This window comes from Nostoc edaphicum CCNP1411 (assembly GCF_014023275.1).
Lineage (GTDB): Bacteria > Cyanobacteriota > Cyanobacteriia > Cyanobacteriales > Nostocaceae > Nostoc > Nostoc edaphicum_A.
Genome location: NZ_CP054698.1, coordinates 1,729,012 through 1,786,682, shown reverse-complemented (window position 1 = coordinate 1,786,682; position 57,671 = coordinate 1,729,012). Strand labels below are relative to the sequence as shown.

Sequence of the window (57,671 nt, the reverse complement as noted above, 5' to 3'; positions counted from 1 at the left end):
TTGGCAGGGTTTGTAGTAAGCACTTAAGTGCTTAAAAATCCAGGACTAAAGTCCTTACTACAAACTTTTATAACCCTTCAGAACTAATGGGGCAGACCATTAGTTTGACACCGCGGCACAGGTTAAAGATGGTTGTATGTTGGCTGCTTGAGCCGCAATTAATTCAACTTTGCCCTTTGCGTTGCGATGCCAAGTTGTGGCTTCGGTGAAAACCTTCGGTGAGGCTGGAATTTGGGCATTTAAATCACCCGTTTTGCGGTATGCAGAGATATTGCGGATGTCAGACCAAGTGCGTAGGCGTAGCCCGTCGTAGACATCGCTCGTCACTTGTTGATTGGGATTTTGCGGTACACCACCCCGACCTGTGGCGACAAATCGACTGCCTTGATTTCCAGAACAACCACTGGCTATTTGCTGGGATGAATCGGTGACATTTGTTGGTAGTTCCACTAACCCAGAATTGGGATCGACACCAACGTTATTAACTTGAACCGTACCGTTGACCCCAAACTGGGAGCTGGCAGTGATGTCGTTTTCGGAAGTCAGTTGAGGACGATATTTCAGCCCAATAATTCCCTGAGTAGTGATTTGAATATTGCCACCCCTTCCTTTCTCAGCATTGGCAATAATGTCACTGTTTTCTAAACCCACGATGTTCGGAGCATTAATCGTAATATTGCCACCATTACCACTGCTACCTGCTTCTGCACTGATAAAGCTGCCATGACGCATCAGTAGTAGATCCCGTAGTTGCAAATTAGTGTTACCGCCACCGCCTGCTTTTGTGGATGCTGAAATACTGGCCCCATTATCGAGTCGTAGGGTGTTCGCCTGAATGTTCAGGGTACCAGCTTTACCGGAGCCAAGGTTTTGGACAAAAACTGTTGCACCATTGCTGATGTTAAGAAGTGGGGTGTTAATCGTGGTGTTACCTGAAGTAGCTCTGGAAAATCCAAAAACAGGACGAACAGCAGTACCAATATAGCTGGGATTTTCTGCATCTTTGACACCATTCACATCAATCGATTCAGAAGCATTGATAGTCAGCGAACCCGCATTTCCTGAAACTATGCTAGAAGCAGACACTCTAGCGCCAGCTTGAACCGACAGCTTGCGGGTATCGATTTTCAAATCCCCTGCATTACCAGAACCGAATGTGGCAGTAGACAACAGACTAAAATAATTACCCTTTGGCGCTCCCTCATTTGTCACCTGAATCGTATCTGCCTTGACGATCAGATCGCCGCCATTACCTGAACGGTAGGGTCTGGCTGCTATATTGCCGCCAGCTAAAATAGACAGGTTTTGAGTGGAGATGGCAATATTTCCACCTTTCCCATTCCCATAGGAAGCGGCTAATATCTGGCTGACTGCTCGAAAAGCATTAGGATCGCCAAATGCAAAACCATTCACCCGCATTTGATCGGCACTGATTGCAATGTTGCCACCCGGCGCTGTGCTAAAGGTACGGTTGAAGATATACCCACCTTGATCAATATCCAATTGTGGGGTGGTAACGATAATATTGCCAGCCGCGCCGGAGGATATAGTTTCATTCACCAAACTGCTGGAACTCTTAAAATCAGGAGACTTGCCGATGATCTGGAGGGACTGAGTAGCATTGATTGCAATATCACCAGCAGTTTGGTTACTGCGATTTTGCACTAATATCAGCGAACCATCTCGGATACTGACCTGTTTCCCCTGAATTTGGATTGCTCCTCCACTTTCATTACTGAGATCGCGTGTAGATGCTAAAGCTCGTTGGTTGATCTGAATATCGCCAAAACTCGAAGCATTGGGATAACTTAGTGCAAATCCTTGAGGGATGGAATTGAGGGCAACGCTTCCGTTAGTGATGCTACCCAGTTCTATTAGTCCTCCCGGTGCAGAAAGCAACCCTCCATCCAAGGCAACATTCCCACCCAGTAATGCTAGCGTTTTTCCAGGTTGCAACTGTAATCCTCTTGTGCCGATGTTCAGTCCAGAAACCTGAAGCGAGTCGCCTAATTGGGCATTGTGCCCTGACCCTTGGACTGTAATAGCTCCCGGATTGCTGCCAAATTGTAAGCCAATAGGTACGCTCATAGTTAATAAGGGTGGCGTGGCATCAATGGCATTAAACTTCAACCCATCGGCAAATACTACGCTGTCGGCAGTTGTACCAACAAATGAACCGCCAATATTTAGGCTGGAATTGGGCCCAAATACAATTCCACTGGGATTGAGCAGAAATAAACTAACAGGGTTGCTGCTATTAAGAGTCCGAATTAAGCCATCAATATTGGAAACACTTCCACCCGTAACTCGACTAAATATAGTTGTAATATTTGGTGTATTGACTAAATCAAAGCTAGCGGAACCACCGGTTGGCACTGAAAAATTACTGAAACTGTGAAATAAATTATCACCTTTTTCAGTCCCGTTAAGAATAGTAAAATTATTACCGTTTGGATTGACAAGGCTGTTGGTAGTACTATCGGATATGACTTGAGCATTTGCGTAGCCACTCCAAAGGAGTATCGCAGGTAATACCATCCCGGAAGCTAAAAATCCTGTTGTGAGTGCAGATAGAAAAGCGTAGACGCTTTGTGGCTTGTCGTTAGACATCACTCTCATGGCATGAATACTTACTTTTAACTGATAGTCTTAAGATTCCCGCAATAGTCGTGTTGAGAACAACTATTGCTTAGAATCAAAATAATTTGAATTTGCCATTTCCAGCATCGGGACTGATTAGTTTGACATGGCAGCGCAGGTTAAAGATGGTTGTATGTTGACTGGTTGAGCTGCAATTAACTCAACGTTGCCCTTTGCGTTGCGATGCCAAGTTTTGGCTTCGATGAGAACCTTTGGTGAGGCTGGAATTTGGGCATTTAAATCACCCGTTTTGCGGTATACAGAGATATTGCGGATGTCAGACCAAGTGCGATTGCTCCTCACTTCCTGACTGGGATTTTGCGGCACACCACCCCGCCCCGTTGCCACAAACCGACTGCCTTCACTGCCGGCACAACCTGTAGTAATTTGCTGCGATGGGTCAGTGACATTTTCTGGTAATTTAACTAAGCCGGAATTTGGATCAACACCGATAGTATTAACTTGAACAGTGCCACTTACGCCAAATTGTGAACTGGCGGTGATGTCGTTTTCTGGGCTGAGTTGAGGACGGAATTGTAAACCAAATATTCCTTGGGTGGTGATTTGGATGTTACCACCATTACCTACAACTGCATTGGCGACAATATCACTATTTTCTAATCCGGCGATGATGGGTGAATTGATGTTGATATTACCCCCATTCCCTGAGCCGCCAGCTGTTGAGGTAATCAGGCTATTATTCCGCAGAAGTAACAGGTTTCTGGCGGACAATGCAATATTACCACCATTCCCGGATTCTGTTTGTGCCTGGATAAACCCTTGATTCTTTAATTGGATGGTGTCTGCACTGATGTTTATATTGCCACCATTTCCACTGCCTTGACTGGTAACACTGACTGTCCCTCTATCTGTCAGTGTTAGGATCGGTGTGGTAATGCTGACAGTGCCGGCATTCGCTGTTAATATATCCGGCAAACCGAATCGCTGCCGCAATGACGGATCGGGTCGGATGGTAGAGGCGTTAATGCTGCTATTATTTGTTCGACCTTGACCGCTGATTGTGATTGATTCGGTAGCGTTGATGCTCAAATCTCCCCCATTACCTGCAAAAAATGCGGTGGTGGCAACTGCTCCTCCATCCAAAATTTGCAATTTGGCAATATCTAGGGTCAAGGTTTTGGCACTTCCGGTTGCAAATGTAGTTGAGCTAATGTTGCTGTAAAGTCCAGATGGGCTTTCTCCGATCACCGTGGTATTGGTGTTACGAATTGTCACTTTACCGCTAGAACCACTGCCAAAGGTAGCCGAAGATAGTGAGGCACCGCTTGATACTAGTAGACTATTACCATTGACTAAAACATCACCAGCATTCCCAGTGCCTAGTGTAGTAGTGTTGAGTGTGGTGACATCAGCAGGATTAGTGGCTGAAAAGCCAGACAGTTCAATGGCGATCGCATCAATGTAAATATTGCCACTGGGAGCTGCTCCAAGAGTTGTGGTATTCAACCCCGCTCCTGACTTGATAGTGAAGTTGGGAGTAAGAACGCTGATATTCCCACTAGCTCCCATACCAAAAGCATTACTACGCACTCCGCTCTGAATTGCGCCATCAGCTGTTTTGGCAATCAGATTAATGGACTCTGTAGCCTGAAGGTGAATGTCACCACCGGGGAGATTGCCAAAATTTTGCGCCAGTACCAGAGAACCATCGGTGAATTTAATTTGCCTACCCTGAATTTGAACGGAACCTGCATTCACACCGCTGATATCTAATAGCGATCGCTGTGCCAGCTGAATATCACCAAAGCTTTGTACATTTCCATATCCCAGTGTATAGCCTTGTGCAGTTGGTATCAGATTTACCAATCCTGCACCGCTTAAACTACCCAATTCAACTCGCCCTTTTTCAGCGCTCAGGTTTGCCCCATTTAAATGTAGGTCGCCACCTACTAAAGCTAGCGTGTTTCCCGGCTGTACCCGCAGTTTTGTAGAACTGGGAGTCTGAATCGGAGGAAGCAGAACCAGTCCACTGACATTCCTCAAAGTATGTCCTGTACCTTGAACGTTGATGGGTGCGGGATTGCTGCCCAGTTGCAACCCAATAGGAATATTGATGCTCAACAACGGGGTAGATTGAGAATTGATTGTGCTAAACTCAGCGCCATCAGCAAATTTAATACTGTTGGCAGTTGTACCAATAAACGAACCCCCGATATTTAGTTGGGCATTGGCTCCAAAGATTATCCCACTAGGGTTGATCAAAAACAGATTGGCGCTACCGTTGGCTTTAATTAAACCATCAATTTGGGAAACACTCCCCCCAGTGACACGACTGAAGATATTTTGAATATCTGAGGGGTTATTGAAGAATGCAGAACCGTTGCTGGGAATTGAGAATTGGCTGAAGCTGTGGAAAAGGTTGTTGCCACCACGATTTCCATTTGTAATATTGAAATTATTACCATTTGTGGAAACGGTGGTCTTGAGGGTTCCGTCGGGAATAATTTGGGCATTGCTAAAGTCACACCACATCACACCGATCAATATTCCACCAATTAAACCCAAACAACGAGAATTAACACCCATCGCCAAGTTTCCTTTTATACTCTATATATTAGAGTTCCCATAAATGGTATTATTGCTAACATTGCTAAGATTTGTAAGTAGATCAGCGCAAGTTAATACTTGTTGGGTCTGAGCAGGGTATTTATCTGCAACTAGCTCAATTTTGCCCTGGCGGTTGCGATGCCAGGAAGTCGCTTGGCCAATAACTTTTGGGGATGGGGGAATTTGGGCTGTGATTTCACTATTTGTCCGGTATTCAGAGATATCGCGGATGTCAGACCAAATGCGATTGCTTGTTACTTGCTGCGTTGGATTTTGGGGCACACCACCACGTCCCGTTGCTACAAACCGACTGCCTTGATTACTCGCGCAACCTGTGGCAATTTTCTGCGATGCATCAACCACATTTGCTGGTAGTTGGACTAAGCCGGAATTTGGATCAACACCGATAGTATTAACTTGAACAGTGCCACTCAACCCAAATTGCGAACTGGCGGTGATATCACTATCAGGTGTGAGTTGGTCACCCAACTTCAGCCCAAAGATACCTTGGGTGGTGATTTGAATATTGCCCCCCCGACCTTTAATGGCATTAGCAATGATGTCACTGTTTTCTAATCCGGCGATGATGGGTGCATTAATGTTTATATTACCTCCATCACCATTACCGCCTGCTGTTGCTGCGATCGCACTATTGTGACGCAGCAGCAAGAACTTCCCAACTTTTAAGCCGATGTTACCTCCATCACCCGATTCTGTTTCTGCCTGGATGCTTCCTTGACGGTCTAATCGGATGGTATTGGCTGTAATGTTGAGACTGCCACCATTGCCGCTACCTTGACTGGTGACACTGACTGTCCCGCCATCTGTCACCGTCAGCTTCGGCGTGGTAATGCTCACATTACCTGCATTGGCCGTGAGTTGATCCGGTAGATGGAATTTTTGCCGCAGTATTGGAGATAGTCGAGTGCTAGACGAGTTGATACTGCTGTTATTGCTCTGACTACGACCGCTAATCTCGATGGATTCTGTGGCGTTAATGCTCAAATCTCCCCCATTACCTGCAAAAAATGTGGTCGTCGCAACTGTTCCCCCATCGAGAATTTGCAACTTGGCAGTATCTAGGGTCAAAGTTTTGGCGTTTCCGGTCGCAAAAGTGAATGAGCTAATGTTGCTATATAGTCCATCGGGACCTTCTCCCATGACAGTGGTGTGATTGGTGCGAATCGTCACTTTACCACTGGAGCCACTGCCAAATGTAGCTGAAATTAGTGATGCACCATCTGACACCAGTAAACTACTGGCATTGACGGAGATATCGCCAGCGTTCCCAGAACCATAGCCAGAAGTAGAAAGAATACTAACCTTTGGATTGATTGTTGACAACCCAGACAGTTCAATCGTTGTTGCATCAACGTGGATATTGCCACTGGTACCTACTCCAACTGAATTGATATTCAACCCCCCTCCCTGCTGGAGGGTAAGACGGGGAGTAATGACACTGATGTTCCCACTAGCTCCGACACCCACAGCTTCAGTACGCACACCACTCGGAACTGTGCCATCATCTGTTCTGCCAATCAAATCAATCGCCTCTGTAGCCTGAAGGCGAATGTCGCCGCCGGGGAGATTGCCTACATTTCGCGCCAGTACCAATGAGCCATCGGTGAACTGAATTTGCCTACCTTGAATTTGAACGGAACCTGCATTCACCCCGCTTGTATCTAATAGCGATCGCTCTTGAAGCTGAATATCACCAAAGCTTTGCCCATTTTCATATCCCAAAGTATACCCCTGTGCGGTTGGGAGCAAACTAACCAATCCTGCACCACTCACACTACCTAATTCTATTTGCCCTTGCTTGGCAGTCAGAGTTGCCCCATTTAAATTTAAATTGCCACTCACCAAAGCTAGGGTTTTTCCCGGCTGTACCCGCAATTCGGTAGCACTCGGATTTTGAGTGATAAGAGGCAGTCCATTGAGATTGTTCAAGGAGTGTCCTGTGCCTTGAACGATGATGGGTGCAGGATTGCTGCCCATTTGCAAACCAAGGGGAACATTGATGCTCAACAGTGGAGTAGCTTGGGAATTAATCGCGCTAAACTCAACGCCATCGGCAAATTTAATGCTCTCAGCAGTTGTCCCAATAAACGAGCCACCAATATTCAATTGAGCATTGGCGCCGAAAATAATCCCATTAGGATTGAGCAAAAACAGATTAGCGCTACCGTTGGCTTTAATTAAACCATCAATTTGGGAAACACTGCCCCCAGTGACGCGACTGAAGATGTTTTGAATATCTGAGGGGTTGTTGAAAAATGCCGAGCCGTTGCTGGGAACTGAGAATTGGCTAAAGCTGTGAAAGAGGTTGTTGCCAGCACGATTTCCATTCGTAATAGTGAAGTTATTACCATTTGCAGAGACGGTGGTGTTGAGGGTTCCGTCGGGAATAATTTGGGCATTGCTAAAGTCACACCACATCACACCGATCAATATTCCACCAATTAAACCCAAACAACCAGGAGTCACACTCATCGCCAAGTTCTCTTTCACAATTTATATTTAGAGTTCCCATAAATAGTATTTTTGCTAACATTATTAAGATTTGTTAATTATTGGAAACAGCAGCACAGGTTAACGGCTGTTGCATTTGAGTAGAAGATTGATCTGCTACTAACTCGATTTTTCCCTGAGCGTTGCGATGCCAGTTTATAGCTTGGACAAGAAGATTTGGAGATTTAGATATTTGTACCGTAACTTCGCCCATTTTGCGGTATGCAGAGATGTCGCGGATATCAGACCAAGTGTCATCACTCCTGACTTCCTGAGTGGGATTTTGCGGCACACCCCCCCTTCCTGTGGCAACAAAACTACTACCAATATTATTAGAACAGCCTGTAGCAATTTGCTGGGATGAGTCAGTGACATTTGTTGGTAGTTTGATTAAACCTGAATTAGGGTCAACACCGATAGTGTTAACTTGAACAGTGCCGCTGACACCAAATTGCGAACTGGCAGTGATGTCGTTTTCTGGAGTCAGCTGAGGACGAAATTGTAAACCAAAGATACCTTGGGTGGTGATTTGAATATTGCCCCCCTGACCTTGAATGGCATTAGCAATAATGTCACTGTTTTTTAATCCGGCGATGATGGGTGCATTAATGTTTATATTACCTCCATCACCATTACCCCCTGCGGTTGCTGCGATCGCACTATTATCACGCAGCAGCAAGAACTTTCCAACTTTTAAGGCGATATTACCTCCATTACCTGATTCTGTTTGTGCCTGGATGCTTCCTTGACGATCTAATCGGATGGTATTGGCTGTGATTTTGAGACTGCCACCATTGCCGCTACCTTGACTAGTAACACTGACCATCCCGCCATCTGTCACTGTTAGGTTCGGCGTGGTAATGCTCACACTGCCAGCATTCGCCGTGAGTATATCTGGTAGACGGAATCTTTGCCGCAGTATTGGAATTAGTCGAGTGGTAGATGAGTTGATACTGCTGTTATTGTTCCGACTGCGACCACTGATTTCGATGGATTCCGTAGCGTTAATGCTTATATCTCCCCCATTACCTGCAAAAAATGTGGTCGTCGCAACTGTTCCCCCATCGAGAATTTGCAACTTGGCGGTATCTAGGGTCAAAGTTTTGGCGTTTCCGGTTGCAAATGTAGTTGAGCTAATGTTGCTATATGTCCCGCCAGGGCTTTGTCCCATCACAGTGGTGTGATTAGTGCGAATTGCTACTTTACCACTAGAGCCACTACCAAATGTAGCTGAAATCAGTGAGGCACCATTTGACACCAGTAAACTATTGGCATTGACGGAGATATCGCCAGCGTTCCCAGAACCATAGCCAGTAGTAGAAAGAACACTAACGCTATTTGGATTGATTGGTGAGAAGCCAGACAGTTCAATTGCTGTTGCATCAATGTGGATATTGCCACTGGGAGCCACTCCAACTGAAATGCTATTCAATCCCCCTCCCACCTGAAGGGTAAGACGGGGAGTAATTACACTGACGTTCCCACTAGCTCCGATACCCACAGTTTCACTACGCACCCCGCTCCGAATTGTGCTATCAGCTGTTGTGCCAATCAGATCAATCGCTTCCGTAGCCTGAAGGCGAATGTCGCCGCCGGGGAGACTGCCGAAATTTCGTGCCAGCACCAGAGAGCCATCGGTGAATTGAATTTGCCTACCCTGAATTTGAACTGAACCCGCATTCACCCCGCTGATATCTAATAGCGATCGCCCTGCTAGCTGAATATCACCAAACTTTTGCCCATCTTCATATCCAAAAGTGTACCCCTGTACAGTTGGGAGCAAACTAACCAATCCTGCACCACTCACACTGCCTAATTCTACTTGCCCTTGCTTGGCGGTGAGCGTTGCCCCCTTCAACTCCAGATTGCCACCCACCAAAGCTAGGGTTTTTCCCGGCTGTATCCGCAATTCTGTAGGACTTGGATTTTGAGTCACAAGAGGCAGTCCACCAGGATTACTCAAGGAGTGTCCTGTGCCTTGAACGGTTATAGGTGCCGGATTGCTACCCATTTGTAAACCAACGGGAACGTTGATGCTCAACAGTGGAGTCGCTAGGGAATTAATCGCGCTAAACTCAACACCATCAGTAAATTTAATACTGTTGGCAGTTGTACCGATAAACGAACCACCGATATTCAATTGAGCATTGGCGCCGAAAATAATCCCACTAGGATTAAGCAAAAACAGATTAGCGCCACCGTTCGCCTGAATTAACCCCTCAATATATGAAACACTGCCTCCAGTGACGCGACTGAAAATATTTTGCACATCTGAGGCGTTGTTGAAGAATGCCGAGCCGTTTGTAGGAACTGAGAATTGGCTAAAGCTATGGAAAAGGTTGTTACCAACTCGATCGCCGTTGGTGATGGTGAAGTTATTACCGCTTTGGGAGACAGTAGTATTCAATGTGCCATCGGGAGTTACCTGGGCGTTGGCAAAGCTGCACCAGGTTGGCATTACCATCAACGGCACTATTCCACCACACAGAAACAACCCAGTAGAGGTCGCATTCATCGCCAAGCCTTTATTTATATTTTGTATTTAGGATGCCCAAAATGGTATACTATTCGACCGATCTCAAAATGGTGAATAGCGTACCGAAAAGTACAGCCCATTTTCTTGGAGCGATCGCCTTTCACCATCCACTGAGATCAGAGGAATGCCCCAATCTAGGCGGGCTGAGAAGTCATCGCCCTGTTTCCACAATAGCCCTAACCCAGTACTAAGAAGTGTACTTGGTGATGGATTTTCGCCCTTAACATTCCAGCCTTTGCCGACTTCAATGAAGGGTGTCAGTTGTAGCAACCCGCCAATCTTCTTAGCGCGGACAATAGGTACTCGAAATTCTGCGGATAATAACAGACCATTATCTGTGAGTAATGCATCTTGGCGATAGCCTCGTACACTTAGCTGTCCACCAAGACCAAATTGCTCCAAAGGCACTAGGGAATCTGCTGCCAATTGGAAATCGCCCCTAGCTAAAAATAGAGTATCTGGTGCTAATTGCCGCACCCACTGCGCCTGTCCCCGCCATGCGAAAAAGCGGCTATCTGGTTCATTATCACTGACATTTGCATCGAACCAATCTACACCAAAGCTTAATTGCGAGCGCGCTGCAAATACATACTGGTTACTTCGCTGGGTATATTCTTGAAAAAAGCGCAGAGCCGAAATATTGGTTTTTCCGTTTGCATCTGCACCAGCGGAGAGTTTAAACGGCCCAATGTTATCAATACCCAACTCAGTTTGGCTTTCCTGGCGCGAAAATGACAGCCCGATCGCCAATTCTTGGGTTGTTTTTTGCAGCAGTGGTTGCCGATAGCCCAATTCGTAAGAACGGCTATTTGACTGGATATCAAGAACGTTGAATGGCTTTTCAATCACGCGATTCCATCCTTGGCTAAAACCGAAGGATACGGTGCCATTACGGGCATTAATCGGCAGTGCGTAATTGACATTAACTGTATTACTGCCATCGGTATTGGCGTATCCTACACTCAGAGTATCGCCCAAGCCCAATAAATTGGCTTCTTGCAGATCCACTCCCCGGCGAAAACTGCCGACACTGGGCGATCGCCCATTATCCAGATTTGCTGTCAGTTTAAAAGTTTCTGCTTCTTCAACCTCAACTTGCAAAACATTGGTTCCCAGTTGCAGTCCTGTTTGCAACTCGGCTGACAGGTTTTGAATCCGCGGATCGAGACGGAGTAGTTGTAGTTTTTCTAGTAAGCGCGGTATGTTTAACGGTTTGCCAGTACCAAGTTGGATGCGATCGCGAATGTATTGACTATGCAATCGTCTATTACCGATAATCTTGATTTCTTGCACAGTGCCTTCGATCACCTGAATTTTGATCACCCCAGCTTCTACTGTCTGCGGTGTAATCAACGCCCCCGTGGTTACATAGCCTTTATCAGTGTATAGCTTTGTGATGGCATCTCTAACTTGCAACAACTCAGCAAAGGTCAGTTCTCTTCCCACAAAGGGATCTGTGATAGCGGTAAACTGTTCTGCTTTGAAGACTGTACTGCCCAAAACTTCAATGCGATCAACCCGAAATCTGGTATTAGGGTCACCCTGTTCCCAAATTGGCTGATTCGGTAGTTGTGGGGATGGAAGCAATTGATTGTTGTCTGGTGGCTTGGGTAGTACATCTAACGGTAAAGGAGTCTCAGGAATATCCTCTAATCGACCTGGGGGTAATGTCTGAGGATTGGGAGTCTGGGCAGTCGCATTTTGATAGTTGCATAATACTGCTGCGATCGCAAAGCTAAGTGTTAGACATCCAGGAAAAATCCTCAGTTTGCCCGCGAACTTGCCTACCTCTGGCTGATTTCTAACCAAGGTTCTTCTAATCATTATTTGTAATTAAATAAATTAAATTACAGATTGAATCCTTAATACTTATAAAGTATAAGTAAATACATGACAGCCACTATATTTAACTTAAATTTTTCTAAAAAAAATCAGTAATATTACTATTTATCAAGGAAGGCAAAGGGCAGTTATTGCTGGAGGAAAACTGCCTGACGCTCTTTACGAGATAATATCCCAAAAAAAAGTCAGAGCGGAGGAAGTCTCCACTCTGTTAGCGGCGTCGGAGCGTCACTTTGCAAGAAAGTGTTTTTATCGAAATCCCCTAACTTAAATGGGGATTCACTGTTAGCTGATAACTGTTAAGGACTATATTTCACTCACAAATTGAAATCTACTTACTCTGGGTTTCTTTTTTATACAGCGTGATTTCCTAGATTTCAGAGGCTTTTTCCTCTTTAGAAGAAAGAGAGCGAATTAACTCTCGAATTACATCAGTTGCGGGTCTCCCCGTGATTGAACAGTATTGTTCAAGTCTCTGTGCCTCACTTGATGTGAGGTTGATTGTAAGTCGTTTAGCAGCCCATTTTTTATTCATGTATATGTATCAGACAAGCTATGTTTTAAACTACTTCTCTAATATCAATCATGTAAACTGCTACTACAATGGTATAAGTAATGACATTTAATTCAAGTAATCATGAAGTTGAATAGGATATTTTTATAAACAATAGTGAAGAGGTCAAGTATATAGTAAGATATAAAGTTTAGCTACTTTCTGGACAGCAATTGTAAATAAAATGTAAAAATAAGATTAAAATATGTAAGATAAATAAGTGCTATTACGTAGCACATAAGGAAAATAAATAGTACAAAAAAATTTGTAATGTTATATTAATTCTCTAAGCTCGACTTTATCCAAAATTAAGAACTCGGTTTTCTTTATCTGGCAAAAAAAAGTCTGGCTTTTTAGCAAATACTTTTTCCACATCACAGATTATTGATGAAGCTAAAAAAGAAAACTTCTGTACCACAAAGGTTTCAGCGATAGCGTAGACACTTTTTAGCAGCTTACCGCAGGCATCACATTGCGAAAAAATGGATAAAGTCGAGCTAAGAGGATGTTCAGATATTGAGTCAGAGACTCAATGAATGCATTCCCATGCAGAGTATGGGAACGAGGAAAACGAGGAAAGGCTCATCAAGATAGGTTTTTAGGACTTGTGTGTACACCGTAGCCCCAAAACGGAGAGAGGTTTTTTAGTACACTTTAAAACTGTCCAAATATCTTCTCAGAGAGATTATTTTGGCTTTTCACTTATTAACAAGTCATGTGTTAATAATGTATCGGCAGCATATTTAATTACATCAAATGACATTCCCGCCCTTTCTGCAATATCTAGCAGACTATGGTGGCCATCAGATAAATTTAAAACCCACAAGATTGCCATTTCATTTAGTTCGCTATCTTTGTGACCACCAGCTGCGCGATAGATTCCTCTTTTACCTAACTGTGGTTCACATTTGGAATTTTTGTTGTAGTAGATTTTGTTATTGTTGAGGATATACAACATCGAATTACATTGCAAGAATGACTCGGCAAGATATTGGGGTTGAACAAAATTTAAATCATCTGCTGAGGTGTGGTATTCGGGAAAAGTACCATGAGGCGATCGCATCAAGCAACCTACAGCTAAATTAAATCCAGGTGAGCAATATTGTCGCTCATCATAGCCATAGGGTAAAAAATCTATAATTTCGCAATTTCGTTTTGAGTTTCTGAGTACATAAGCAGCAACTTTATCAATTTCCGCGTCACCTATACGGCTTTTTTTGTAAGTAAAATTTCCTGAATCTCCTAAACAAGATAATACCAAGCCATGTTTGATATTATTTACTTTAGTCTCGTTGAGAGCTAACCATGTAATTGAGCCAATAGTTCCTGGAATCCAGAGAAATCGATAGGAATATCTTGGTGTAGTTTGACTTAAATATTTAGCGATAAAAGTAGCGATCGCAATTCCCGAAAGATTATCATTACACAGTGAAGGATGACAGGCATGGCAAGAAATTAAGACTTCATCAGTACTGTCTCCTGGAATATAATACTCACCATAGCTCAGATGACCTGGTTCAAGGGAGGAATCAATAAAAACTTCATACTCTTCATCCTTTAGTTCTAAATATTGATTGTGACTCAGACAAAAGCCCCAAGTTTCTTGATAGTAGGAAGTCCGGTAGGGAATCCAATTAGGATAATCGGCAAGTGTAAATAAATGTGCTTTGAGTTCTTGAAGAGATAGCTTTTGATGTACTGGAATACTATAATTAACGATGTGTAGATTCGAGTTAGCAAAATCTACAATTTTCTTACCTTGAGAGTTTTTAATGTAGGCCTCTTTAATATTCCATTCTTTCGGAACTATCCAATCAAATACCTCAGTCCCCGTCGGTACTTGCTGGATTGATAAAGGAATATATTGCTGGATAATTTTCAGTGTTTCTCTAAAGCCATTACCTGTAATGCTACGACAGATAGGATATAATTTAGTTATCAGTTGATATATATCTTCAGCAATATCACTTGTTGTGAAAGTAGTTTGCATCTTGTAATCAATTACAGATTGATTATTGTTTAGCATTATATTTCCCTCATTTATATATATTTAAGAATGTAAGAAAGACTTATGTAGAACTAATGTTTAATTTTTGAAAGATAGTTAGGGTGTGTTAACGATAATGTAACGCACCCTACAAAACTCATGAGATTTTTGCAAAAGCATCTTATGAATATTAACTATTCTCATCAACAATATTTCCTAAATACAGGTTTTACTGAACGACCAATCAAATACTTTTCAATTCCAGATTCTAGAGCTTTGCGATAAACCTTTAAAGATTCACTGATAGCATCAATTGTGAGATCAATATCCTGATTACTATGAGAAAAGCTGACAACTAAAGAAGGCAGGAGCAATCCTCGTTTGATGGTTTCTTGCAGGAATAGAGTTCTAAATGCCTGAGATGATTGTTTGTTTTCGTCAAGGGTTGCGTAAATTAAATTGCAAGCTTTGCCAACAACTTGGAAGTAATCTTGAAGTTCATTGGCTGCGATCGCCTGATTAATTCCCTGGCGTAATCTTTCTCCTTGCTGATATAGATACTCAATTACTCCTTGTTGTCGGAAAATTTTCATCGTCGCGATCGCAGCAGCTAGTCCATGATTTTCTGCTCCATGAGTAGTTGAGAGTAAAAATACTCGCTCTTGATCGTGATAAATGCCACCTAACTCCATAATCTCTCGTTTACCAACTAATGCGGAAACAGCAAAACCGTTTCCCATACTTTTCCCAAATGTTGATAAGTCAGGAACAACACCGTAGTAAGTTTGGGCATTCCCACTAGACCAACGGAATCCAGTAATCATCTCATCAAAGATAAAAATTGCTCCATTTTCTTGGCAGAGTTTTTGTACCTCATGGAGAAAATTATGGGATGGGTCTTCATATTTAGCTGGTTCTAAAATGACACAAGCAATCTTCCCTGGATGATCAGCAAAAACCTTTTTTAGACTTTCAACATCATTAAAATTAAATTTCACCGTTAAATCTTGAATCACTTGGGGAATACCAGCAGACATAGGAGTACTGCCAATAAACCAGTCATTGTATGAAAAGAAAGGATGGTCAGCGCAAATGGCAACCATATCTCTTCCCGTATAAGCTCTTGCAAGGGTAATGGCTGCGGTAGTCACCGTTGAGCCATCTTTGGCAAATTTAACCATGTCTGCACCAGGAATCCAACTGAGTAGTTCCTCAGCACATTCCACTTCAATAGTTGCCGGTCGGGTGAAATTATTGCCAAGGAGCATTTGCCGATAAGCAGCTTCTACGACGGGTGGGTAAGCGTGTCCTAAAGTGACAGCACGTAGCCCCATTCCATATTCAATAAATTCATTGCCATCTAAATCCCAGGCATGACAACCTTCACCTCTAACAATAAAGCCTGGTGCCGTTTCTGGAAATTGGTCATCACCCTTAGCATAAGTATGGGAACCACCAGGAATCAGAGAATGACTTTTTTGTTGTAACGCCTGCGATTCTTCAAAAGACTGTTTCTTTAAAGCGTTAAAGCTAATCAAAGACATAGGTTTTCTCCTTGACTAAGATTTCATGTCAAACACAGAATGGCCGATCGTCAAAGATTTAGAAGCGATCGCTTCTGTTGGTACTTGGCTATCATAGAGAGTCACCAAATATTCAGGTATACGGCAAAAGTCTGTACCCCGTAAGAAGTCGCCTAAAGAAGTTCCCGTGCAGGCTGAATCAATATTTGGTACGCCCCGTTGAGCAATCACGTCATCTAGATGCACAGTTCTAAAGTCGATACTGAAGCGTGTATAGCCTGAAGTGTTGGGTACTGTTGAGTGCATCTGCGCCCCTGAGAAGAGAATCATACCACCAACTTTTGTAACCAACCGCAATTGTGGCTCTAATTCTAAAGTTTCTTCTGGAAAAGGTTGCTTGCGCGTATCTGTTTTAATGTGCTTGGCAGCAGTTTTGCGACTTTCTTTGTTCCATTGAGTGTAGTTATAATCACTTGAACTATTCTTAACTGGCTGACTCCAATAGCGAGGATGAAACGCCATGACATTTTCTGACGTAATATCGTAGATAGGAAGCCACCAGTTGATTTGACAGGGAGGAGCCGAGTACCAGGTATCACGATGAGGATGAAAAGCGTAAGCAATACCGGATGTCAGATAGCCATCACTAGTTGCAGTTCTCAGGCGAGGTACATCGAAGTAAGTTTTCCTTAAGTCACATCCAGTTTCCTTCAAAATATCTTGAATGAATTGTTTCGATGCAGGGTGGTGAATAAAGACTGGCTTGAGTTCCGCTAAAATTTCAACGTATGCTTCTATAGGCAAATTATGCTGTGCTGTTCTAGGATCTAGCGGTGCAAAGGCCTCCTCGACCATTTGACGAGCAAATTCGCAAAATGCGATCGCGCTGGGACAGGGAGAAAAAACAAATAGCTGTCCCTTGTAAAGATAATCTCTTCTCACATCGTCATTGACAGTGGCATCGAAATAGATTGTATTCACTGTTTTTATACTCCCCGATGTGTCTCGATCTTTTTCTGTTCAAATAAAGTCCAAGCCCTATCTTTCTCAGATATTTCACTTATTGGTAACGGCCATTCAATTCCAAAAGCTGGATCATCATAACGATAGCCAGAGGCATATTCTGGGGCGTAGAAGTCACCCATTTGATAAGTCACTTCAGTTTCGTCGGTGAGCGTTTGGAACCCATGAGCACACATATCTGGGATATAGAGAGCAAGACGATTTTCAGCGGTTAACTCTACACCAATATGGGATAAATAACTAGGAGATTCTAGACGCAAATCAATAATTACATCATAAATAGCCCCTTGGATGCAACGTACCAATTTTGTTTCTTGAGAAGGAGGCTTTTGATAATGCATACCCCGCAACGTTCCTTTTTTATAGTTAAAAGATAAATTGCATTGGGTAATAGTTGGTTTTAAACCATGAGCTTTAAATTCCTGAATACAGAAAGTCCGAGCAAAAAAGCCCCGAATATCTCGTTGCAACTCTAAATCAATAATAAATGCCCCTTTGATTTTAGTTTCGGTAAATATCATGAACTTGCAAATTTGAGAGAAAAATTAAACATCTAATTTTTTAGAAGAATATTTTTCGACAGTAAAAGGCCTCAGCATATTTACTGGGCGAATTTGATTCAATTCCGCGAATTCTGAGAATTGAACGAAAAGTATCTTCCGTAAACCACTGCTTATTATTTTGGGTAGGAAATGCCTCTAAAATATATTGTATTTTTCGACGGCAAAGTGACTCATCTAAATGGACGAAGAAATTAGGAATACCCAAATCACCATCATATTTAGGTATCTCGTATTCCAAAATTAAATGATTTCTAAAGGTATTCCAAGTCATCTCGGAAATTAAGCGGTGATCTTGATGGCGATCGTCTCGGTGGTGAGTAAAGATTATATCTGGTGCAAATTCCTGCTTCAACTGCTCAAAGCATTCCTTCACCTCTATCCCTTGAAAAGGTAGAAAACCATCTCGAAAATTTTTAATGATAACTTTCTTGGCCGGAATTTCTTTTAAAAAAAGATTGGCACTTATAGTTGCTTCCTGTGCTCTTTGTTCGTTGGAACTAAAGACAACCCAATAGACGACAACATACTGATAATTATCTATCAGCTTTAAGATTGTGCCTCCACAACCAATCTCAATATCATCACAATGAGAACCTAGACAAAGGATTTTGTACTCAGATTCTTCTGGCTTGTTGAAGCTAAGTTGGATCATACATGGGTTACTTCTAGTTGTTTATCTCTCCATACTTCCCAAGGTCTTTCGCCTTGACCATACATATCATCCAACTGTTGCTTCTCTTTAAACGTATCCATAACCCCAAAAAAGCCAGTGTATTTATATGCAATCAGTTCTTCTTTGGCAATCAGTCTTTGAAAAGGTTCAAGGACAAGTTCTTCCCCTTTTTCAATATAGTTAAAAATTTCTTGTTTAAAGATGAAATATCCTCCATTAATCCAAATATCACGTTGCTTGACATCTTTCAGATCCTTCACCAAGCCATCCTGATCCATGTCAACTAGGTGAAAACTTTGGCTTGGTCTGACACACAAAAAACTACCGATTTTATCACGCTGATAAAAATGCTTAATATGCGTTGGTAGATGTAAATCTGTCAAACCATCGCTGTAGTTAGCTAAAAATACTTCTTCTCCTTCTAGATACTTTTCTACTGCCTTGAATCTTTGACCAATATTGGCAGTCAGACCTGTATCTACAAATGTAATATTCCAATCTTGAATATCACGGTTAAACAACTGAATTTGGCTACCCTGTGAAAGGCTAAAATTATTAGATAGCCATTCATTGTAATTCAAAAAGTAGCTTTTAATTAGGTCAGCCTTGTAACCAAGACATAAGATAAAATCTTTGTGCCCATAATGAGCGTAGTATTTCATTACATGCCATAAGATTGGTCTATAACCAATATTCACCATTGGCTTAGGAATACTTTCTGAATACTCTCTCATTCTAGTTCCTAAACCACCACAAAATAAAACTACTTTCATGTTACTTACCCCCTTTTTAATGATGAAAAAAATATTAAATACTTAAGAGTAGACATTAACTTCAGGAATTGGCACAACAAATTGACCTCCCCAATCCCGAATGTAAGCTATTTGTGCCATAATTTCATTTTTCAAATTCCAGGGCAAAATTAGTACATAGTCAGGCTTGGTTTCTGCAATTTTGTCTGGATGGAAAATTGGAATATGAGTTCCTGGTAAAAATTGACCCTGTTTGTAAGGGTTACGGTCTACTGTGTATTCAAGAAAATCTGTGCGGATACCACAGTAGTTTAAGAGAGTATTTCCCTTACCTGGAGCACCATAACCAACAATCGATTTTCCCTCTCGTTTGACTTTGATCAAGAAATCTAATAACTTGCGTTTAGTTTCTTTGACTTGTTCACCAAATGAAAAATAGTATTCTAATTTCGTAAACCCAGCCGTTTCTTCTCTATATTTCAGTTCTGATACTTGATGGCTAATTGCTTTAGAAGAATCTTCACTATGGCGGGCATAAATTCTCAAAGAACCGCCATGAGTAGTTAATTCTTCTACATCAAAAATTGTCAACCCGTGAGCAGCAAAAATCTTTTCGACGGTGAGGAAAGAAAAATAAGAGAAATGCTCATGGTAAATAGTATCAAACTGATTTTCCTCGATTAACCGCATCAGGTGGGGAAATTCCATAGTAATTACACCATGCGGTTTGAGGATAATTTTCATCCCTTTAACAAAATCATTGAGATAAGGTGTGTGAGCAAGGACATTATTTCCTAATAATAAATCTGCCTGTTTGCCCTTTGCAACCTGTTCTTTGGCTGTCTCCTGTCCAAAAAATTTGACAACTGTAGGAATGCCTTTTTTAATTGCTACTTCAGCAACATTGACTGCTGGCTCTATTCCCAGCGCTGGGATGTCTTTACCAACAAAATATTGCAGCAAGTAGCCATCATTACTAGCAATTTCTATTACCTGACTTTCCTGATTTAATTGAAAACGTTCTACTACTAAATCAACGTATTTCTTGGCGTGTTGTAACCAGCTATCAGAGTAAGAAGAGAAATAAGCGTAATCGCTAAAAATATTTTCTGGGCTAATGTATTCTTGGAGTTGAACTAAAAAACACTCTTCGCAAACATAGACATGGAGAGGATAAAAAGGCTCCACTTCATTAAGTTGTTTGAGACTGCGATAACTTTCACAGGGAGGAGACATACCTAAATCGACAAAGGTATGGTGCAACCCTGCCCCACAAAACATACAATTACCAGTTATTGGTTTGGGTAAATTCATAATTTATATTTTTTTGCCAAAATCAGGTTTTGAATTTAAACAGTCCGCCAGAAGAAATCTTGATCGATTTGCTGAGTGCGAATGAGATACTCCAGTTGTTTCAGGCGAGTAAAGCCTCTAGACTCAAATGTTTCTTTATCCATGTCAATTTGCTGGAAGACATTATAGAGTTGTTGGGCACCGCGTTGGGCATCCCACTCACATTTGAATCCTGGTAAATTTTGGTTGATTTTATCAAATGAAACTCGATAGCTACGGTTGTCAGGATCGTGTTTACCAAAGCTCAATTGACAACCTGTAAATATATCTGCAACTATCTGAGCAATTTGTTTGACTTGGTAGTTACTATTTGTATCACCGACATTGAAAATTTGGTTATGAATTACATCACGCGGAGCTTCTAAGGTACAGATAATTGCTTTGCAGATATCTAACAGATGCACTAGGGGTCGCCAAGGTGTACCATCGCTGTTCATCTTGATTTCTTTAATTGTCCATGCCCAACCTGCTAGATTGTTCAAAACAATATCAAAGCGCATCCTGGGAGAGGCTCCATAGGCTGTGGCATTTCGGAGAAAGGTGGGTGAAAAACCATCATCAGCAAGGAGTTTCACATCCTGTTCGACAAGCGCTTTGCATTTAGCATAAGCTGTTTGGGGATTGATGGTAGACTCTTCGTGAACATAATCTTCAGTAGCAAAACCATAGACACTGCATGAAGAGGTGTAGATAAAGCGGCGGATTCCAGCTGCTTTCGCCAACTTGGCCAAATGTACTGAGCCTTTATGATTAATATCGTAGGTGATATTAGGGGCTAACTGACCTAGAGGATCGTTGGAGAGTTCTGCCATGTGAACTACTGCTTCTACCCCTTGCAGGTCTTCTGTTGTGATGTGACGGATATCTTTATTGAGGGTTTTGGCAGTTACCTTGGTACCGTTATATAGCCAACCTACTTTATAAAAGCCAGTATCTAAACCAATAACTTCATGACCTTGTTGGATTAAGAGGGGAGCTAATAACGAGCCGATATAACCTTCGGTTCCAGTTACAAGTATTTTCATATCCTATGGTGCGATCGCAGTTTGTGGGGGTTGTAATTTAGTAAGAATATTTTCTGAAATATTTTCTCCAGAAATAGCAAGCAACTTGGTAGTAATCTCATCTCTGAGGGGAGCTGCTTCATCTTGAGTCAACCAAGTGAATAACTTTGCTACTGCTTGTGGAGAATGATCAAGTTTGAGAATTTCTTGAAGCATACGCAAAGCCCCTGTAACATTGCCAGCTTTTAGAGGGATTGCCATGCGTGTCAGACAATAATTGAAGTTATAGCTACGAGCTTGGGTTGTAATTTCTGCGCGATACATAGCTGGAAGATAACTCTCAGAAATTTCTATACCTTGGCGGATTGAGGTCGCTAGAATACCAGATGATAAATCATCAGCTGTCAGTCTGTGGGAATGTACGCGGTAACGAGCTAAACTTCCCGGTTCATACCACCAATCATAAGAAACAGCAATGCGTTTATAGAGTTCCCATTCAGAAGCGCAAATTAACTGTGGATAATAACCTCCTATTTGTTCATGAGTAAGGCGACGAATGACAACCGCAGGCACCTGCAACGGACATGTCACACCAATTCGGGGCAAAAAATTTCGAGGGATACCTTTATGGTTTTTAAACCAGGAAATTACTTCTCCTTTTGCAATTATTTTCCCTTCTTCATTGAAATATTCAAAATTTGTAAAAGCTGCTCCTACGGAATCTGGAGACTCTTGAAGACTTTGCTGGAGTTGTGTATAAAAGCCGGGAAGAACACAGTCATCATCATGCAGAACATGAATCCAGTGACCACGACTGAGGGAAATACCTGCATTGTGATTTGACTCGCCTCCAATATTTTGTGGATGGCGGTAATAACGGATTACTCCTCCCCCAATACTGTTCGCTAAATCAAACAAGGGTGGCGTACTGGCATTATCCATCACCAGAATTTCCATCTGCTCTGCTCCTGGCCATTGGATTAACACACTAGCCAGAGATTCGAGGAGATAATCGGTGCGGTTATAAACCGGAATCACCACAGTCCAAAACGGTCGGGGTTTCTCTGGGTCTGTTACACGTGGAATCGCTGGAAACTGATAAGCTCCAATAGTCACCTCACCTTGGGAAATGGGGGGAGTAATGAGCATTTCTGGGGTGGTTTCAGCATTCTGGTAAGCGGCTACCGCTTTGGCGTAGTGAGGATTGAGTAAAGTTAATCCTTGACGATATACAGAAATCGCCTCTGCGATCTTGTTTTGAGCTTGGTAAACCTGACCCAAATGAGTGTAGATTTCCCAGTTTTGGGGATTGAGTTTTAAGGCTTGATGATAGGATGCGATCGCTTCTTCCCACTCACCATGTTCTTGCAGGATTTTCCCTAAGTTATAATATATCTCTTGCAAGTCTTGTCTTAGAGCGATCGCTTGTCGATAATAAGTAAGCGCTGTCTGGATATAGCCTGCTTCCTGAAGGGGAGTTGCTTCTTCCCGTGTTAACCAACTGAACAACTTTGCTACCGCTTTCGAGCTACAATCTATTTTTAGTGCCTCTTCTAACACTTGCCAAGCTCCAGCCAGATTCCCAGCCCGTAAAGGAATTAGGGCAAATTGTAAACAAGAAAGAAAATGATGACTCCGGGATTTGGCCGTAATCTCAGCAGATTGTTCAGTGGGAAAATAACTCTCTGAAATTTCAATTGCACGACGGATAGATAGCATCTGCTTCCCAGTCAATAAGAGTTCGCTGGTCACGTTGTTAGCATGTTGGCGATAACGAGCTAAGATTTCCGGCTCATACCACCAATCGTAAACAGCAGCAATACGTTTATAAACTTCCCAATCACTTGTATAGGTCAATTCGGGATGATATAAGCCCAATTGTTCGTGTACCTCTCGACGAATCACTACTGCGGGCATATTCAACGAGTTACTAACTCCAATGCGTTGCAGCCAATTTCTAGCAATCCCTCGCTGCTCTCCATAGACTTGTTGGCGGAAAATTACTTCCCCTTTCTCATTAATATTTTGATAGCCCGTAAAAGCTGCTCCCACAGAATCTAAACACGCTTCTAGACTCTCTTGCAGTCGGGAATAAAAACCTGGGAGAATATAATCATCGTCGTGAAGTAAATGAACCCACCGACCACGAGTTAGAGCAACTCCAGCATTCCAATTTCCTGGCAGACCGAGATTTTGGGGATTACGATAGTAGTGTATTACTCCTTGTCCAATACTATTCACCAGTTCAAACACTGACGTTCTACTAGCATCGTCCATAACGATGATTTCCATCTGCTCTTTCCCCTGCCATTGTGCCAACACACTAGCAAGACATTCGAGTAGATAATCTCTACGGTTATATACAGTTACAACCACACTCCAGAAAGGCCGCTTGTCTGTACTATCTGCTACGGTCGGAATAGCGGGAAACCTATGGTTGCCTACAATTATTTCTCTTAAAGGAATTAGAGGTGTTATTGGTACTTGTTGAGGGATTTTAGCCTCGTCGCTAGCTTCTACAGCTTTGGCATAGTGAGGATTAATCAGCTTTAAGCCTTGCCGAAAAGCTGCTGCTGCCTCATTGAGTTGCTTTTGTGTTTGGTAAATCTCTCCCAAACCCATATGAACTTCTCCATAGTTGGGGTTGAGTTCTAGGGCTTTTTGCCAGTAAGCTTCGGCAGTCTTCAAATCACCCGCATTTTTCCGCCCAAAACCCAATTTGTAATTCAATTGTGCATAATGGGCTTGTTTATCTGGGGAGAGTTTCCCTTGGGTCTGGAGGGCATTCCCTAAGTTGACATCTGCTTCTATGCAGTTAGGTTGAACTTCCAGAGCTTTTTGATAGCAGGCAACTGCTTCGTCAAGCTTGCCTTGTTCTTGCAAGGTGTAGCCCAGATTATTATAAATCGGTGCTGCATCTGGGCGTAGAGCGATCGCTTGTTTGTAAGCTAACTCTGCTTCTGGTAACTGTCCCTGACCTTGACGCAGATTACCTAAACTAAACCAAGTTTTCACAGAGTCCGGTTGAACTTGTGCAGCCTGACTCAGGAATTTTTCAGCTTCTAGGAGTTTTCCTGTTTGCTGCGCCAGCATTCCTATGCCATACAAAGCCTCAGAGTAGTTTGATTGTATTTGATCTTTACCTTCTAAAGAGTCTGATTCACCTCCACATTCGGATTGAATTTGTAATGCCTGTTTGTATAGCGATTTAGCTTCATCCAATTGACCTGATTGATGCTTCTTAATCGCCATTTCAATGAGAGATTTAACATTAGATTCAGAAATAATTTTAGTATTCATAGCTATAATAAGCTTGGATAAAAACAGCGTGATTAGTTGATATAAAAAATGTTGCGATCACAATCATCAATATTTTATTATTTTGTATACTTTGCAGTTAGTTAACTATAGTATTTACTACTTGTATTTAATTGTTGTAGAGGGTAAATGCACCTAATTTATGAAACACTTACTGAACAAAGATTTTGGTGATAAGATAGCATTGATTTTCCAATACTGAGACCATTGTGGGAAAAGTATTTCTCTAATTTAGATACATTTGCCCTGCAATGATTCCTAAATAAACGTTATTGAGTCAGAGGTAATTAGGTTAGAAGTCACATCTGAAAGCAGTAATTTTCCTTGAGTTATTCCAGTATTAAAATCGAAAATAACACCATCATTTGTATCGGTTATTCGCCCTTGAGAGAACATTTGATTTAACCATTGTCCAGTATTCACCTTACCCCAACCCTGAAATACAATCTTATCGATACCAACCTCGAAATCTTGAATGATATCAAACTCACCTTTGAACAAGCTATCGCCACGGTTGAAAACAAATTTATCATTACCTTCGCCACCAACCAAAATATCACTACCACAACCACCAATTAAAGTATCATTGTCCCAACCGCCATGAAGTTTATCATTACCGTCGCCCCCATATAGCCAATCATTACCTTGACCACCTTCGAGGATATCATTACCTTTCTTTCCATCTAGCCAATCATTACCTAAGCTGCCATAAATCTTATCTGCAAATTTGCTTCCTTTCAGCTTATCATTCTTAATCGTGCCATAAATAACATCTTGTCCCAAGTTGTCAATTAAAGTATCTCCCAAAAATTTAACTTCACTGACGTTAATTTCTACTATCGTTATGTTGGTACTTTTCTTAAACCTATTGTGATAACGACCAATAGCATTTCCTGTTAGCGAGTCTTGTCCATTGTCACCATCAATATCAGAAGTTTTCTCGCGATTAATGAGATTAACATTACGACTACCAGCAAGCCTTAAATTGGCAATTTCTTTAGAGGAAACTAAGTTACCCTCAATACCAAAATAATCTAAGACTTTCGGCTTATTGGGATTTGTGGTATCTAGTACCAAGAAAGAGGTTTTTGACCTAGCTTGGTTATATTCAGCATCACGATTTTCAATTTCTTTAGCTGACAGTGATAAATCTGCGGAAAAATCGAAAGAGAAAGTTTGGTTAGCGCCAATAGCAAAATTAGCGACCACCTTTGTTTTGCTATTGGCACTTCCCGAAAAAGAACCATCTAACCCAATGCCATTACTATCAGTAAATAATGTTGAAAAAGCTGGATCATTGTCAAAAAAAGTTGCTCCAGCTTCAGCAATAGCTAAAGTCACACCACCTTTAACTAATGTGTCAGTCTGAGCTTGAGTTAAAGTTCCTGAAGGACTTTGACTATAGTTGAAGAAAACAGCAGATCCTTGAGCGTTAGCAAAATTAGGGTTTGGGTTTGGATTTGTAGCAGTTGATTGTAAAAATATAGTTTCTGATGACATAAAACCTCTGCTTATCCTATTATGTGGGTTTTCTGTAATAGGCTACTACATTAACGTGTTACAAATATTTGACTTCATCAAAGTTTCACAGTTATCTTCGGTATTACTTAGCTCTCCAGACTTTAAAATTAATAATTTATATTTGCTTTATATAACTTGATTTATAACTTAACAAAATTTAGTAGCTATTAAACTTTAGTTAAAAAGACTATTGACTAGGGACTAAAGATTTGGTGACTTAGTTTTTACTCCTCAAAATTCTGGAAGAGGCTTTGAATAAAGAACATATTTTTCACAATTTACTATTATCTAGTAAAGAGTACTACCAATAATTTTAGTAAGGAGTGCGATCGCGGCGACTAGTTGACTTATAAGCTTTTAAATCAGAGCCTTTTAGCAAAAGAAACAGCCCTACTTTATTAAGAGATAATCATCCAGGATAGAAGTAGTTTTCCTAGAAATTAATTAGCTTTAACTAAATGTTATTGATTGAGAGTTAATCTGACTAGCACTCACACCTGAGATTAGTATTGTTTCTTGATTCAAGAGAGAATTTAATTTGAGGACAGCACCATTTTCAGTATCTATTATATTACCTAGTTTTAACCATAGGCTAGTATTAATGTAACCCCAATCATTGAATACAATCTTATCAATACCAACCTGGAAATCTTTAATAACATCAAAGTCATTTCTAAGCAAGGTATCGTCACGTTTGAAAATAAATGTGTCATTACCATCACCACCAACTAAGACATCATTACCACTACCACCAATCAGGATATCATTGCCAAAACTGCCATAGAGTGAATCATTGCCATCGCCGCCATCGAGCCAATCATTACCTTGACCAGCATCGAGGTTATCATTACCATTTTTTCCATATAACTTATCATTCCCCAAGCTGGCATAAATTTTGTCCGCACCGTTGGTTCCTGTTAGATTATCGTTCCAAATCGTTCCATAGATAACATCTTTACCCAGATTGCCGATTAAAGTGTCTCCTGCCAATTCAACGGCACTGATATTAATTTCGACTACAGTTATATTGGTATTGCTAGTAAAATTCCGCCGATAAGTTCCAATAGCAGTACCATTGAGGAAGTCAGTACCATTGTTGCCATTAATATCGGAACTTTTATCACGACTGTTAATCGTAATATTGCGACTATTACCAAGGATCAGATCGCCGATTTGATTAGAAGATATTAAGCTACCCTGAATGCCAAAATAGTCTAAAAGTTTTGGCTTATTAATATCTGTGGTGTCTAACACTAAAAAAGTACTTTTAGACTGAGCTTTGTTATATTCAACTCTGGAATTTTCAATTTCTTTAGCCGTCAGTGCTAAATCTGCTGAAAAATCAAAAGAAAAGCTTTGATTAGCACCAACTCTAAAACTAGCAAGTACCCTTGTTTCACTGTCGGCACTACCTGTAAACTGACCACTTAATCCAGTAATACTAGTATCAGTAAAGAGGGCTGAAAAAGTTAGATCATTGTTTAAAAAAATCGCTTGAGCTTCAGCAATAGCTAAAGCAACGCCACCTTGAACTAATGTGTCCGTTTGGGCAGTAGTCAAAATCGCTGAAGGACTCTGACTGTAATTGGAAAAAATAGTACCCCCTTGAGCAGTAACAAAATTAGGACTGGGATTAGGATCGGGATTTCGATAGTAATTGAGAGTGAGAGTGGAATCGACATCGAGATTTAGACTGGGAGTCAATAAGTCCGAAAGTGTAGCTATTGTTGACATATAATTCTCTGTTTATCTTATTAATAAACAATTTAATGTGTAAATATTTAGGGAGTAATTATTTTGTAGTTTTCGAGACGCGATAAATCGCCGTCTCTACAAATGTTTTGGTCTTATCTGAACTGTATTGATTTATCGAGGACTTGCTTCGCTTTTAACAGCACTTTTAAATAAGCTAATTGACTATTCCAAGCTGAACGTGGAAGCAGGGGTATTTTCTCTAAGTCTTCAGATGATGATAAATCTAGGTCTGTTGTTTTTTCTGAATTTTCTGCCATGATTTATTGCCTCGCTAGCGAGTAAGAAACTTCGGGTTGTTGCTGCCAACTTTCAGTCCACTGAATGCTGTCAGCGCTAAATCGTAATGGGTCGTTTGCTGGCAAAGGAGTGTTTATAGGTTCGACAATTAGCTCAAACTCACCATTATCAAAAGGTAGACCTTTAGCTTTCACCTTGGGAATTACACGCTCCCGCAGGTCTTGTGCGTCATGAATAAGAGCGCGATGATGGCAGTAAGGATTATTACCTCTCTTGTCAAAGAAAACATGGGCAGTCCAACTGCAACCCCCACGACAAAGCTCGGCATATTCGCAGGTTTTACAGAAGCCCCACAGGTGTTTTGTACCTTCAGGTGTTCCTGCTCCCAGATTCAAGCGCAATTCGGCTGTATTTTCAATAATGTCATGCAGCGATCGCTCTCGAATATTACCACCGGTGTAAGCGGTAGTTGGCAACGAAGGGCAACCTTTAATCGCGCCGTCAGCTTCTATTCCCAAAGTGGAGAGTCCTGCACCGCAACCTTGCCAAAATGAAAATTCATGCTCCTTACCCCGTCCCCGCAACAGCCGTTCATAAGGGCCGTAATAACCAATATTATTTCCCGCCTGGAGTTGTACACCTTCTTGGTAAGCACGTCCCGCGACACGGGCGATCATCGGATAAATATCCAACAGTTCATAGGGTTGGAGAAGGATGTCTGCGTTGTCGGCTGCATTTCCCATTGGTACAGTCAGCTGAATTTGCCAAGCACGGGCACCTGCATCACGAATGCACTCATAGATGCGCGGAAACTCTGGTGCTGACAAGCGATTAATTTGAGTATTGCAACCGAAGGAAATACCTACTTCTCGTAGATGACTCATGGTTTTAAATGCATATTTCCAAGAGCCTTTCTTTCCCCGCAGACGATCATGAGTTGCTTCCAAGCCATCAATAGAAACAGAGACAGTCCGAATCCCTGCTTCTTTCATTTTCTTTGCAGTTTCTAACGAAATGCCATAACCGCCGGTAGTCATACCACATAGCATCCCTGCATCATTGATAGCTTTGGCAATGTCTAGCCAATCTGGACGCAGAAATGCCTCACCACCGATAAGAGTAACTTCTTTAATTCCAACTTCTGCCATTTGCTTGACAAGATCCAAAGCTTCCTCTGTGGAGAGTTCCTTGGTGCGTTCATGTCCGGCGCGGGAACCACAGTGACTACAAGCTAGATTGCATTTTAAGGTAATTTCCCAAACTGCGTAGCTTTTGCGATGATATGTCATAAATTAACTCTAATCTCGGTTTTAGAAGTTGACTTGAACCGACGGAAAATCAGGACTTAGAAAATTCTCAAAATAAATTTTTCCACAAGTCGTAAAAAGTTAGCTTGGAGGGCAAACTAATCACGGTTACAAAACCACTTTCAACAGCAGTATTTTGCAACAAGTTAGAGGATGTTTTCTCAATCACCGGATTACCATCAATTGCGACTGTTACAGTAGCTATAACATTATCGCCAAATGCTCCAGCTACTCCTGTTGCATTTTCTGTAAAATCACCGTATGACCCAGATGTAGCACTACTATTTGCACTAACAAAAAGGTAACTTTCGGAACCGAAAGCGAATGCCTCAGATGTCACGCTCACTCCACCAGAACCTAGAATCAACTCGTCTTTGGGAACATTCTCTAAATAGGGTAAATCAACTATTCGCATACTTAGATAATGAACTTTTTTTGACATTACTTTAAACTTTGCACCCTGAAATTTAATTCTTTGATTAGGCTATGCTAGTTCTTCTGGAATAACTACTCCATACATTGGTTGTAGAGGCGGATCAAGTGGGTCAATTACTATGCCATACATTGGCTGTGGGTCAATTGGCTTTGGTTTTGGCCATGGACGTGGATACTCATCTTCGGGAGGCCAGTATATTACCCCATATAGTGGCTGGACAATTCTATCACTGATTCTTGTCAAGCCACCAAAAGCTCCTAACAATTCCTCTTCGCTGAGATCGTGAAATTCGCCTAGCTCTTTTAATTCCAATATTTGGATAGCAGCTGTTTCAAATTCTTTTTGAGAAAAGTTATAGCCACCATTTTCTAAAGCTTTTTTCACTTCTTCAGCTTTCTCGCTCATGAGTTGACTGCGGAAAGCTTCGTCTTTGACTATTCTGACAAGGAACTCTTTAACTTTCTCAAAAATTGCTAAGGACATATTTTTATTGTCTCCTTTGATATCAATTTTGGGGTGTAAAAGTCAGCCAGTATTTCCAGTAATCATCAAGTCTGCAAATATATAGAAGGATCTGCTGCTTGACGTAACTGCTCAGATGAAGAATAGTTATCTGTGATGATTTGCGGACATCGCATACAGGCTGCTTTACCTTCTTGCTGCCACCAGCGACAATCTCGGCGGATAGAACAAGGTGGTAGCTGCTCTACTACTGCGGGCAATTTCTCTACAATTCGCATTGCGAGACGACAGTCTTTGCCGTCAAAATGCTGACAACCCGATTCCGCGCAGGATGCGGCCGTGCGAAAAATTTCGGCGGGTGTAACTGGGCTAGCTTTTGCCATCACTTCATCTGTGATGGGTAGAGGCTGTTTGAGATAAGCTACACGAGGTGCTGCGATCGCTCCAGCAACTATACCAAAGACAACACCATCCACAGATTCGGGTCTAGCACTTGGGCAAAGGGTAGTCTGAACAGTAGTAATGTCTTCCATGAATTGTCCCTCCACCGAAAGAGTATTTTAAAATTTGAAGGCTAAGAGTTAGGAAAGTTGATAGTTTTCGTCATCGGGTAATGCAATCAGCCCAACTACAAGAGGGGGACAAATCCCCTTCACTGGAAGTTTAGTTGTTGGATAAACAACTGGTTCATCATCAGGTAATGCAATCAGCCCAACTACAGTTGGTGGACACAATAGGTCAATTTTCTTCAACTCTGTATCTGTAATTTGCGAGGTTAAGCCACCCATAATCCCTGCGGCTTCTTCTTCAGATAAACCTAACAAAGCCTCTTCTGTTTCTAATAACTCTCTTCGTGTCACTGCATTAGTAACAGCATCAGCAATTAGGTCATTTATTTCCATTTGTTGGTTGGCTTTTTTGTTTGTCTCCATTTTGATTTCCTCTTAAGTTGTGACTATGTTTTATATAGGGAATATTGCAAATCGAGCAGATTTACAAAACTGTTAAAACCAAACAATTGAGAATTGACTAATTTTATCTTTTGATTGGCATTATTTGAGTTGTGATATCAAGTCCGACGGTGAAATTTTTGCTCTAGTTAGACATTAAAAGCATGGTTTCTAACTGAACCATTGGGCAACTCCACTAATTTGACCACGAAATGTAAGAGTAGCGTTAGTCTGATCTCGTAAAGTACCTGCGACTTCACTGAGGGACGTTCCAATTACAACTCCTATTAAATCAAGGAAAGATGGCGACGTACTAACGGCATTAGTCCCGAAAATAAATGTATTAGCACCTACTTGCTCGACTCTATAGATGAAGCCTAAGCCTTTTTGCACTTGAATCAAATCACCTGCATTAAAGTCTCTTGCAAAAATTCCAGTCGTACTGGTTTCCTGACCGATAATGGCAATGTCAGCATCAGTTGTACCACTGCCCAGATAGTAAAATTCATTACTACCTCCCAGAATAAATCGATCATTATTGGTTCCACCAGTTAAGATATCAACCTCTTGGAATCCTCTAATTGCAAACGTTGAAGTACCAACGGTAACTGTACCGGTTCGACTACTAGCTCCGACACCAATTAGGGTGTCATTACCAGCACCCCCAATTAGGGTGTCATTGCCACCATTTCCAATTAAGAGGTTATTGCCAGCGTCACCAGTTATCCTATCTGCGAAGGCAGAGCCAGTCACATTTTCAACGTTGGCGAGTGTATCCGTACCACTAAATCCGTCGCTAGCAGTTCCGGTTCCCAAATCAACGACAATACCCGCTGTACTGGAAGAATAATCTACTTGGTCGGTACCAAGTCCGCCATCAATAATGTCATTACCAGCACCTCCATCAATGAAGTCATTGCCATCGCCGCCGTTAATAATGTCATCGCCAGCACCTCCAATCAAGAGGTTGTTACCTGCATTGCCGGTGAGGGTGTCGTTGAAACTTGAACCTGCAACTTCTTCAATGCTAATTAGTGTGTCAGTACCACCGAGTCCATCGTTAGCTGTACCAGTAGCTAAGTCAACAATCACTCCCCCTAAACTGGAAGAATAATCTGCTCGGTCACTTCCAATACCACCATTTAAGGTATCGTTACCAGCGCCTCCCACAACGGTGTCATTGCCAGCACCTCCATCCAGGCTGTCATTACCAGACCCGCCACTGAGGAAGTTATTGGCTGTATTGCCGGTGAGGGTGTCATTGAAACTTGAACCCAAAGCTTCTTCTATTTCGATTAGGGTATCAATGCCGCCTAATCCATCACTGGCTGTACCTGCTGTGAGGTCAACGTTGACTGCTGAGGTACTAGAGGCATAATCAGCGCGATCGCTACCAGCACCACCAGTCAGTGTATCATTACCAGCACCACCAGTCAGCGTATCATTGCCAATGCCACCATTGAGCAAGTTAGCAGCAGCATTTCCAGTCAAATTGTCGTTGAAATTGGAACCAACTACGTTTTCTAGGTTGGACAATGTATCAGTATCACTGAATCCATCACTAGCGGTACCTGAACTCAAATTAACAGTGACACCTGCAACGCTGGAAGAATAATCAATTTGGTCAGTACCAGCACCACCATCAATGGTGTCATTACCAACCCCTCCCACAAAAAGGTTATTTGCGGTATTTCCAATCAGACTATCATTAAAGCTAGAACCAACGATTTCTTCAATATTGGTCAGGCTATCCGTTCCCCCAAACCCATCGCTAGCAGTACCAGTTGCTAAGTTAACGGTGACTCCTGCAATGCTGGAGGAATAATCAACCCGGTCAGTACCATCACCACCATCAATGGTGTCATTACCAGGCCCGCCGACGAAGACGTTATTTGCAGCATTTCCAGTCAGGTTGTCGTTGAATGTGGAACCGATGACATCTTCAATATTAATTAGGGTATCAGTACCAACACTAGACCCCCCAGTGGCGATACCAGTCGTCAGATTAACAACAACTGCCCCTGTACTGCCGGAATAATCCACACGGTCAGTACCAGCACCACCATCAATGGAGTCATTGCCAGCCCCTCCAACAAAGACGTTATTCCCTGTATTGCCAATTAAGGTGTCGTTGAAACTGGAACCAGTGACATCTTCAATATTGAGTAGCGTATCGGTGCCACCCAAGCCATCACTGGCGATACCAGTCGTCAGATTAACAACAACTGCCCCTGTACTGGAAGAATAATTTACCCGGTCAGTACCAGCACCGCCATCAATGCTGTCATTGCCAGTCCCACCGATAAAGAAGTTATTGCCCGTATTGCCAATTAAAATATCGTTGAAAGCAGAACCGACAACTTCTTCAATGTTAAGCAGCGTATCAGTGCCACTAAGCCCATCACTGACGATACTAGTGGCAAGGTTAACGTTGACAGCTGCCGTACTGGAGGAATAATCTACCCGATCAAAACCAGCACCTCCATTGAGGGTGTCATTACCTGCTCCCCCAGTTAGAGTATCGTTACCAGCGCCTCCATCCAGACTGTCATTACCGGCGTTTCCGATGAGACGGTTATTCCCCGTATTGCCAATTAAGATATCGTTGAAGTCAGAACCAGCAGCATCTTCAATATTGATCAATGTATCAGTAGTGCCAAATCCATCGCTAGCGCTACCAGTCGCTAAGTTGACATTGACTGCGGCTGTACTGGATAAATAATCCACTAAATCAGTACCACTGTTACCATTCAGGTTGTCAGCGCCCGCTCCACCAGCCAGAGTGTCATTACCAATATTGCCATCAAGGGAATCATCCCCGATGCCGCCATCAAGGAGGTCATTATCTCCACCACCATCGAGGAAGTCATTACCATCCTCGCCGTAGAGCAGGTCACTCTGTCCATTACCCAAGATGGTATCTTCTCCTGCACCGCCTCGCAGTGTATCTACGCCACCGCCATTAATGTCGCTACCACTAGCCCCTTGGATAAAGTCATTACCGTCACCGCCATCGATGAAATTATTGCCACTGACTCCTGAGAGGACATCATTCCCTGTCCCACCGCGAATCGTATCATTACCTTGGCCACCCTGAATGGTGTCATCGTCATCGCCACCATCTAGACTATCGTTGCCACTTCCTCCATCCAGGAAGTCATTACCCGTTCCGCCCAATAAGGTGTCACTACCACTATCAAGACCACCAAAGAGGAGATCATTACCAGCGCCACCATCTAAGGAATCGTTTCCTTGGTCGCCCTGAAGTAAATCATTTCCTCCTAACCCTAATAAAGTATCGTTCCCAAAACTTCCATAGAGCTGATCTTCTCCAGCAGTTCCTTCAAGTAAGTTATTGCTACTATTTCCTCGTCTGAAAACCATAATTTTTATCTCCTTAATTTTTCACTTTAAATTTTTCGAGTTTTCCGATTAAGTTGAATTAATTGTCTGATCCAAATTTATGGTGACTTAGATTGGATAAGTTCTTGGTGCTGAGTTTGGTAAATCTGTTCTAAATTCATGTTTGCTTCCCCATGTTGAGGATTGAACTCTAAAGCTTTTTGAGGGTTACGCCTACGCTGCTTTTATCTCTCCTTGTTTTTGCAGTACCACCCCTAAGTTATAATGAGCTTCTACCAAATCTGGCTGTAGTGCGATCGCAGCTCGATAGTAAAGAGCAGCAGTTTTCCAATCAACTGCTTGTTGGCGAGCAATGCCAAGCTTATAGTTGAGTTGAGCATAGTAAGGTTGTTTCTCTATTGCAAGCTTTCCTTGGGCAAAAAGCGCATTCCCTAAATTGACATCTGCTTCTGTGCAGTTGGGTTGGAATTCCAGAGCTTTTTGATAAGATGCGATCGCTTCTTCCCACTTACCTTGTTGTTGCAAGGTGTAGCCCAAATTATTGTAAATTGTCCCTGCATCTGGTCGGAGAGCAATAGCTTTTTTGTAAGCTACTTCAGCTTCTGGCAATTGCCCTTGATTTTGACGAAAATTGCCTAAACTAAACCAAATTTTTACAGAGGTAGGCTGAACTTGAGAAGCTACACTCAAGAATTTCTCTGCTTCCTCGAATGCACATTTTTGTTGTTTCAGCATTCCTAACCCATATAATGCTTCTGCATAATCTGGCTGTTTGTCGATAATCTGACGATATAACTGTTCTGCTTCATCCAGGCGATTAGCTCGATGATGTTGAACTGCAACTTTAAAAGCTTCAGTAACATCTTTGGTGTCAAATTTTCTGGATTTATTAACCAGCTGCAAAATAAAATCTTCCAGCGCTCTGACTGGTTTTAAATCGCCATATAGTTTATGTTTGTTTTCTGCGACTTGCTGGGAGATATATTGACGATATTCAGCATCTTTCCCCAGCCGGATAGCGATTTTTACGTATTCTTCTTTATTGGAGGCGATCGTTTCTTCTATACCCATCATCTTCAAGATGGCTAGAGAATGTCGTCCCCGCATCAGTTCTCCTGGTAAAGTAACAACCGGAATATTGTGGGCGATAGATTCCAAAGTAGAGTTACATCCAGACCATCCAATACTATCCAAAAAGACATCAGCTAAGGCTGTAGTACCAGCAAAAGTCTGACTCTTCATCTGAGGCAAAAATAAACAGTGATTTTGGTAATTCAGCCCTAATTCTTCAAAAGTACGGTTTAAACGCTGGCGAAAAACTGCTGTAACTTCTTCACTCTCATGTTTAATAAATACAAACTTAGAATTCCCCAATTCCTTCGCAATTAGGGGGAACACATCATCATGATTGGGCAAGTATTTATACAAAGATTGGCAACACCAGAAGAGAATTTCATCTTCTTTTAAACCTATATCTGCCTTCGTAATTGCTTGCGGTTTAATTGCCAAAGGTGTATAATGAATAGATAAATTTGGTAGTTTAACTAGCTTTTCTGTATAGTGTTCTTGAGCATTTGCTGATTCCATTAAATCACTGCTCAAGTAATAGTCAATAGTTGGTAGACCACTAGTATCAGGATGCCCCCAAGATGTCATTTGAATTGGTGCTAGTCTTAAGCAACCCATTTGTACAGTCATTGAGTCCATTCCAAATTCTGGAAAAATCAGGATGTGTAATTTATCTTCAGTTATCGCATCACACCATTGTTCAATTGAGCGAACGCCTTGAACAAATTTATCCAAAACTTGAGAGGCTTTGATTGTTGAATCATCTTTGGTTGTTCCAGTATAATAACCAAATACTTCAAATTCACTTCTATCGAGATTTTCTACCCAACCCTTAATAGGGATTTTCCAATTAGAATGATTACAGAAAAATCTAGAGACAATACCAACCCGAACCTTTTCATTTTTATCTAAGTTCGGGAGAACCAGCGGTTTGCTCCATTGGGTATAGCGACTCGACATGATCTGACAAATCATTTGTCCATAAGTTCGCTGTAAATCTCGATCATTTAAACCTTGATATGCGAGATAAAAAGGCTGTAATGTGCCCACAGCTTCAGATGATTTTGCTCGTTCTTCGTGTTGACTTAATTGATAGCTTTCAGCTAAATTTTGCAAATGCTGTTGATACTGATTACGGCTGAATTCAATTTCATCAACACTAGAATATATAATTGGTAGCTGGCTAATACAAATACCCAATTTAGCAGGAGCATAATTTGGGGTAATTTTTAAAGCTTGCTCAAATGCTCTGATTGCTGACTCTAATTTGCCATTTTGTCTGAAAACAGTTCCTAAATTGTAATGGATGATATTTATATCAGGCTGAAGTTTGATTGCTTCTTGATAAGATTCAATAGCAGCATCAAATTTGTTGAGTTTCTTCCAAATGTTTCCCAAATTATTATGGGTTAATGCCAAATCCGGTTTAATATTTAACGCTTTTTGATATGCTGCTATTGCTTGCTTCAGCTTACCTTTTTGCTGCAAAGTATGCCCTAAGTTGTGATAGGCATAAAAAGAGTCTGGTTGAATTTTTATTGCCTGTTGGTAAGACTTGATGGCATCATCTAACCGTGCCTGTTTTTGAAGCACATCTCCTAAATTATTATGAGCTAATACTAAATCTGGCTGCAATGCAATAGCCTGCCGATAGTATAACTCTGCAATCCTCAAATCACCCGCGTTTTGCCTGCCTAAAGCAAATTGCTGATTTAAGTCTGCATAATAAATTTTTTCCTCCGATGACAGCTTTCCTTGGAGGTGGAGAGCATTACCGACATTTGCTTGCACTTCTATGCAGTCGGGGAGAAATTCCAGTGCTTTTTGATAGCAGGCGATCGCATCCTCTAGCTTACCTTGCTGTTGTAAACTATACCCTAAGCTGTTGTGTACTGCCGCTACTTCTGGCTGTAATTGTAAGGTTGCTTGGAAAAATGATTCTGCATTTTGATATTCTTTTTGCTGTTGCGCCAGCATACCTAAGCCATATAGTGCCTCTGCTTGCCTGGGATTTACCTCTATAATTTGACGATAAACCTGTTCGGCTTGGGTGAAGCGCTTGGCTTGGTAATGTTGAACAGCGAGTTCTAGAGACTCAGGAAGTGTAGTCATAACTTATACATCTGATATGTCTTTCTATTGCTACACCCACCAGGAACTTGAGTTTCTGTAACCTATAGCTGAAGTCGGTTTTAACCGATTAAAATTCTGATTTTTAGTATATTAAAACGAATCATCCTCATCTAACCTTCGGGGGGTTTACGATCAGGACGCTGTTATAGGGAAACATCGCACACATAGCTACTACCCTAGAGTTTTAACTCAGGGCGGTCGAACTTTACATAACTATAGGTTGGGTTGAGGACTAAGCTTTGTAAAAATTTGTTGCTGAAACTATTATTTGAAATTAAACGGTGTAGTTTAAATGAATACCGAAAGCTCAAATGAGCAGAGAGCTTTCGGTAATTTATGAATCTAGTAGGCTTTCGAGCCGACTCTACTTGCAAGAGTTTATACTCATTGTAAGTGGAGTTTAATTTTTAGTTACCAGTACCAGATATGCTGAGTGCGTTAGCAGAAGCAACACCATCATTTGTGAAGGTGAAAGCGAAGGTTTCAGCAAAGCTGTTGTTGCCCAATGCGGTAGCGCCTGATTCAGCAGTAGCTAGGTTGCCGCTGATGACAACATCAACATCTACGTTCTTGTCGATATCGAGGGTTTCATCGATATCAATAACGATGTCTACGTCTTTGTCGATGTCGAAATCGCCATAACCGTAACCAAAGCCACCGCCAAGAACTTCTTCAGAGGTGATTTCTAAGTAGTTTAAGTCTGCAATAATCATTGATTTTCTCCTGAAATGATGTAAATCTTTTTAGCTTTTTTCGGCTAGCCAAGTTGTTTTTGGCTATGTACTAACTATAGTTGATTTACAGTGAAAGTCAATAGGTTTTTGAAAGTTTTTTTAATTAGATTTACTTATAGAAAAAAGATGAATTTAGCCAATAATAATCATGTTTAATAATTTGTTTTCTGCTCTAAAAAAGAACAGCAAAATATGGCATTGATCAATTTAATCAATACCAGCAAAAGCTTCTAGAAATTAGAACAATTTCTAGATATGTCAATTTTGTAATGCAAAATTTTATTTTTTAAAGACCAAAGCTAAAAAATAAGTTAGCTTTTTAGCGAAGCAAATAGGCATTTCAAATATTTTATATTTCTAAGAATCAACCCTAAAAAAGGGAGATTGTCAGCCATAAAAATATTTGACACTTAATTAGCTATTGGGTGTTGGTCAATGACAGACTTAAACCTGCTCTAGTAATTCCTCCTGCGATCGCATATTTGCGTCCGAGTCTAGGCGAGTGACTATTTTCATAGCGTTGATTTGTTGCTTTAACCAACCAGCAAATGATTCTGTAATGATTTTTTGGCGCAACTGTTCATCCAATTTGGGTTGAATGACTTCTTCCACCCAAATTAAATGCACTCCCTTGGGAGTCGTAATCGGTTTGAGAGCTTCTGGTGGTGTAGCAGCAAATACGGCGGCTGCAATCTCTGGACGAAAATCTTTTCGGTATCGAATTCCCTGGTATCCATAGGCACGGCGGACTTCTGGATCTGAGATATATAGACGAGCAATTTCTGGAAAATTGACTTCGCCTTCTTCTAGAGCATAAAAAAGCTCTAAAGCCAAATCTCGATCCTCTAAGACGACTTCATAAGTAACAGCACTGACATAATCTAGTTGACGTTCATAAAAGTGCTTTTCGAGTTGAGCAGAAAATAAATGATTTGCTAACTTCCGCGAAAGGACGTTGTTGTAGGCTAATTCTTCAAACTCATTTACAGACAGGTGGTGTTTTTCTAGCCATGTCCAGGTTTCTTTAGCTCTAACAAGCTTCTTGGCGAACCGTAAGTCATCTCCTTCTTGCTGTAATTCTTCTGGTGTGACTGTAATTCCTAGCTCTTGGGCGGTTTCGGCAATAATGCTTTGCGATGCTATTGCTTCCACTAGATCAGGTATCTGACAAGAGAGTTTGAGACTGTGAATGATATCTGAACTGGAAATGTTTAGATTATGGGGCATAACATGATATCTCCAATAATTAAGGGGATTGGGAATTGGGGATTAGAGAAACTCTTCCTCAGTCCCGATCGCTCTGAACTAAATCTCTAAACCGCCTTTTTGCAGTTTCTTGAACGGATCTAGAACAAAGTCAATCACGCGCCGTTGACGAATGATGACATCAGCATTTGCTGTCTGACCGGCACCTAATGGGATACGTTTGTTGCCATTTTCGACATACTGCTGATCTAAGGTGATTTCTAGCTCATAGATTTCGAGGTTCCCTTGGGGTGTTTGGCTTACTTTTGAGTCAGGAGAGATCCAAGTAACCTTCCCTTCGACAATGCCATATTCTTGGAAGGGATAGGCATCAAACTTGACCTTAACTGGCATTCCTACCTTCAAGAAACCACTATCTTGATTAGGCATACTTGCTCTGAGTACGAAGTCTGCATTTTGGGGTGCGACTTGGGCAATCCTTTGACCGGGTTGGACTACTGCTCCTGGTTTAGTGGTGGGTAATTCAAAAATCACCCCATTAATTGGCGATCGCACCACTCGTTGCTGCATTTGGAGTCTGATAGATAGAATCTGGCTCTTGGTCTGAGCAACTTCTGATTGCACTGCTGTTATTTGTGTTTGTAGGTCTTTTAGCTGTTCTTGATTTTTCATTACAGCCAGTTTGCCTGCCTGCATCACGCTTTTATAGCTACTTTGTTCCCCTTGCAGCCGGAGTTTTGCTTGTTCGATCTCAGACTCCAACGTATTGATAGTGACTTGATAACGATTTAGCTCTCCTGCTAACTGCAATTGTGCTTGTTTTATATCTGATAAAGACTTGTTGTAGAGTCGTTTGCTTTCTTGTTCTTCTTTTTTGAGTTGATCAATTTGGGTGGCAGAAACTGCACCATCCTGAACGAGCTTACTAAAGCGTTCAACTTGCTTAGAATCTATACTCAAACGAGTTTTAGCCGATTGCTGATCGTTGCGCGTGGTGTAAATCTGCTGCTCTGCTTGCTTAACTAATGCTTGTTTTTCTAACTTTTGGAGGTTATAGCTATTTAATTTGGCATCAAGGTCTTGCTGTGCCTGGTTTACTTGAGCCATTTTTTCTAATTCTTGGGATTTACTTTGTTGCTCCAAGAGGCTAGTTGACATCAGGAGTTGATTTTTGAGCAGTTCCAGTTGCGATTGCCGATTTTGTAGCCCTTGCAATTTGCTCTGGATTTGTTGCAACTCCGTTTCCAGGACATCAGAATCGAGTTCTACTAGAACCTGACCCGCTCTGACTGTATCTCCTTCTTTGACCCGAACCGCTTTGACACTCCCACCAGTCTGAGAGTCTAATTTTTGAGTTGCACCTTTAGGTTCTATCCGCCCTCTGGCGGTGCCAGTTTCATCTACGCGCGATAGAGTTGCCCAAGGCAAAAATAGACCAGCAAATACTATCAGTAGATACAACAAACCACGAGTCCAAATTCGAGGTAAGGCATCGAGCAATTCTTCAGTACCGTAGTACAAGTCTTGACTGTTACTTTCTGCCTCTGTCTCCTCGTTAACTTCTACAGGTTTCTCTTGCTGTGTGTAACTTTGATACTCATCCCGCTCATCTTGGGGAAGTGGGGATGATCTATTGGGATATGGCATAGTTTTATTTCCAATAAAGGTAGATGGAGTGAAAAAACAAAGTAGTCCCAAATCCTCAGTTCCTAGACTCAACCGGTTTGAGCAAGCTGTTGGTGATTCAGGTAGTAGTAATGACCTTTTTTGGCGATTAATTCGTCGTGGGTACCGCTTTCTACTAAAACGCCCTGGTCTAAAACTAAGATTAAGTCAGCGTTGCGGACTGTAGAGAGACGATGGGCAATGATTACACTTGTGCGTCCTTGAAGAATTGTTTTCAGGTTGTTTTGAATAATTCGTTCTGATTCGGAATCTAGATGGCTTGTAGCTTCATCAAACAGCAATAACCGAGGATTTCCGAGCAACGCACGGGCGATCGCTACGCGTTGGCGCTGTCCTCCAGAGAGCATACCGCCGCCTTCACCAATTTGGGATTCATAACCCATTGGTAGTTTTTGAATAAATTCATCGGCTCCGGCATATTTTGCTGCTTGGATAATTTCTTCTAAAGAGGCATCTGGATGAGCGATCGCAATGTTTTCGCGGATAGTCCCACCAAAGAGAAAAGTATCTTGGTCTACAACGCCGATTTGAGAACGGAGCGATCGCAACGCAACAGCAGTGATGTCATGATCATCAATCAATACTTTGCCATCTGTCGGTGGATATAAACCCAAAATCAACTTACTGAGGGTTGTTTTTCCAGAACCACTACGCCCCACCACTGCAACCATCTGTTCTGGCTGAATTTCAAAGTTGAGATTTTCTAGTACGTTAATCTCACTTTCTGGGTGATAGCGAAAGGTGACATTCTGAAAGCGAATATTACCGTTGAGCTTACCCAAAGTCTTCCGGGGCTTAGTTTCTAAGTCTTCTTCTGGTTCCGCCTCCAACACGTCATTAATGCGTTCAGTGGAAATCACAATTTCCTGTAATTGATTCCACAACATAGACAGCCGTTGGAAAGGACTCAAGACGTTACCCACCAACATATTGAAAGCAACTAATTGTCCAATAGTCAGGTCGCCATTAATTACCTGGGTTGCTCCATACCATAGCAATGCAGTATTGACAAAAGTTTGGATGACGCCACTAATAATTTGCAGGCGATTACCAATTATTTGAGCATTAAAGCCTTTTTTGACCAAATCATTCAGCAGTTCCTCCCAACGCCAGCGCACGGTCTGTTCAATTGCCAACGAACGGACGGTACGAATTCCACTCAGGGATTCAATGAGATAGCTTTTTTCTTGAGTACCAGCAGTAAAAATCTCTCTGGACATCCGGCGCAAAATACTTGTGCTAGCCAGCGCCAAGATAAAAAATGGCGGTACTGTACACAATACAAATAATGACATTCGCCAGCTATAGGAAAACATCAAGCTCAGATAAACCACCAATGTCAGCATATCCAGCAAGATAGAGAGTGTCTGACCAGTGAGAAAGCGCTGAATTTTCTGGTTTTCTTGGATGCGCGAGATGATATCCCCAACAAAACGCGACTCGAAATAGGAAAGGGGCAAACGGTAGGTATGTTTGATAAAACCTACGAGTAAGGAGACGCTAATGCGGTTAGCAGTATGAAATAGAAGATATTGCCGTAGAGCATTGACAGCGACACCAAACAACCCAAAAATAATCATCCCTAAACCAATGGCGTTTAAGGTTGTAACGCTACGCTGCACAAGTACTCTATCGAGCAAAAGCTGGGTGAATACTGGCGTTACCAATCCAAATAATTGGATTAATACTGAAGCTATAAATATTTCTACTAGTGCCCGATGGTGAGGTCTAATTAAGTCAAAAAACTTCCAGAAACTAATAGTTTCGTCTTTAGCATCTTTTAGGAGGGCTGTAGGTTGCAGTAACAAGGCATAACCACTCCAACCTTCTTGAAATTCAGCTTTTGTCAGACTGCGTTGACCAAGACCAGGGTCACATACAATCACCCGCTTTTTGGTGATTTCATAGACGACAATAAAATGTTTGCCTTCCCAGTGAGCAATTGCAGGTAAAGGTTGTTCTGCCAATTTATCAAGAGTCGCTTTCACCGGACGGGTGGAAAAACCCAGGTTTTCTGCTGTTGCTGCCATGGCCTTTAGGGATGCACCACTGCGGCTAACGTTGGTCATATCCCGGAGGCGATTGATACTAAAATGCTTGCCCCAATACTTACCAACCATCACCAAGCAAGCAGAGCCGCAATCGGCTGCGCTTTGTTGGGCATAAAAGGGATAGCTTTTAGTGAGGCGTTTCCACCAATGCCCCACTTGCACCTTTGGACTGGGAAAATAAAAATTTGATTTTTTTGGCTGTTGTTGTGACTGCTTCTCTCGTTGGGGAAAAGGAATTATTTTGGATTTTGGAGATTGGAAAGTTTTTTCCCTAGCTCCCAGTCCCAAGTCGCCAGTTCCCAGTCCCCAATCCCCAGTCCCCAGTCCCCAGTTTCCTAACTCCGGGAAGTATTGTAGTGCTGTTTGCCTCTGGTCGTTTTTCAGAATATAAGCAATCGTTGGTTGCGTTGCTTGCCAATCACCTTGTTCTGGTTGTGCAAAGATAGTGCCTGGTGTCAAAGAATGGCCTTGAGAATGCCGCAGTTGACCTCCATACAATAGCCACAGTTGCGAATCTTGGGATATTTGGGGACTGACAGAGCCAGGATCTAGTTGGTGTCGCTCAAACAGAGATAAAGCTCTGAGCATCCCTGGAACTTGTGATGTATGGCACGGTAATTGTGAGGTTTGGCGACATAACAACAGCAAATCCCAAAGTTCTGCACGGGCAAATAGGCGATCGCGAATGCTAGGATACTTCTCTATTAATATTTGCAATGCCTCTTGTCTGAAATAGCCAAGTTTTAAGCCTGTTGAAGCTCTGACTACATAAGGACTAAAGTTAGCTTCGGGAAACAGAGTCAATTCGCCAAAACAAGACCATGCATCAAAGGTAGTGATTAAATTCTCAGAGCTATCCAACAGTCTGACTTTACCTGTGAGGATAATGTAGATACCAGGATTAGTCTGTGCAGATTGCCAGAACTGCTTTGCTACTGGTGGCTCCACAATCTCCATTTCTGCCAGGAAGTTTTGTAATTCTCTTTCTGAAAGCTTTGCACCCAAGGTGTACAACAGCCTTTCACCCAGATGTTGCTCATAAAGCACTGGTGGCATTTTCTCTTCTCCGCAACAGAATTTAGTTATCAACCTGAATCAGATACAAAAGTTAATAAAAAATATTTTTGAATGCCGTAATTTCACTGAGGAAACCCTAAACCTCCTTAAAGTAATGTTGGGAGGAAAGAGCAGGGTAAAAACCTTCTCTTAAATACAAGGTATTTTTGTTTGGTGGACAGCCTTGCTCGTTGCACCAAGCCAAGTAATTGATGTGATCAATGTTGATGTGACAATCACTAATGTGAATGCCAAAGAATTGAGCTAAAGCTTTGTTTAGCTAGACTTAGGCAAACATCAACTAATTGCATCAACATACTCGACACCCTTATGATTCGCTCATTTTGACAATCAGCGGCGTCTGTAATTGATGATTAAGAGGATTTATCTTCAGATCAAAATTTGGTAGATGCAGCGATAGCTATGGAAATTCTTCCAGTTATCAATCACCAACTGTCAAAATTCTTTCCAGATATTGACTGCCAAGAGTTCGTCCTGGCTGAAGATTATTTTTCAGGCTCTTGAACAAGACCTAACTCGTAAATAGCCTTAAAATACCGATTTCAGGCATTCCTAATTTTTTAACAGCCTTGTCTTGACTAAAATGGTGTGACATAATTGTATAAATTGCATTGAGTCGTAAATTATGGGCAAAGTTAATCCATTGCAGTTGTGTGACCAAAGCCTGACAGCAAAAAAGCCACAACTACATATCTGGTTAGCCTTGTAGGGTTAATCAGAGATTTACACAATGTGCAATTAGTGCCCGGTGTTATTCCCCTAGGGTTTTGCGAGTCTAGGGGAGAGCCTCCGGGATAGCCTCAGTTTCAAGGGTGCAACCTCAATCACTCACTGAAAAACTAGCTTTGGGTAGGCTACAAGAATTAGAGGACTATAAAAATCCTAAAAGCACATCATAATTTTTAGAGATTTTACTAATCAGGAAAAATCTCACTTAAACAATACTTGTTTAAGTTGGCTTGCAAGATTCTACAGCGAATCTTTTGGCAGCCATGTCTATTATCTTTAGGGGAACATCTAGCAAGTCATTCAAGTTTATATCATACCTCCGGTAGTGTCATAAATGCAAGTGATTAAAAAAGATCTTCAAACATCATATTGACATCACTAGACATCATTAGTCTACACCGATCAACTTGGAATTGGAAGAATTTAGGACTTTCTTAATGTATTTTTTTTTTTAATCATCTAGTAGATAGTCTTTAACAGAAAAAATATATTTACAACCATTGATATATGAAACCTTTAAGCAGATATGCAGTGTAGCATGATGAAAGTGATGGTGGCAGATGTTGTCTGCTTAAGGCATATAGTAAGTTGTTTGAATTAGCAGTGAGGTTAAACACCTTAATAGTGTGATCAAGCACACACACTAGTAAAATACCACAACCATAGCACTTTCACCATGCGAGGATATAGCAGAAATGCATATTGCAGCTTGATATAAGTTGAAAAAAATTCCTCATATTTAAATGAGCCTATAGTTAAAAAAATGAAAATAAGTCGCAAGTTAGTTTTTTAAAACTCTAGGATTACGATGCGATCAAGTAAAGTACTAAATGCGTAGGAATACGATTTGATTCGGAAAACTTACTTGCGTAGAGAGGGAACTCTTAACAGGAAATAAGGGAATAAGTAAGTCGGCACGATAAAACGTATATATATTGAGTTTTGTTGAAAGTGTGGAATGGCCAATTTCTAAACTGTTTTTTGATTTTACATCTCGTCACAATTGTATGCAATTTGGCGATTCGTTAAGTGGGGCGATCGCTAAATCCTCTGGTTTGTCTTGCTCTGTGAAAGCAGTTTGTGTCATACTTACAGAAATTTCAATTACTAAATTCCGACTGACTTATAGTAGTATAAAATACTACTTGTGTAATGACTGATATTGAGGTCAAAAACTGACGAACAAAAGAAGGCAGGATTTAGGCTATAAGTAGTTGCGATCGCTTAACTCCGATAGAAGCATTTATAAGTTTGCAGGAAGATCAATTTTTCGCGGGATGGGATTCAGTAGTAGTAAAGTGAGTTTTGCAGGAGTATTTATGTCACAGTTGGAGCAAGCAGTGTCAGACACCTTTGTAGCCAAAGGCTTAGAAACTCTCCCCAATATTTTCGACCGAGTTGAGGCTCTAGCCAAAGACTTTGCCACCCGTGCAGGGGTACATGACAAAGATGGTTCCTTTCCCTTTGAGAATTTTACAGCTTTGCATGAGGCAGGATTACTCAGCCTCACCATTCCACATGAATTAGGTGGTCAGGGTTTGGGGTTGCCAACTATCTGTCGAGTGATTGAAGGGATAGCGCGTGGCGATGCTTCAACCGCGCTAGTACTGACAATGCACTATCTTCAACATGCTCATGCGGCTCGTAGTCGTCGCTGGCATCCAGAAGTATATAAGCGGCTGTGTCGTGAATCAATCGAAGGCATTGCCCTGCTCAATGCTGCCCGTGTTGAACCAGAGTTAGGAACGCCAGCTAGAGGCGGATTGCCTGCGACAATTGCCGAACGAACAATAGAGGGCTGGTGTTTAACAGGACATAAGCAGTACACCACGGGTAGTCCCATTCTTAGCTACTTTGTTGTTTGGGCACGGACAACTGAGGATGAACCACAAGTTGGAAGTTTTCTGGTTCCGCGCGATCTGCCAGGTTTGCGAATTGTTGAAACCTGGGATCACTTGGGGATGAGAGCGACAGGCAGCCACGATCTAATTTTAGAGAATGTATTAATTCCCTCAGAGTATGCTCTCAATATCAGCCCCATATCTGCGACGCCATCTTTTGATCCGCTGATTTCCACTTGGGGTAGTTTGACAGTAAGTGCTTTATATCTCGGTGTTGCTACTAGTGCGCGAGACTGGCTGGCTAAATATCTTTGGGAGCGATCGCCTTCTAATCTCAAAGAGCCACTGGCAACTCTGCCACGCTTCCAAACTGCTGTGGGTGAAATAGAAGCACTGTTGTTTGCTAACAATAGATTGATTTATAGTTTGGCTGAAGATATTGATAAAGGCGAGTATGAGCCTAATGTAGGTTTACAGGCACAAGCTGTTAAATATCTCACTACAACTAACTCAATTCGTGCTGTGGAGATTGCTTTAGAACTGACAGGTAATCCTGGTCTATTAAAAAGGAATCCTTTAGAACGACATTACCGTGACGTTCTGTGCAGCCGTATCCATACACCGCAAAATGATGTTATTTGCCAGTCTTTAGGGAAGTCGGTGCTGAAGGTAAAGTAGGTGGGGAGAGGGGGAGAAATAACTAATGCCCAATGCACAATTCCCAATATATATTTGGAATTATATCAAGGTTGGGTTGAAGAACAAAGCTTAATATTAAGCGTTAATTATTGGGTTTTATTTTGTTTAACTAATTTCACTATATTTATTTAGCTTTTAAAATCGATTTTAACTTCTGCTCTGCAATTAAGTGAGAAATCTATAGGAATCAGCTTTAATTTTTGATGAGTCCTATAGTACGGCACGACGTAAATCAACCATCCACTTTAACTCAATCAAATAGCAGTTTACATATTTCTTAGATTGATATATCCGTATTTGCTGCTTACATAGCTCACTCTGGCTATATTTCGCCCGATAAATGTATCAATCATGATTAACCTTTAATTAACTAAAATTTAACTCATGCATTAACTAATCATGTCATCTTCTTGACTATGGACATTCCGTTTATTCACTAAACTTTTAACTTGAAAAAGTAGTTATTTTTTGAGGTGAATTAGCGGAAATTCAATGTCCAACAAACTAGGAATTTTGTTATGAACAAGATGAACTTTAAGCTTAACAGCCTGACAGTATTAGGTCTAGTCTCAATAGTAACCGCCACATTTGGTCTATCAATATCTGCGGTTCATTCCCAAAGCGTCAGCACAGTTACGGTTGATGGTTCTAGCACCGTTTTCCCAATTACGGAAGCAGCAGCAGAAGACTTCCAAAAAGCGCAAAGCGGTAGAGTGAGAGTTACAGTAGGCGTTTCTGGTACTGGCGGCGGCTTCAAAAAGTTCTGTCGTGGCGAGACAGACATCTCTGGTGCATCTCGTCCCATCCTACAAAAAGAAATCGATGCTTGCAAAGCTGCGGGCATTCGTTATGTTGAACTACCAGTAGCTTATGATGCTTTAACAGTAGTGGTTCACCCCCAAAATTCCTGGGCAAAAAATCTCACAGTTGCCGAATTGAAGAAAATTTGGGAACCTGGGGCACAGGGTAAGGTCAACAACTGGAATCAGGTTCGTAACGGATTCCCCAATGCACCTCTGAAATTGTTTGGTCCTGGTGCAAACTCTGGAACCTTCGATTACTTTACCGAAGCTATTGTTGGCAAAGCCAAGTCTAGCCGGGGTGACTTTACTGCTAGCGAAGATGACAACGTACTTGTACAAGGTGTTAGCCGTGATAAGAACGCCCTTGGTTACTTTGGTTATGCCTATTACGCAGAAAATAAAAATAAACTCAAGGCAGTGCCAGTTAACGGCGTATTGCCTTCGGAAGCGACAGTGAAAAATGGTAGTTACAATCCACTATCTCGTCCCATTTTTATCTATGTTAGTTCCAAGTCTATTGACAAGCCACAAGTCAAGCAGTTTGTGCAATTTTACTTGCAAAATGCAGCTAAGTTTTCTCAAGAAGTAAAATACGTTGCTCTACCAGCGTCAGCATACACTACCGCCCAGAATCACTTCAATAAGAAGAGATATGGCACGATTTTTGGTGGTCAAGAATCAGTTGGGTTGAAAATTGAAGAATTATTAAGCCGTGAAGCCAGAGAATAAGCCTAATTGTGATTTTTGAACTAGTTCAAAATCTGCCATTCATCAAAGGGAGGTGTAGTACCTCTCTTTGTGTATTTAAATTCATCATACAAAAAGCGATCGCATCCCAGCATGAGTAGTGCAAAACAAACTCAACTTTCTCGAAAGCTAGTGCGTGATTTGCAAGAACGGGCAATTGAGTCTGTCTTGTTTCTAGCAGCACTTTCTTCTGTGGCAACTACATTAGCAATTCTTGGTATCTTATTTTACGAGTCAATTCTATTTTTTCAAAAAGTATCTTTATGGGAATTCCTTACAGATACTCAATGGACACCGTTATTTGATGATAAGCATTACGGTATTTTGCCCCTGATGACAGGAACATTAGTTACCACATTAGTTGCTTTATTAGTAGCAGTACCACTAGGTACAATTATTGCTGTTTACTTGAGTGAATTTGCTTCACCCATCCTTCGGGAAATTGTCAAGCCAGCTTTAGAATTGTTGGCGGGTATTCCCACGGTAGTTTACGGTTATTTTGCGCTCTTATTTCTCACACCCTTGTTGCAGGTAATTCTGCCAGATTTACCTGGTTTTAGTATGTTAAGTGCGGGACTCGTCATCGGTATTATGATTATTCCTTATGTCAGTTCCCTGAGCGAAGATGCCATGCGTACAGTACCCGCACATCTACGCGAGGCTTCTTATGCAATGGGGGCTACCCGCTTCCAGACAGCTTTGCGAGTCATATTACCAGCTTCTATTTCTGGCATCTCTGCGGCTTACATTTTGGGGATTTCTCGTGCGATCGGTGAAACGATGATAGTGGCTATTGCTGCGGGTGGACAACCAAACCTGACCCTTAACCCGATGGAACCAGCCGCTACAATGACAGCCTACATTGTATCGGTGAGTCTCGGCGACCTACCTCATGGCAGCCTGGAATATCAGACCATCTTTGCAGTTGGACTGACGTTAGTGCTAATGACTTTAGTCTTCAACATCATTGGTCATTTTCTCACCAAGCGCTATCGAGAAATTTATTGATATGACAACTCTTAATATTCAAGAAGTCCGTAAGACTATTAGTCGGAATAAGCGATCGCAATATATTTTCAACATTATTGGCATATTGTCAATGCTGTTTGGTATTGTCACATTACTGGCACTATTGTTTGATTTAATCACCGATGGTTTTCCACGTCTTTCGTGGCAATTTTTGACTTCGTTTCCTAGTCGCAGGGCGGAAGAAGCAGGTATTCTCTCAGCTTCGGTAGGAACGCTCTTGGTAATGTTTGTAACGTCTTTAGTAGCTATACCCATTGGTATAGCATCAGGTATTTACTTAGAAGAGTATGCCCGAAAAAATTGGTTGTCTGATGTAATTGAAATTAATGTCACCAACTTAGCTGGTGTTCCCTCGATTATTTACGGACTTTTGGCTTTGGGCGTGTTTGTTTATGGGTTCAACTTCGGCCGAAGCATTATTACTGCTGGCTTTACCTTGGCGTTATTGGTTTTACCAGTGGTGATCGTTTCTACTCGCGAGGCTTTACGTGCTATACCAAATAGTATCCGTGAAGCTGCCTATGCAACTGGGGCTTCTAAATGGCAAATGATTTGGGATCATATTTTGCCTTACTCAACAGGCACAATTCTCACTGGGATTATTGTTGCCTTGGCAAGAGCTATTGGTGAAACTGCACCCCTAATTACCATTGGTGCGCTGACATTTATAGCCTTCTTACCAGAACCACCAATTACTGGGCAGTTTCCCTACATCTCATTCTCTTGGTTACTCGCTCCGTTTACAGTTATGCCCATTCAAATGTTCGATTGGGTCTCTCGTCCCCAAGCTGAGTTTCAGGTGAATGCAGCAGCAGCAGGTATTGTTCTAATTGCCATTACTTTGGCTATGAACGCTGTAGCAATTTATATCCGCTATCGTTTACGCAAAAAAATCAAATGGTAGAAATTGCATCATCAACCTTAGAAAAATCCATCAAAGCTTCGGTCAATTATCTAAATTTCTACTACGGTGGAACAGTCCACGCTCTCAAAGACATTAATATGTCAGTGGGTGAAAAACAAGTAACGGCGCTGATTGGCCCTTCTGGATGTGGTAAAACCACTCTGTTACGTTGTTTTAATCGAATGCATGACCTCTATCCTGGAAATAGATATAAAGGGGAAATCACCCTTGAGCCAGATGGGATTAACCTGCTCAGTAATAAGGTTGACCCAATTGAGGTACGGATGCGGATTAGTATGGTGTTTCAAAGACCTAATCCCTTTCCTAAATCCATTTACGAAAATGTGGCTTATGGTTTGAAGGTGCGGGGTGAATCGAAACGTGCAGTCCTTGATGAAAAAGTAGAGAAAGCTTTGCATGAAGCAGCTTTGTGGAATGAAGTCAAGGATCGCTTGAATGATTTAGCTTTTAACCTTTCTGGTGGTCAACAGCAGCGATTGTGTATCGCCCGCGCTTTGGCGACTGACCCTGAGATTGTTCTATTTGATGAGCCGACATCAGCTTTAGACCCCATAGCTACCGCCAGCATTGAAGAGTTGATCGATCAATTAAAGGAAACGGTGACGATTTTGATTGTCACTCACAATATGCAGCAGGCCGCTCGTGTTTCTGATTACACCGCGTTTATGTATTTAGGTGAGTTGGTGGAATTTGATCGGACAGAAAAGATTTTTAATCACCCCTTGAAGCAACAAACGGCAGACTATGTGAATGGTCGTTTTGGATAAGAATATTTTATAGAAAACTCAAAGCTTGCTATATCTGGTTTCTCGCCCCTTCAAGCGATGTCTACGAGCGGGTAAGAGACTTCCAACTAAATAAAATATCCTATCGCGGTGTAGGCAGGGGGGCAGGGAGCAGGGAGCAGGGGGAGAAAGAAAAATATTATCTGAGTAAATTGGATAATTTATTTTCTGGAAGTCCCTAAAGCGATCGCATTTTGCGAAAATAGAGCAAGTTCAGCTAAGAATGATAATCACTTAAAAGTTGCGATAAAGCGCCTGCGATCGACAGGCGCTTTATTTTTTTATTTTCGTAGTAAATTTAATGATGATTAGAGTTTTTAAGTATCTAGTGAGTCTCTGAGGCTGAGGATATAACAAAAAATCTTAAAACGTAGACTATACAAGCATTTCAAACCCACATTCCGTACTTTGAACTTTCACAGATCCTACGATGGTAGTAAACTAGTACACTGTAGCGGAAGTTTGCCCTACCTTTATTTAACAAGGGGATTTTGCCCGTTCCGAGATTTAGTTGAACCCAGACATAGCTGCCAAAAACTGAAAATAGTTGTTGAATTTTACATATTCTTCTACATCATCTTGAATAACAAGCATCTAAAATTTAATTAATAAAGTTATTTTAGCTAAACATAATCGTCATTTTATAACAGTTGAGCCAATATTTTTAATTAAAAGAAAACACGGTATCTAAATATTATCAAAAATTTTCAACCTGAAATATAACAACAGAAAAATGGAATTAAAAATATCATGAGTGGTAAGGCATTTTTGAGCGACTAATCTTTTTCATGAGGAGGTACTAATCTAATGATTAAATTAAGTAGGCTTACAAAGCGCAACAATTATAACAACGAGATAAAATTTTGCTTTTTGAAATACCCTTTGCTTTTTATTGATAATATTTTTATCAATTTGTCAGAAAGGTTAAGTCATGAAAATATGACGATTCAGGGCAAGCAATCTTTCTACTTTCCCCCTTAACCAAGAGGTGTTAGTCAATGTGGAGAAGGTGGTAGAAAATGTCTGTAAAAAGTAAATTTTGGGACACGGCATTATATAAATATCTACTAACCACTTATCTGCTGGATGACTACTGTATAGCTACGTAATTTCCATGAATATCTCATTTTGGGAGTAACATAGTTAAACAGCATTGCTGATTTGTACTGTTTTACTAAATCAAGTTTTGTTTCACACGTTTTGGGAATATGAGTAAACTAATTCCAGCCATCAGAGTCAAAAACTTCAGCTTCTATTACGACACTCAAAAGATAGTTGAAGGCGTGTCAATGGATATTTACCAAAACCAAGTCACGGCAATTATTGGTTCTAGTGGTTGTGGTAAGTCTACTTTTCTTAAATCGTTAAATCGCATGACTGAATTAGAAGGAGATGTGAGGGTTGAAGGAAGAGTAGAATTTTACGGGCAAAGTATTTATGAGCGTCGTGTCAATATCAATCGTTTACGTCGCCAAGTGAGTATGGTTTTTCCCAAGCCAAATCTTTTTCCCATGAGCGTTTATGATAATGTAGCTTATGGCGTGAAATTAGTTGGATGGCATCCGAAAGTAGAATTAGATGGGATTGTTGAATCTGCCATTAAAGCTGCCGAACTTTGGGATGAAGTGAAAAATAAGCTGCACAAATCTGCTTTAGAACTTTCTGGTGGTCAACAACAAAGATTATGTATTGCTCGTGCTTTAGCAGTCAAACCGAATGTTTTGTTGATGGATGAACCTTGTTCAGGTCTTGATCCTGCTGGTAGTACGAAAATTGAGCATTTGATCCATAACTTACGCTCTGAGTTGACAATTGTGATTGTTACTCACAATTTGCAGCAAGTTACTCGCCTATCTGATTTTACGGCTTTCTTTTATAACAATGAAAATCGTATTACTCAAATGGTTGAATTTGGTACTACACATAAAATCTTTACTAACCCCGTGGATTGTCGCACTCGTGACTATGTTTTCGCCCGCGTTAGTTGAAGTATTTCTTAAATTCTAGCTATTCAGAGAGCTATGAAATAGTGCAAGCAGGCGGAAATGAGGAGTTAAATTTAATTTCCGCTTGCTTTGAGTTTTTTTGTGTTGGGCAATACGAACTGAACGTGAGTTCGATGAACCTCTCCCTCCCAGCCTCCCTCTCCGAAACGGAAAGGGAGGAGCAACGAAAAATTCAGCTTTTTGCTCCCCTCTCCGTGTCGGAGAGGGGTTGGGGGAGAGGTCAAATAAGACTTGTCGAACTCACGTTAACTGACGTTGACAGTATTTTTTTATACTATATACTTAAAGACAGGTATCTTTTTTAGACCACCTGAATCACAAGATGAAATGTCCTCTGTGCGAATCTACTTCATATTATAAAAATGGTCGTCACAATGACCAGCAGAATTACCTCTGCAAAAATTGTGGTAAACAATTCCTTGAGCCTGTATTTCCTCATTCCTTAAAAAGTGACTTGCTTGCTAACAGCAACGGGCACAGTAAAGTATCTATGGCTAAAGAGACGGAATTTTCTTTAGTGAAAAACCTAGTAGAAGAAAAAGTAGCAGAGAAAAGTCTTGGCTCTTTTAGTTTTATATTAGCTGAAAAACTGCTGCAAGCTATATTATCGCCTGATTGGCTAGAATCTGATATGTTCAGCCAATTGATCCTGAAAATTCAGCAAAAAAATGAAGTTAAACATCAGTTATAAACAGGAATATCTCTTCTACTTTTGGATGCAGAAAACTTAAAATTAGATATTAATTCTGAATTATTTTTAGCTTTTAGCTAGTGTTTGTCAGTATCCTCTCCAAGTTAAAATGGCATTTGCTAACTGGAGAAATCCCAGTATTGGTAAGCAAGATATTGAACTAAACCGTGGCTATCAACCTGACTTTTCACGTTATGTGGAAAAGTCCACAAAAAACCTAACCCCCTAACCCCCTTCCCGATGCGGGAAGGGGAAAATTCAAAGTCTCTCTCCTTTTAGGAGAGAGATTTAGAGAGAGGTTTTCCAGATGCCGTGAAAAGTCAGGGCTATCAACTTGTCCATGTGCCTGAAGGTAAAAATAGTGCTGATGCAAAAATGATTGCATTCGGTGCTTGTATTTTACGCTCTTATCCAACAGTTAAAGAAATATTAGTCTGTTCTAGCGATGGAATTTTAATTCACCTATGTAACGAACTCCAAAACCAAGGGTTGATTGTCTATTGGGTACGTAGACAAGGGCAAAGTTTGCATATAGAAAATCGTAATTCTGGCAAATTAACTCATTATTCATTATCAGTGGCAACAGAAGTTCCATCCTTGGAAAAAGTAAAAGTGGTTGATCCAATTCAAGATTTAATTAAAAGTGAACAGGAATTAATCAATGCTCAATTAAACAGGTTAGTAGATGTTGCAACGTTATTTCAAGAAAAATGTGATATTAATATTCAAGATAATTCGAGTTCACCAGAAAATGAGAAAGTCATTTCTGTCTTAGATAACTCTTTTACAGAATCTATTCCAGAAGCTAAAAAAGAAGATTTTGCGAAAGTTACTAATGGAAAAGCATTAGATAAAATACTATTAAAAGTTATTCAAGATATACAAAGAAAATCTCCTAAAACTAAATTATCTGTGTCTATGCTAGGCTCAGAGTTACGGAAAATTACCGGAGAATCACCCAATTCAATTATTAAAAAATTAAACTTAGGTTCTAGTTTTCTTAAATATCTAAAATCGTCTTCCACATTTACATTAAAAGCAAATGGCAAGGAATATGAGGTAACAGCACTACCCTGCGAGTAAATACTTTCTTGATGTCTACTTACAACCTGAGCCTGTAATTCAGTATTATGTAAAAAGATGTAAAGAAATGTAAATAATACGATGCAAGATAAAGTCGTTGTTATTGTCGGTGCTACTGGTGGTATTGGTTCAGCTTTAACACACAAACTTGCGCCTACCGGAGTCCGGTTGGTACTGGCTGCGAGAGATGCGGTTCGTTTAACAACACTGGCAAATGATTTACCAGGGCAAGTTTTGACCGTTCCCACTGATATTACTGATCCCCAACAGGTAGATACTTTGATAGAAAAGACCATCGCTGAGTTTGGTCAAATCGATATTTTAGTGAATGCAGCTGGTGCTGGTATACTCAAGCCCTACAACAGCCTGGAACCCGCTGATTTAGACAAGATGTTAGATGTCAACTTAAAAGGCAGTTTTTACACCACTCAGGCGGCTGCTGAAGAGATGCAAAAGCGCAAGTCTGGTCACATCTGTAATGTGGTAGGAATTTTGGGCAAGCATTCGATGGGGATGGCAGCAGCTTATTCTGCTTCTAAGTTTGGTGTTGTCGGTTTTAGCAAGTGCATGGCAGAGGAACTCAAGCGTTTTGGTATCAAGTTCACGCTATTCTACTTTGGTGGGGTAGATTCTCCTTTTTGGGATAACGTCAACCTAAAAGTAGACCGGAAAAAAATGCTCAGTGCTGAAACTGCTGCCAATGCTATTTTCTTTGCCATTTCTGCCGAACCGCAAGCTGTGCCAATGGAAATTAACATTCAATCTGATAGTCATCTGTTCTTTTAAAGGGGGAGTGCGCCTACATATTTCTTGCTTAGGAAAGACGTGAAAATCTAGCAAAAAAGGCAAAATTTACAGATATATAAACTTTTATGCTGGATTTTCAGTATCTATGAAAATTGATCACGTTCATTTCTATGTAGAAGATGCCAAAGTATGGCGGGATTGGTTTGTACACCATCTTGGTTTTCAACCAGTAACCGATCGCAGCAATTCATTTCACACTTGTACAGAAGTGGTGCAAAATGGCGCTGTATGCTTTTTTCTATCTTCACCACTGTTACCTACAAGTCCGGTAGCTGAGTTTCTGCGTCAATATCCACCTGGTGTGGCAGATGTCGCTTTTGCTGTGGAAGATGTAGAAGCTGCGATCGCACTAGCTCAAAAACACGGTGCTACAATCCTACAACCCGTCCAGGAACGCCAGGTGGGTACGGCATTCCTCAAATGTGGCAAAATTGCCGCCTGGGGTGGACTCACTCATACGTTGATAGAAAGGTCATTAGTTTTTGACAAAGGACAAAAGACAAATGACAACACTTTTACCGCCATAGATCACGTAGTGCTGAATGTGGCAGTTGGTGAATTAGAGCGTGCTGTGGCTTGGTACGAAAACATCCTAGATTTTCAACCACAGCAAGCATTTAAAATTAAAACCAATCGTTCAGCTTTACACAGCCAGGTGATGATTTCGCGTAACGGTAGCGTCCAATTGCCAATT

The 57,671-nt window shown here is 41.3% G+C and carries 39 protein-coding genes (1 of these 39 running past the window's edge); 10 read left to right on the top strand and 29 right to left on the bottom strand.

Annotation, left to right across the window (positions count from 1 at the left end; translation table 11 throughout):
• Positions 1-99 precede the first annotated feature (99 nt).
• The 29 genes from HUN01_RS10135 to HUN01_RS10000 all read right to left on the bottom strand — a co-directional run bounded on the left by HUN01_RS10135 (position 100) and on the right by HUN01_RS10000 (position 44,811).
• Positions 100-2,610 carry a two-partner secretion domain-containing protein gene (locus HUN01_RS10135; protein WP_476703930.1) on the bottom strand — a complete coding sequence of 837 codons (2,511 nt, stop codon included), beginning with the start codon at positions 2,608-2,610 and terminating at the stop codon, positions 100-102.
• Positions 2,611-2,736: 126 nt separating this feature from the next.
• Positions 2,737-5,187, bottom strand: coding sequence for a two-partner secretion domain-containing protein (locus tag HUN01_RS10130; RefSeq protein ID WP_181931154.1), 2,451 nt, complete (start codon positions 5,185-5,187; stop codon positions 2,737-2,739).
• 21 nt (positions 5,188-5,208) lie between these two features.
• Entirely contained in the window at positions 5,209-7,701 is a 2,493-nt protein-coding gene (locus tag HUN01_RS10125) for a two-partner secretion domain-containing protein (protein ID WP_181932637.1), read from the bottom strand.
• A gap of 73 nt (positions 7,702-7,774) precedes the next feature.
• Positions 7,775-10,234 carry a beta strand repeat-containing protein gene (locus tag HUN01_RS10120; RefSeq protein ID WP_181931153.1) on the bottom strand — a complete coding sequence of 820 codons (2,460 nt, stop codon included), beginning with the start codon at positions 10,232-10,234 and terminating at the stop codon, positions 7,775-7,777.
• A gap of 63 nt (positions 10,235-10,297) precedes the next feature.
• On the bottom strand, positions 10,298-12,079 hold the full coding sequence (locus HUN01_RS10115; RefSeq protein WP_181931152.1) for a ShlB/FhaC/HecB family hemolysin secretion/activation protein: 1,782 nt from the start codon (positions 12,077-12,079) through the stop codon (positions 10,298-10,300).
• Positions 12,080-12,467: 388 nt separating this feature from the next.
• Complete coding sequence (locus HUN01_RS35285; RefSeq protein ID WP_238846137.1) at positions 12,468-12,632, bottom strand: CopG family transcriptional regulator; 165 nt, start codon at positions 12,630-12,632, stop codon at positions 12,468-12,470.
• Between the two features lie 703 nt (positions 12,633-13,335).
• Positions 13,336-14,676, bottom strand: a complete 1,341-nt coding sequence (locus HUN01_RS10110; RefSeq protein WP_181931151.1) for a DUF4910 domain-containing protein — start codon at positions 14,674-14,676, stop codon at positions 13,336-13,338.
• 164 nt (positions 14,677-14,840) lie between these two features.
• Complete coding sequence (locus HUN01_RS10105; protein ID WP_181931150.1) at positions 14,841-16,181, bottom strand: glutamate-1-semialdehyde 2,1-aminomutase; 1,341 nt, start codon at positions 16,179-16,181, stop codon at positions 14,841-14,843.
• Between the two features lie 15 nt (positions 16,182-16,196).
• Complete coding sequence (locus HUN01_RS10100) at positions 16,197-17,141, bottom strand: hypothetical protein (RefSeq protein WP_181931149.1); 945 nt, start codon at positions 17,139-17,141, stop codon at positions 16,197-16,199.
• A 5-nt stretch (positions 17,142-17,146) separates the two neighbouring features.
• Positions 17,147-17,704 (bottom strand): dTDP-4-dehydrorhamnose 3,5-epimerase, encoded by a 558-nt coding sequence (rfbC, locus tag HUN01_RS10095; RefSeq protein WP_181931148.1) that lies wholly within the window; start codon positions 17,702-17,704, stop codon positions 17,147-17,149.
• 40 nt (positions 17,705-17,744) lie between these two features.
• Positions 17,745-18,398 (bottom strand): PIG-L deacetylase family protein, encoded by a 654-nt coding sequence (locus HUN01_RS10090; protein WP_181931147.1) that lies wholly within the window; start codon positions 18,396-18,398, stop codon positions 17,745-17,747.
• Entirely contained in the window at positions 18,395-19,192 is a 798-nt protein-coding gene (locus HUN01_RS10085) for a sugar phosphate nucleotidyltransferase (protein ID WP_181931146.1), read from the bottom strand. The genes HUN01_RS10090 and HUN01_RS10085 overlap by 4 nt, the downstream gene beginning before the upstream one ends.
• Positions 19,193-19,234: 42 nt before the next feature.
• On the bottom strand, positions 19,235-20,485 hold the full coding sequence (locus tag HUN01_RS10080) for a class I SAM-dependent methyltransferase (protein WP_181931145.1): 1,251 nt from the start codon (positions 20,483-20,485) through the stop codon (positions 19,235-19,237).
• A 35-nt stretch (positions 20,486-20,520) separates the two neighbouring features.
• On the bottom strand, positions 20,521-21,549 hold the full coding sequence (locus tag HUN01_RS10075; protein ID WP_181931144.1) for an NAD-dependent epimerase/dehydratase family protein: 1,029 nt from the start codon (positions 21,547-21,549) through the stop codon (positions 20,521-20,523).
• Between the two features lie 3 nt (positions 21,550-21,552).
• On the bottom strand, positions 21,553-24,828 hold the full coding sequence (locus HUN01_RS10070) for a glycosyltransferase (protein WP_181931143.1): 3,276 nt from the start codon (positions 24,826-24,828) through the stop codon (positions 21,553-21,555).
• Between the two features lie 276 nt (positions 24,829-25,104).
• Positions 25,105-26,346, bottom strand: a complete 1,242-nt coding sequence (locus HUN01_RS10065) for a calcium-binding protein (protein WP_181931142.1) — start codon at positions 26,344-26,346, stop codon at positions 25,105-25,107.
• 471 nt (positions 26,347-26,817) lie between these two features.
• On the bottom strand, positions 26,818-28,101 hold the full coding sequence (locus HUN01_RS10060; RefSeq protein WP_181931141.1) for a calcium-binding protein: 1,284 nt from the start codon (positions 28,099-28,101) through the stop codon (positions 26,818-26,820).
• A 113-nt stretch (positions 28,102-28,214) separates the two neighbouring features.
• Positions 28,215-28,379, bottom strand: a complete 165-nt coding sequence (locus tag HUN01_RS10055) for a hypothetical protein (protein ID WP_181931140.1) — start codon at positions 28,377-28,379, stop codon at positions 28,215-28,217.
• 3 nt (positions 28,380-28,382) lie between these two features.
• Positions 28,383-29,648: a nif11-class peptide radical SAM maturase 3 gene (locus HUN01_RS10050; RefSeq protein WP_181931139.1), complete on the bottom strand. Its 1,266-nt coding sequence runs from the start codon at positions 29,646-29,648 to the stop codon at positions 28,383-28,385.
• A 67-nt stretch (positions 29,649-29,715) separates the two neighbouring features.
• Positions 29,716-30,108: a hypothetical protein gene (locus HUN01_RS10045; protein WP_181931138.1), complete on the bottom strand. Its 393-nt coding sequence runs from the start codon at positions 30,106-30,108 to the stop codon at positions 29,716-29,718.
• A 42-nt stretch (positions 30,109-30,150) separates the two neighbouring features.
• Complete coding sequence (locus HUN01_RS10040; protein WP_181931137.1) at positions 30,151-30,585, bottom strand: Nif11-like leader peptide family RiPP precursor; 435 nt, start codon at positions 30,583-30,585, stop codon at positions 30,151-30,153.
• Between the two features lie 65 nt (positions 30,586-30,650).
• Positions 30,651-31,097 carry a nitrogen fixation protein gene (locus tag HUN01_RS10035; RefSeq protein WP_181931136.1) on the bottom strand — a complete coding sequence of 149 codons (447 nt, stop codon included), beginning with the start codon at positions 31,095-31,097 and terminating at the stop codon, positions 30,651-30,653.
• A gap of 48 nt (positions 31,098-31,145) precedes the next feature.
• Positions 31,146-31,496, bottom strand: coding sequence for a hypothetical protein (locus HUN01_RS10030; RefSeq protein ID WP_181931135.1), 351 nt, complete (start codon positions 31,494-31,496; stop codon positions 31,146-31,148).
• 189 nt (positions 31,497-31,685) lie between these two features.
• The gene (locus HUN01_RS10025) at positions 31,686-34,898 is read right to left on the bottom strand and encodes a beta strand repeat-containing protein (RefSeq protein WP_181931134.1); all 3,213 of its coding nucleotides are present in this window, start codon (positions 34,896-34,898) and stop codon (positions 31,686-31,688) included.
• 192 nt (positions 34,899-35,090) lie between these two features.
• On the bottom strand, positions 35,091-38,057 hold the full coding sequence (locus HUN01_RS10020; protein WP_181931133.1) for a tetratricopeptide repeat protein: 2,967 nt from the start codon (positions 38,055-38,057) through the stop codon (positions 35,091-35,093).
• Positions 38,058-38,485: 428 nt separating this feature from the next.
• A complete protein-coding gene (locus HUN01_RS10015) occupies positions 38,486-38,791 on the bottom strand; it encodes a hypothetical protein (RefSeq protein ID WP_181931132.1) in 306 nt (101 codons plus the stop codon).
• A 465-nt stretch (positions 38,792-39,256) separates the two neighbouring features.
• Positions 39,257-40,039 (bottom strand): peptidylprolyl isomerase, encoded by a 783-nt coding sequence (locus HUN01_RS10010; protein ID WP_181931131.1) that lies wholly within the window; start codon positions 40,037-40,039, stop codon positions 39,257-39,259.
• A 78-nt stretch (positions 40,040-40,117) separates the two neighbouring features.
• Positions 40,118-41,665 (bottom strand): beta-barrel domain-containing protein, encoded by a 1,548-nt coding sequence (locus HUN01_RS10005; RefSeq protein WP_181931130.1) that lies wholly within the window; start codon positions 41,663-41,665, stop codon positions 40,118-40,120.
• A 68-nt stretch (positions 41,666-41,733) separates the two neighbouring features.
• On the bottom strand, positions 41,734-44,811 hold the full coding sequence (locus HUN01_RS10000; protein ID WP_181931129.1) for a peptidase domain-containing ABC transporter: 3,078 nt from the start codon (positions 44,809-44,811) through the stop codon (positions 41,734-41,736).
• A 2,069-nt stretch (positions 44,812-46,880) separates the two neighbouring features.
• Between HUN01_RS10000 and HUN01_RS09995 the strand changes: the two genes are divergently transcribed.
• The 10 genes from HUN01_RS09995 to hppD form a co-directional block, all read left to right on the top strand.
• Positions 46,881-48,080: an acyl-CoA dehydrogenase family protein gene (locus HUN01_RS09995; protein ID WP_181931128.1), complete on the top strand. Its 1,200-nt coding sequence runs from the start codon at positions 46,881-46,883 to the stop codon at positions 48,078-48,080.
• A 539-nt stretch (positions 48,081-48,619) separates the two neighbouring features.
• On the top strand, positions 48,620-49,633 hold the full coding sequence (locus tag HUN01_RS09990) for a PstS family phosphate ABC transporter substrate-binding protein (RefSeq protein WP_181931127.1): 1,014 nt from the start codon (positions 48,620-48,622) through the stop codon (positions 49,631-49,633).
• 111 nt (positions 49,634-49,744) lie between these two features.
• Positions 49,745-50,659, top strand: coding sequence for a phosphate ABC transporter permease subunit PstC (gene pstC / locus HUN01_RS09985; protein ID WP_181932636.1), 915 nt, complete (start codon positions 49,745-49,747; stop codon positions 50,657-50,659).
• Between the two features lies 1 nt (position 50,660).
• Positions 50,661-51,584, top strand: a complete 924-nt coding sequence (gene pstA, locus HUN01_RS09980) for a phosphate ABC transporter permease PstA (protein WP_181931126.1) — start codon at positions 50,661-50,663, stop codon at positions 51,582-51,584.
• Positions 51,578-52,372, top strand: coding sequence for a phosphate ABC transporter ATP-binding protein PstB (gene pstB / locus HUN01_RS09975; protein WP_181931125.1), 795 nt, complete (start codon positions 51,578-51,580; stop codon positions 52,370-52,372). The genes pstA and pstB overlap by 7 nt, the downstream gene beginning before the upstream one ends.
• 1,226 nt (positions 52,373-53,598) lie before the next feature.
• A complete protein-coding gene (locus HUN01_RS09970; protein WP_181931124.1) occupies positions 53,599-54,378 on the top strand; it encodes a phosphate ABC transporter ATP-binding protein in 780 nt (259 codons plus the stop codon).
• A gap of 340 nt (positions 54,379-54,718) precedes the next feature.
• Positions 54,719-55,087: an IS1/IS1595 family N-terminal zinc-binding domain-containing protein gene (locus tag HUN01_RS09965; RefSeq protein ID WP_181931123.1), complete on the top strand. Its 369-nt coding sequence runs from the start codon at positions 54,719-54,721 to the stop codon at positions 55,085-55,087.
• Between the two features lie 312 nt (positions 55,088-55,399).
• A complete protein-coding gene (locus tag HUN01_RS09960) occupies positions 55,400-56,170 on the top strand; it encodes an NYN domain-containing protein (RefSeq protein ID WP_238846135.1) in 771 nt (256 codons plus the stop codon).
• Positions 56,171-56,251: 81 nt separating this feature from the next.
• Positions 56,252-56,956, top strand: coding sequence for an SDR family oxidoreductase (locus HUN01_RS09955; protein ID WP_181931122.1), 705 nt, complete (start codon positions 56,252-56,254; stop codon positions 56,954-56,956).
• A 106-nt stretch (positions 56,957-57,062) separates the two neighbouring features.
• On the top strand, positions 57,063-57,671 hold the 5' portion of the coding sequence (hppD, locus tag HUN01_RS09950; RefSeq protein ID WP_181931121.1) for a 4-hydroxyphenylpyruvate dioxygenase. It continues 447 nt past the right edge of the window; 609 of the gene's 1,056 nt are visible here — the first part of the coding sequence; its start codon is at positions 57,063-57,065; its stop codon lies off the right edge, out of view.

Coding starts and splice junctions, on each gene's coding strand:
- HUN01_RS10135 (WP_476703930.1), bottom strand. CDS start 2,610: ATGTCTAACGACAAGCCACAAAGCGTCTACGCTTTTCTATCTGCACTC.
- HUN01_RS10130 (WP_181931154.1), bottom strand. CDS start 5,187: ATGGGTGTTAATTCTCGTTGTTTGGGTTTAATTGGTGGAATATTGATC.
- HUN01_RS10125 (WP_181932637.1), bottom strand. CDS start 7,701: ATGAGTGTGACTCCTGGTTGTTTGGGTTTAATTGGTGGAATATTGATC.
- HUN01_RS10120 (WP_181931153.1), bottom strand. CDS start 10,234: ATGAATGCGACCTCTACTGGGTTGTTTCTGTGTGGTGGAATAGTGCCG.
- HUN01_RS10115 (WP_181931152.1), bottom strand. CDS start 12,079: ATGATTAGAAGAACCTTGGTTAGAAATCAGCCAGAGGTAGGCAAGTTC.
- HUN01_RS35285 (WP_238846137.1), bottom strand. CDS start 12,632: ATGAATAAAAAATGGGCTGCTAAACGACTTACAATCAACCTCACATCA.
- HUN01_RS10110 (WP_181931151.1), bottom strand. CDS start 14,676: ATGCTAAACAATAATCAATCTGTAATTGATTACAAGATGCAAACTACT.
- HUN01_RS10105 (WP_181931150.1), bottom strand. CDS start 16,181: ATGTCTTTGATTAGCTTTAACGCTTTAAAGAAACAGTCTTTTGAAGAA.
- rfbC (WP_181931148.1), bottom strand. CDS start 17,704: ATGATATTTACCGAAACTAAAATCAAAGGGGCATTTATTATTGATTTA.
- HUN01_RS10090 (WP_181931147.1), bottom strand. CDS start 18,398: ATGATCCAACTTAGCTTCAACAAGCCAGAAGAATCTGAGTACAAAATC.
- HUN01_RS10085 (WP_181931146.1), bottom strand. CDS start 19,192: ATGAAAGTAGTTTTATTTTGTGGTGGTTTAGGAACTAGAATGAGAGAG.
- HUN01_RS10080 (WP_181931145.1), bottom strand. CDS start 20,485: ATGAATTTACCCAAACCAATAACTGGTAATTGTATGTTTTGTGGGGCA.
- HUN01_RS10075 (WP_181931144.1), bottom strand. CDS start 21,549: ATGAAAATACTTGTAACTGGAACCGAAGGTTATATCGGCTCGTTATTA.
- HUN01_RS10070 (WP_181931143.1), bottom strand. CDS start 24,828: ATGAATACTAAAATTATTTCTGAATCTAATGTTAAATCTCTCATTGAA.
- HUN01_RS10065 (WP_181931142.1), bottom strand. CDS start 26,346: ATGTCATCAGAAACTATATTTTTACAATCAACTGCTACAAATCCAAAC.
- HUN01_RS10060 (WP_181931141.1), bottom strand. CDS start 28,101: ATGTCAACAATAGCTACACTTTCGGACTTATTGACTCCCAGTCTAAAT.
- HUN01_RS10055 (WP_181931140.1), bottom strand. CDS start 28,379: ATGGCAGAAAATTCAGAAAAAACAACAGACCTAGATTTATCATCATCT.
- HUN01_RS10050 (WP_181931139.1), bottom strand. CDS start 29,648: ATGACATATCATCGCAAAAGCTACGCAGTTTGGGAAATTACCTTAAAA.
- HUN01_RS10045 (WP_181931138.1), bottom strand. CDS start 30,108: ATGTCAAAAAAAGTTCATTATCTAAGTATGCGAATAGTTGATTTACCC.
- HUN01_RS10040 (WP_181931137.1), bottom strand. CDS start 30,585: ATGTCCTTAGCAATTTTTGAGAAAGTTAAAGAGTTCCTTGTCAGAATA.
- HUN01_RS10035 (WP_181931136.1), bottom strand. CDS start 31,097: ATGGAAGACATTACTACTGTTCAGACTACCCTTTGCCCAAGTGCTAGA.
- HUN01_RS10030 (WP_181931135.1), bottom strand. CDS start 31,496: ATGGAGACAAACAAAAAAGCCAACCAACAAATGGAAATAAATGACCTA.
- HUN01_RS10025 (WP_181931134.1), bottom strand. CDS start 34,898: ATGGTTTTCAGACGAGGAAATAGTAGCAATAACTTACTTGAAGGAACT.
- HUN01_RS10020 (WP_181931133.1), bottom strand. CDS start 38,057: ATGACTACACTTCCTGAGTCTCTAGAACTCGCTGTTCAACATTACCAA.
- HUN01_RS10015 (WP_181931132.1), bottom strand. CDS start 38,791: ATGATTATTGCAGACTTAAACTACTTAGAAATCACCTCTGAAGAAGTT.
- HUN01_RS10010 (WP_181931131.1), bottom strand. CDS start 40,039: ATGCCCCATAATCTAAACATTTCCAGTTCAGATATCATTCACAGTCTC.
- HUN01_RS10005 (WP_181931130.1), bottom strand. CDS start 41,665: ATGCCATATCCCAATAGATCATCCCCACTTCCCCAAGATGAGCGGGAT.
- HUN01_RS10000 (WP_181931129.1), bottom strand. CDS start 44,811: ATGCCACCAGTGCTTTATGAGCAACATCTGGGTGAAAGGCTGTTGTAC.
- HUN01_RS09995 (WP_181931128.1), top strand. CDS start 46,881: ATGTCACAGTTGGAGCAAGCAGTGTCAGACACCTTTGTAGCCAAAGGC.
- HUN01_RS09990 (WP_181931127.1), top strand. CDS start 48,620: ATGAACAAGATGAACTTTAAGCTTAACAGCCTGACAGTATTAGGTCTA.
- pstC (WP_181932636.1), top strand. CDS start 49,745: ATGAGTAGTGCAAAACAAACTCAACTTTCTCGAAAGCTAGTGCGTGAT.
- pstA (WP_181931126.1), top strand. CDS start 50,661: ATGACAACTCTTAATATTCAAGAAGTCCGTAAGACTATTAGTCGGAAT.
- pstB (WP_181931125.1), top strand. CDS start 51,578: ATGGTAGAAATTGCATCATCAACCTTAGAAAAATCCATCAAAGCTTCG.
- HUN01_RS09970 (WP_181931124.1), top strand. CDS start 53,599: ATGAGTAAACTAATTCCAGCCATCAGAGTCAAAAACTTCAGCTTCTAT.
- HUN01_RS09965 (WP_181931123.1), top strand. CDS start 54,719: ATGAAATGTCCTCTGTGCGAATCTACTTCATATTATAAAAATGGTCGT.
- HUN01_RS09955 (WP_181931122.1), top strand. CDS start 56,252: ATGCAAGATAAAGTCGTTGTTATTGTCGGTGCTACTGGTGGTATTGGT.